Annotated in this window: 60 protein-coding genes, 1 other RNA gene, 1 pseudogene and 1 riboswitch (2 of these 63 only partly in view); of the genes and pseudogenes, 55 read left to right on the forward strand and 7 right to left on the reverse strand. The window is 36.2% G+C overall.

The window, feature by feature from the left end:
* The 19 genes from JFT95_RS05830 to JFT95_RS05925 all read left to right on the forward strand — a co-directional run.
* Window positions 1-745, forward strand: the 3' portion of a protein-coding gene (locus tag JFT95_RS05830; RefSeq protein WP_002030763.1) for a heptaprenyl diphosphate synthase component 1. Its footprint begins 8 nt before the window's first position; only the last 745 of its 753 coding nucleotides appear in the window; its start codon lies off the left edge, out of view; it ends in the stop codon at window positions 743-745.
* Between the two features lie 29 nt (window positions 746-774).
* The gene (gene menG, locus JFT95_RS05835; protein WP_002141031.1) at window positions 775-1,488 is read left to right on the forward strand and encodes a 2-heptaprenyl-1,4-naphthoquinone methyltransferase; all 714 of its coding nucleotides are present in this window, start codon (window positions 775-777) and stop codon (window positions 1,486-1,488) included.
* Window positions 1,489-1,546: 58 nt separating this feature from the next.
* Window positions 1,547-2,509: a heptaprenyl diphosphate synthase component II gene (gene hepT / locus JFT95_RS05840; RefSeq protein ID WP_002011823.1), complete on the forward strand. Its 963-nt coding sequence runs from the start codon at window positions 1,547-1,549 to the stop codon at window positions 2,507-2,509.
* 124 nt (window positions 2,510-2,633) lie between these two features.
* Entirely contained in the window at window positions 2,634-3,080 is a 447-nt protein-coding gene (gene ndk, locus JFT95_RS05845) for a nucleoside-diphosphate kinase (protein WP_000415879.1), read from the forward strand.
* Window positions 3,081-3,380: 300 nt separating this feature from the next.
* A complete protein-coding gene (aroC, locus tag JFT95_RS05850) occupies window positions 3,381-4,553 on the forward strand; it encodes a chorismate synthase (protein ID WP_201051682.1) in 1,173 nt (390 codons plus the stop codon).
* Window positions 4,553-5,638 (forward strand): 3-dehydroquinate synthase, encoded by a 1,086-nt coding sequence (aroB, locus tag JFT95_RS05855; RefSeq protein WP_002011826.1) that lies wholly within the window; start codon window positions 4,553-4,555, stop codon window positions 5,636-5,638. The genes aroC and aroB overlap by 1 nt, the downstream gene beginning before the upstream one ends.
* Before the next feature lie 116 nt (window positions 5,639-5,754).
* Window positions 5,755-6,867 carry a histidinol-phosphate transaminase gene (gene hisC, locus JFT95_RS05860; RefSeq protein ID WP_088039057.1) on the forward strand — a complete coding sequence of 371 codons (1,113 nt, stop codon included), beginning with the start codon at window positions 5,755-5,757 and terminating at the stop codon, window positions 6,865-6,867.
* Window positions 6,868-7,024: 157 nt separating this feature from the next.
* Window positions 7,025-8,299 carry a 3-phosphoshikimate 1-carboxyvinyltransferase gene (gene aroA, locus JFT95_RS05865; protein WP_002086617.1) on the forward strand — a complete coding sequence of 425 codons (1,275 nt, stop codon included), beginning with the start codon at window positions 7,025-7,027 and terminating at the stop codon, window positions 8,297-8,299.
* A gap of 107 nt (window positions 8,300-8,406) precedes the next feature.
* Window positions 8,407-9,669: a tetratricopeptide repeat protein gene (locus JFT95_RS05870; protein ID WP_002086616.1), complete on the forward strand. Its 1,263-nt coding sequence runs from the start codon at window positions 8,407-8,409 to the stop codon at window positions 9,667-9,669.
* A 73-nt stretch (window positions 9,670-9,742) separates the two neighbouring features.
* Window positions 9,743-10,279 (forward strand): ReoY family proteolytic degradation factor, encoded by a 537-nt coding sequence (locus JFT95_RS05875; protein ID WP_002086615.1) that lies wholly within the window; start codon window positions 9,743-9,745, stop codon window positions 10,277-10,279.
* A gap of 153 nt (window positions 10,280-10,432) precedes the next feature.
* The gene (locus JFT95_RS05880) at window positions 10,433-10,888 is read left to right on the forward strand and encodes a YpiF family protein (RefSeq protein WP_002030770.1); all 456 of its coding nucleotides are present in this window, start codon (window positions 10,433-10,435) and stop codon (window positions 10,886-10,888) included.
* 144 nt (window positions 10,889-11,032) lie between these two features.
* Window positions 11,033-11,545, forward strand: coding sequence for a menaquinol-cytochrome c reductase iron-sulfur subunit (gene qcrA, locus JFT95_RS05885; RefSeq protein WP_002030772.1), 513 nt, complete (start codon window positions 11,033-11,035; stop codon window positions 11,543-11,545).
* The gene (qcrB, locus tag JFT95_RS05890) at window positions 11,546-12,220 is read left to right on the forward strand and encodes a menaquinol-cytochrome c reductase cytochrome b subunit (protein WP_000932700.1); all 675 of its coding nucleotides are present in this window, start codon (window positions 11,546-11,548) and stop codon (window positions 12,218-12,220) included.
* A gap of 43 nt (window positions 12,221-12,263) precedes the next feature.
* Complete coding sequence (gene qcrC / locus JFT95_RS05895; protein ID WP_002011836.1) at window positions 12,264-13,031, forward strand: menaquinol-cytochrome c reductase cytochrome b/c subunit; 768 nt, start codon at window positions 12,264-12,266, stop codon at window positions 13,029-13,031.
* Between the two features lie 512 nt (window positions 13,032-13,543).
* Complete coding sequence (gene lhaT, locus JFT95_RS05905) at window positions 13,544-14,134, forward strand: lipoprotein heptaprenylglyceryl N-acetyltransferase LhaT (RefSeq protein ID WP_002086612.1); 591 nt, start codon at window positions 13,544-13,546, stop codon at window positions 14,132-14,134.
* A gap of 25 nt (window positions 14,135-14,159) precedes the next feature.
* Window positions 14,160-14,846, forward strand: a complete 687-nt coding sequence (gene lit, locus JFT95_RS05910) for a lipoprotein intramolecular transacylase Lit (protein ID WP_201051684.1) — start codon at window positions 14,160-14,162, stop codon at window positions 14,844-14,846.
* Between the two features lie 107 nt (window positions 14,847-14,953).
* Window positions 14,954-15,739: a sporulation protein YpjB gene (gene ypjB / locus JFT95_RS05915; protein WP_201051686.1), complete on the forward strand. Its 786-nt coding sequence runs from the start codon at window positions 14,954-14,956 to the stop codon at window positions 15,737-15,739.
* Window positions 15,740-15,844: 105 nt separating this feature from the next.
* Window positions 15,845-16,525, forward strand: a complete 681-nt coding sequence (locus tag JFT95_RS05920; protein WP_002086606.1) for a zinc metallopeptidase — start codon at window positions 15,845-15,847, stop codon at window positions 16,523-16,525.
* Between the two features lie 133 nt (window positions 16,526-16,658).
* Entirely contained in the window at window positions 16,659-17,309 is a 651-nt protein-coding gene (locus JFT95_RS05925; RefSeq protein WP_002011844.1) for a uracil-DNA glycosylase, read from the forward strand.
* 28 nt (window positions 17,310-17,337) lie between these two features.
* Here the strand turns inward: JFT95_RS05925 and JFT95_RS05930 are convergent, their stop codons facing one another.
* Window positions 17,338-18,219 carry a YitT family protein gene (locus JFT95_RS05930; RefSeq protein WP_002011845.1) on the reverse strand — a complete coding sequence of 294 codons (882 nt, stop codon included), beginning with the start codon at window positions 18,217-18,219 and terminating at the stop codon, window positions 17,338-17,340.
* A gap of 391 nt (window positions 18,220-18,610) precedes the next feature.
* Here JFT95_RS05930 and JFT95_RS05935 point away from each other — a divergent pair, with 391 nt between their 5' ends.
* The 17 genes from JFT95_RS05935 (at window position 18,611) to JFT95_RS06015 (ending at window position 33,675) form a co-directional block, all read left to right on the forward strand.
* Complete coding sequence (locus tag JFT95_RS05935) at window positions 18,611-18,955, forward strand: nucleotide pyrophosphohydrolase (protein ID WP_002011846.1); 345 nt, start codon at window positions 18,611-18,613, stop codon at window positions 18,953-18,955.
* Window positions 18,952-19,752: a dihydrodipicolinate reductase gene (dapB, locus tag JFT95_RS05940; protein ID WP_002126457.1), complete on the forward strand. Its 801-nt coding sequence runs from the start codon at window positions 18,952-18,954 to the stop codon at window positions 19,750-19,752. Before JFT95_RS05935 ends, dapB begins: the two co-directional genes overlap by 4 nt.
* A 14-nt stretch (window positions 19,753-19,766) precedes the next feature.
* Window positions 19,767-20,162 carry a methylglyoxal synthase gene (gene mgsA, locus JFT95_RS05945; RefSeq protein ID WP_000684753.1) on the forward strand — a complete coding sequence of 132 codons (396 nt, stop codon included), beginning with the start codon at window positions 19,767-19,769 and terminating at the stop codon, window positions 20,160-20,162.
* Between the two features lie 11 nt (window positions 20,163-20,173).
* A complete protein-coding gene (bshB1, locus tag JFT95_RS05950) occupies window positions 20,174-20,878 on the forward strand; it encodes a bacillithiol biosynthesis deacetylase BshB1 (protein ID WP_201051688.1) in 705 nt (234 codons plus the stop codon).
* The gene (gene bshA, locus JFT95_RS05955) at window positions 20,875-22,020 is read left to right on the forward strand and encodes an N-acetyl-alpha-D-glucosaminyl L-malate synthase BshA (protein ID WP_002086596.1); all 1,146 of its coding nucleotides are present in this window, start codon (window positions 20,875-20,877) and stop codon (window positions 22,018-22,020) included. The genes bshB1 and bshA overlap by 4 nt, the downstream gene beginning before the upstream one ends.
* Complete coding sequence (locus tag JFT95_RS05960) at window positions 22,007-23,200, forward strand: CCA tRNA nucleotidyltransferase (protein WP_002086595.1); 1,194 nt, start codon at window positions 22,007-22,009, stop codon at window positions 23,198-23,200. The genes bshA and JFT95_RS05960 overlap by 14 nt, the downstream gene beginning before the upstream one ends.
* Window positions 23,185-24,165, forward strand: a complete 981-nt coding sequence (locus JFT95_RS05965) for a biotin--[acetyl-CoA-carboxylase] ligase (RefSeq protein ID WP_201053594.1) — start codon at window positions 23,185-23,187, stop codon at window positions 24,163-24,165. The genes JFT95_RS05960 and JFT95_RS05965 overlap by 16 nt, the downstream gene beginning before the upstream one ends.
* A gap of 342 nt (window positions 24,166-24,507) precedes the next feature.
* A complete protein-coding gene (panB, locus tag JFT95_RS05970) occupies window positions 24,508-25,344 on the forward strand; it encodes a 3-methyl-2-oxobutanoate hydroxymethyltransferase (RefSeq protein WP_002011854.1) in 837 nt (278 codons plus the stop codon).
* On the forward strand, window positions 25,344-26,192 hold the full coding sequence (gene panC, locus JFT95_RS05975) for a pantoate--beta-alanine ligase (RefSeq protein WP_201051690.1): 849 nt from the start codon (window positions 25,344-25,346) through the stop codon (window positions 26,190-26,192). The genes panB and panC overlap by 1 nt, the downstream gene beginning before the upstream one ends.
* Window positions 26,193-26,204: 12 nt before the next feature.
* Window positions 26,205-26,588: an aspartate 1-decarboxylase gene (panD, locus tag JFT95_RS05980; RefSeq protein WP_000490180.1), complete on the forward strand. Its 384-nt coding sequence runs from the start codon at window positions 26,205-26,207 to the stop codon at window positions 26,586-26,588.
* Between the two features lie 130 nt (window positions 26,589-26,718).
* The gene (gene dinG / locus JFT95_RS05985) at window positions 26,719-29,523 is read left to right on the forward strand and encodes an ATP-dependent DNA helicase DinG (RefSeq protein ID WP_201051692.1); all 2,805 of its coding nucleotides are present in this window, start codon (window positions 26,719-26,721) and stop codon (window positions 29,521-29,523) included.
* Window positions 29,524-29,773: 250 nt separating this feature from the next.
* Window positions 29,774-29,944: a YpmA family protein gene (locus JFT95_RS05990; protein ID WP_002086589.1), complete on the forward strand. Its 171-nt coding sequence runs from the start codon at window positions 29,774-29,776 to the stop codon at window positions 29,942-29,944.
* A 7-nt stretch (window positions 29,945-29,951) separates the two neighbouring features.
* Window positions 29,952-30,455, forward strand: a complete 504-nt coding sequence (locus JFT95_RS05995) for a cell wall elongation regulator TseB-like domain-containing protein (protein WP_002141044.1) — start codon at window positions 29,952-29,954, stop codon at window positions 30,453-30,455.
* 18 nt (window positions 30,456-30,473) lie between these two features.
* Window positions 30,474-31,661, forward strand: a complete 1,188-nt coding sequence (aspB, locus tag JFT95_RS06000) for an aspartate transaminase AspB (protein WP_002011860.1) — start codon at window positions 30,474-30,476, stop codon at window positions 31,659-31,661.
* Between the two features lie 121 nt (window positions 31,662-31,782).
* On the forward strand, window positions 31,783-32,490 hold the full coding sequence (gene dnaD / locus JFT95_RS06005) for a DNA replication protein DnaD (protein WP_012260639.1): 708 nt from the start codon (window positions 31,783-31,785) through the stop codon (window positions 32,488-32,490).
* Window positions 32,491-32,505: 15 nt separating this feature from the next.
* On the forward strand, window positions 32,506-33,153 hold the full coding sequence (gene nth / locus JFT95_RS06010; protein WP_002030794.1) for an endonuclease III: 648 nt from the start codon (window positions 32,506-32,508) through the stop codon (window positions 33,151-33,153).
* Between the two features lie 3 nt (window positions 33,154-33,156).
* Window positions 33,157-33,675, forward strand: coding sequence for a YpoC family protein (locus JFT95_RS06015; protein ID WP_201051694.1), 519 nt, complete (start codon window positions 33,157-33,159; stop codon window positions 33,673-33,675).
* A 26-nt stretch (window positions 33,676-33,701) separates the two neighbouring features.
* Here JFT95_RS06015 and JFT95_RS06020 read toward each other — a convergent pair whose 3' ends face one another.
* On the reverse strand, window positions 33,702-36,416 hold the full coding sequence (locus tag JFT95_RS06020; protein ID WP_201051697.1) for a penicillin-binding protein 1A: 2,715 nt from the start codon (window positions 36,414-36,416) through the stop codon (window positions 33,702-33,704).
* A gap of 66 nt (window positions 36,417-36,482) precedes the next feature.
* Window positions 36,483-37,085 (reverse strand): Holliday junction resolvase RecU, encoded by a 603-nt coding sequence (recU, locus tag JFT95_RS06025; RefSeq protein WP_002030800.1) that lies wholly within the window; start codon window positions 37,083-37,085, stop codon window positions 36,483-36,485.
* Between the two features lie 103 nt (window positions 37,086-37,188).
* Between recU and JFT95_RS06030 the strand changes: the two genes are divergently transcribed.
* Window positions 37,189-38,214 (forward strand): DUF2515 domain-containing protein, encoded by a 1,026-nt coding sequence (locus JFT95_RS06030; RefSeq protein WP_078204387.1) that lies wholly within the window; start codon window positions 37,189-37,191, stop codon window positions 38,212-38,214.
* 343 nt (window positions 38,215-38,557) lie between these two features.
* Here JFT95_RS06030 and JFT95_RS29975 read toward each other — a convergent pair whose 3' ends face one another.
* Window positions 38,558-38,704, reverse strand: coding sequence for a phage portal protein (locus tag JFT95_RS29975; protein ID WP_306302660.1), 147 nt, complete (start codon window positions 38,702-38,704; stop codon window positions 38,558-38,560).
* Window positions 38,705-38,822: 118 nt separating this feature from the next.
* Here JFT95_RS29975 and JFT95_RS06035 point away from each other — a divergent pair, with 118 nt between their 5' ends.
* A complete protein-coding gene (locus JFT95_RS06035) occupies window positions 38,823-39,065 on the forward strand; it encodes a hypothetical protein (protein ID WP_002030820.1) in 243 nt (80 codons plus the stop codon).
* Window positions 39,066-39,080: 15 nt separating this feature from the next.
* Window positions 39,081-39,424 (forward strand): annotated as a pseudogene (locus JFT95_RS06040) (YppE family protein).
* 25 nt (window positions 39,425-39,449) lie between these two features.
* Here the strand turns inward: JFT95_RS06040 and JFT95_RS06045 are convergent.
* Window positions 39,450-39,641: a YppF family protein gene (locus JFT95_RS06045; protein WP_002030817.1), complete on the reverse strand. Its 192-nt coding sequence runs from the start codon at window positions 39,639-39,641 to the stop codon at window positions 39,450-39,452.
* Window positions 39,642-39,818: 177 nt separating this feature from the next.
* Here JFT95_RS06045 and JFT95_RS06050 point away from each other — a divergent pair, with 177 nt between their 5' ends.
* From JFT95_RS06050 to pbuX, 13 genes are all read left to right on the forward strand, one after another.
* A complete protein-coding gene (locus JFT95_RS06050; RefSeq protein ID WP_201051699.1) occupies window positions 39,819-40,457 on the forward strand; it encodes a YppG family protein in 639 nt (212 codons plus the stop codon).
* Between the two features lie 156 nt (window positions 40,458-40,613).
* A complete protein-coding gene (locus JFT95_RS06055; RefSeq protein WP_002011871.1) occupies window positions 40,614-41,039 on the forward strand; it encodes a CotD family spore coat protein in 426 nt (141 codons plus the stop codon).
* Window positions 41,040-41,095: 56 nt separating this feature from the next.
* Window positions 41,096-41,650 (forward strand): SLOG family protein, encoded by a 555-nt coding sequence (locus JFT95_RS06060; protein WP_201051701.1) that lies wholly within the window; start codon window positions 41,096-41,098, stop codon window positions 41,648-41,650.
* Window positions 41,651-41,747: 97 nt separating this feature from the next.
* Window positions 41,748-42,083: a cell division regulator GpsB gene (gpsB, locus tag JFT95_RS06065; protein ID WP_000622426.1), complete on the forward strand. Its 336-nt coding sequence runs from the start codon at window positions 41,748-41,750 to the stop codon at window positions 42,081-42,083.
* Window positions 42,084-42,170: 87 nt separating this feature from the next.
* Window positions 42,171-42,562: RNase P RNA component class B (gene rnpB, locus JFT95_RS06070), an RNA gene on the forward strand.
* A 180-nt stretch (window positions 42,563-42,742) separates the two neighbouring features.
* On the forward strand, window positions 42,743-43,882 hold the full coding sequence (locus JFT95_RS06075; RefSeq protein ID WP_002011868.1) for a THUMP domain-containing class I SAM-dependent RNA methyltransferase: 1,140 nt from the start codon (window positions 42,743-42,745) through the stop codon (window positions 43,880-43,882).
* 61 nt (window positions 43,883-43,943) lie between these two features.
* Window positions 43,944-44,126 carry a DUF3921 domain-containing protein gene (locus tag JFT95_RS06080; RefSeq protein ID WP_002126488.1) on the forward strand — a complete coding sequence of 61 codons (183 nt, stop codon included), beginning with the start codon at window positions 43,944-43,946 and terminating at the stop codon, window positions 44,124-44,126.
* 138 nt (window positions 44,127-44,264) lie between these two features.
* Window positions 44,265-46,202: an ATP-dependent DNA helicase gene (locus JFT95_RS06085; RefSeq protein ID WP_002011942.1), complete on the forward strand. Its 1,938-nt coding sequence runs from the start codon at window positions 44,265-44,267 to the stop codon at window positions 46,200-46,202.
* A 118-nt stretch (window positions 46,203-46,320) separates the two neighbouring features.
* Entirely contained in the window at window positions 46,321-47,838 is a 1,518-nt protein-coding gene (ypwA, locus tag JFT95_RS06090) for a carboxypeptidase (protein WP_002030824.1), read from the forward strand.
* A 48-nt stretch (window positions 47,839-47,886) separates the two neighbouring features.
* Window positions 47,887-48,357, forward strand: a complete 471-nt coding sequence (locus JFT95_RS06095) for a GNAT family N-acetyltransferase (RefSeq protein WP_201051703.1) — start codon at window positions 47,887-47,889, stop codon at window positions 48,355-48,357.
* A gap of 154 nt (window positions 48,358-48,511) precedes the next feature.
* The gene (locus tag JFT95_RS06100) at window positions 48,512-49,258 is read left to right on the forward strand and encodes a type I methionyl aminopeptidase (protein WP_201051705.1); all 747 of its coding nucleotides are present in this window, start codon (window positions 48,512-48,514) and stop codon (window positions 49,256-49,258) included.
* A 115-nt stretch (window positions 49,259-49,373) separates the two neighbouring features.
* Window positions 49,374-49,475, forward strand: a riboswitch (purine riboswitch).
* 106 nt (window positions 49,476-49,581) lie between these two features.
* Entirely contained in the window at window positions 49,582-50,175 is a 594-nt protein-coding gene (locus JFT95_RS06105) for a xanthine phosphoribosyltransferase (RefSeq protein ID WP_002030831.1), read from the forward strand.
* Between the two features lie 3 nt (window positions 50,176-50,178).
* Window positions 50,179-51,495 carry a xanthine permease PbuX gene (gene pbuX / locus JFT95_RS06110; RefSeq protein ID WP_088039069.1) on the forward strand — a complete coding sequence of 439 codons (1,317 nt, stop codon included), beginning with the start codon at window positions 50,179-50,181 and terminating at the stop codon, window positions 51,493-51,495.
* A gap of 15 nt (window positions 51,496-51,510) precedes the next feature.
* Here the strand turns inward: pbuX and JFT95_RS06115 are convergent, their stop codons facing one another.
* A complete protein-coding gene (locus tag JFT95_RS06115) occupies window positions 51,511-52,674 on the reverse strand; it encodes a DUF418 domain-containing protein (protein WP_201051707.1) in 1,164 nt (387 codons plus the stop codon).
* Between the two features lie 387 nt (window positions 52,675-53,061).
* On the opposite strand from JFT95_RS06115, the gene JFT95_RS29845 reads away from it, so the two are divergent.
* Window positions 53,062-53,184, forward strand: coding sequence for a hypothetical protein (locus JFT95_RS29845; RefSeq protein WP_274606797.1), 123 nt, complete (start codon window positions 53,062-53,064; stop codon window positions 53,182-53,184).
* 218 nt (window positions 53,185-53,402) lie between these two features.
* A complete protein-coding gene (locus tag JFT95_RS06120; RefSeq protein ID WP_201051709.1) occupies window positions 53,403-57,062 on the forward strand; it encodes a dynamin family protein in 3,660 nt (1,219 codons plus the stop codon).
* A 3-nt stretch (window positions 57,063-57,065) separates the two neighbouring features.
* Here JFT95_RS06120 and JFT95_RS06125 read toward each other — a convergent pair whose 3' ends face one another.
* Window positions 57,066-57,320, reverse strand: coding sequence for a DUF3931 domain-containing protein (locus JFT95_RS06125; protein WP_000369740.1), 255 nt, complete (start codon window positions 57,318-57,320; stop codon window positions 57,066-57,068).
* 71 nt (window positions 57,321-57,391) lie between these two features.
* On the opposite strand from JFT95_RS06125, the gene JFT95_RS06130 reads away from it, so the two are divergent.
* On the forward strand, window positions 57,392-57,671 hold the 5' portion of the coding sequence (locus JFT95_RS06130; protein ID WP_201051711.1) for a GNAT family N-acetyltransferase. It continues 188 nt past the right edge of the window; 280 of the gene's 468 nt are visible here — the first part of the coding sequence; the start codon lies at window positions 57,392-57,394; its stop codon lies beyond the right edge, outside the window.

A 57,671-nucleotide genomic window follows, 5' to 3' on the forward strand; every position in this document is an offset into this window, starting at 1 on the left:
CATCTACGGAGGGTATGCGGGTATTAAAGAGAAATTGATGGAGAAATTACGCCATCCTTATTTTATAAACTATATTGAAGAACCATTTATTGATGAAGAAAAAATAGCGCTGTTATACGGTGCATTAAAAAGTGCAAATATACATAAAGAACAAATTGATCATTATGTCGTAACGATTATGCTTGTACAAATTGCTCTTGATACACATGAAAAAGTATCAAATAAAGCAAACGAAGAGACGAGTGGATTCCATAAGCGTCGTCAATTGACAGTTCTTGCAGGGGATTATTATAGTGGTCTATACTATTACTTATTGTCAATGAATTGTGATATTATCTTAATTCGTGCACTTGCTGAAGGAATTAAGGAGATTAATGAACATAAAATTATGCTATATCAAAAAGCACATGTGACGATTCAAGACATAATGGAAAGTGTAGTAATAATTGAATCTGCGCTTTTGCAAAAAACATGTGATCATTTTCAGTTATCTAATTGGAAACCATATATAACTTATGTGTTAGGAAAAAATCGTCTTCAAAAAGAGTGTCAATTGTATGCTGATAAACAAAATTCACCTGTTTTTCAAGCAGTCCAAAAAATCTCATTGGATGATGATAAAAATTTGGAAACAGTTATTAATGAATGGCTTATGGAAATGAGAAAGCAGGAAGAAAATTTTTTAGAGAATCATACAGAAGTTAATGAGATAATTTCTATGTTAAGAGATAAATCAAGGACATAAGCAACTTTACATTGGAAGAAGGTACGAGCATGCAACAATCAAAAGAAGAAAGAGTACATGACGTATTTGAGAAAATTTCTGATAAATACGATGTGATGAATTCTGTAATTAGTTTTCAAAGGCATAAGGCATGGCGCAAAGAAACGATGCGAATTATGGATGTGAAACCCGGGAGTAAGGCACTTGATGTATGCTGCGGGACGGCAGATTGGACAATTGCACTAGCGGGAGCTGTAGGTGAAGATGGGAAGGTTTACGGTTTAGACTTTAGCGAAAATATGCTAGCTGTCGGTAAACAAAAGGTAGAAGCTTTAGAATTAAAGCAAGTAGAACTTATACATGGAAATGCAATGGAACTTCCTTATGAAGATAATACGTTTGATTATGTAACAATTGGTTTTGGGTTACGTAACGTTCCGGATTACATGCAAGTATTAAAAGAAATGACGCGTGTAGTAAAGCCTGGTGGAAAAGTAATTTGCCTGGAAACATCTCAACCAACGATGATAGGTTTTCGTCAAGGGTATGTCTTATACTTTAAATATATCATGCCGTTATTTGGAAAGATGTTTGCGAAAAGTTATAAAGAATATTCATGGCTTCAGGAATCTGCTAGTACATTCCCAGGGATGAAAGAGTTAGCATGTATGTTTGAAGAAGCTGGGCTTAAGAATGTGCAAGTGAAACCATTTACTTTTGGTGTAGCAGCTATGCATTTAGGTATTAAACCAGAATCAAAATAGAAAATAGAAAAAAGAAAAAGAAAAAAGAAAAAAGACGTTTTAGGTTAAGGTGAACAATATGAAGTTACAACTTATGTACTCTTTTTTACGATCGGATATTAATGTTATAGAAAAAGAATTGAAGAAGACAGTTGCTTCTGAGCAGCCGTTAGTAGAAGAAGCGGCATTACAGCTTATTGAAGCAGGCGGGAAGCGGATTCGCCCTGTTTTTGTTTTGCTTGCAGGGAAATTTGGGGATTATAAGTTAGATGCAATTAAGCATGTTGCGGTTGCATTAGAACTAATTCATATGGCTTCGCTTGTTCACGATGATGTCATTGATGCTGCGTTTTTACGACGCGGTAGCGCAACAGTGAATGCGAAATGGGGAGATCGTATTGCAATGTATACAGGAGACTACTTGTTTGCGAAGTCTCTTGAATGTATAACAAATATAGAAATTCCAGATGCACATCAAGCGTTGTCTCATACAATTTTAGAAGTTTGTAAAGGTGAAATCGAACAAATTAAAGATAAGTATAACTATGATCAAAATTTACGAACGTATTTAAGAAGGATAAAACGAAAAACAGCATTGTTAATCGCCGCAAGTTGTCAGTTGGGAGCGATTGCTGCTGGTGCTAATCGTGATACTGTAAATCGTCTATTTTGGTACGGATATTTTGTTGGTATGTCTTATCAAATTATTGATGATATTTTAGATTTCGTATCGACAGAAGAGAAGCTTGGAAAGCCTGCTGGTGGTGATTTATTACAAGGTAACATTACATTACCTGTTTTGTATGCCATGGAAGATCCAGTTCTTCGTCAAAAAATTACATCTGTGCATGAAAATACAACAGCAAGTGAAATGAAAGAAATTATTGATGATATTAAAGCGAGCGAAGCTATTGATAAAGCATTTTCGTTTAGTGAACGTTATTTACATAAAGCATTAGAAATAATAAAACCACTCCCTCGTGGACAGGCGAAGTATGCGTTGCAAAATGTCGCAAAGTATATTGGAAAACGAAAATTTTAGTGTTTTGTCTAAAAAATAAAATAATCTCTCTATTTCAAAACTATTGCGCAATTGTGATAAGGGTGTTAATATGTGTGTGGGGATATACAATTACATACATAATTCAGAAGTGGAGAGATTTTTTATGGAAAAAACATTTCTAATGGTAAAACCAGACGGTGTACAACGTGCCTTCATTGGGGAAATTGTAGCTCGTTTTGAGAAAAAGGGCTTTCAATTAGTTGGTGCAAAATTAATGCAAGTTACTCCGGAAATTGCTGAACAACACTACGGTGAGCATAAAGAAAGACCTTTCTTTGGTGAATTAGTAGACTTTATTACATCTGGTCCTGTATTCGCAATGGTATGGCAAGGTGAAGGTGTAGTAGATACAGCACGCAATATGATGGGTAAAACACGACCACATGAAGCTGCTCCTGGAACAATTCGTGGAGATTTCGGTGTAACTGTTGCGAAAAACATTATCCACGGTTCGGATTCTTTAGAAAGTGCAGAACGCGAGATTGCTATTTTCTTTAAGGAAGAAGAATTAGTAGACTACTCAAAATTAATGAATCAATGGATTTACTAATTATTTTGAAATAATTTGTAAACGCTTTAATAACTGTGATAATAGTAAAAAGTGTGAGAAGAATAGGGGTATTCTTCTTGCACTTTTTTTATTTCGATCAGTTACGAAGTTAGGGCTGTTATGATATATTGGTATGTAAAGTAAAAGGTCTACTATTATGAAAATAATCGAACAATTACAAGTAGGGAAAGCAAACATTCGATTTACTATATAATTTCTTTGTATTTTAAAGAGTGATGGAAGATAATATAGCTGCTTTATGTAGCGGGATAAATACATATGCGAAAAGAGGAATAACGTATGCGATATATTACAGCTGGTGAATCCCACGGTCCGCAACTTACGACAATTTTAGAAGGTGTTCCGGCAGGGGTATCTTTAGTAGCGAATGATATAAATGAAGAATTAGCTAGAAGACAAAAAGGATATGGACGCGGTAGACGCATGCAAATTGAGAAAGACCAAGTGCAAATTGTAAGTGGTGTTAGGCATGGGAAGACGATGGGGTCACCGATTGCACTTGTTGTTGAAAATCGTGATTTTACACATTGGACAAAGGTTATGGGTGCAGAGCCGTTAACTGAGCAGGAAGAGAAAGAAATGAAAAGGCAAGTTACGAAACCTAGACCTGGACACGCAGATTTAAATGGTGCGATTAAATATGGTCATAGAGATATGAGGAATGTATTAGAGCGTTCTTCAGCACGTGAAACGACAGTTCGTGTTGCAGCTGGTGCAGTTGCAAAAAAAATATTAGCGGAATTAGGTATACAAGTAGCGGGACATGTTATCGAGATTGGTGGTGTACAGGCAGCAAATATTAAATATAACTCTATTGTGGAATTACAAAGTACTACAGAAGCATCTCCTGTACGTTGTTTAGATGAAGAGGCCGGTAAAAAGATGATGCAAGCAATTGATGATGCGAAGGCAAATGGTGATTCTATCGGTGGTATTGTTGAAGTAGTTGTAGAAGGAATGCCAATTGGAGTAGGTAGCTATGTACATTATGATAGAAAATTAGATGCAAAATTAGCAGCGGCAATTATGAGTATTAACGCTTTTAAAGGTGTTGAAATTGGAATTGGTTTTGAAGCAGCACATAGACCTGGAAGTGAAGTGCATGATGAAATCCTTTGGGATGAAGTGCAAGGGTACAGAAGAAAAACGAACAATGCAGGTGGATTAGAAGGTGGCATGACAACTGGTATGCCGGTTGTTGTGCGCGGTGTTATGAAACCGATACCGACATTATATAAACCGCTTCAAAGTGTTGATATTGATACGAAAGAACCTTTTACAGCGAGTATTGAACGTTCAGATAGTTGTGCAGTGCCAGCAGCTAGCGTTGTGGCTGAAGCTGTTGTAGCTTGGGAGCTCGCAATAGCTTTAATTGAACAATTTGGATTGGATCGTATCGATCTTATACGTGAAAATATTGAGAAACATAATGAATATGCGAGGGGATTTTAATGGAGAACATACATATTCAAACGAAATCAAAAGAATATGATGTACATGTTGGAAGGGAGGCGTTGTCACACTTAACAACGCTTATTCAAAAAATGAATCCTGCAGTATCTAACATAATGATTATTTCTGATGAAGCTGTTGCATCACTGCATTTACAGACAGTTGTTGATGCATTGCAAGTAGAGCAAAAAGTATTTTCGTTTGTTGTACCGAGTGGCGAAAAAGAGAAGTCTTTTGAAAATTTCTATGAGGCTCACACTTCGGCTCTTGAAAATAAATTAGATAGAAATTCTTTAATCATCGCACTTGGAGGCGGAATGATTGGAGATTTGGCTGGATTTGTTGCCGCGTCGTTTATGCGTGGTATTCGCTTTGTCCAAGTTCCAACGACTTTATTAGCTCACGATAGCGCAGTAGGCGGGAAAGTAGCAATTAACCATCCACTAGGAAAAAATATGATTGGAGCGTTTCATCAGCCAGAAGCTGTTGTATATCATACGCCATTTTTACATTCACTTCCTGAAAAAGAGTGGCGATCAGGTTATGCAGAAGTGATAAAGCATGCTCTTATTGGTGATGTAGAGCTATATCATTGGTTAAAAGAAGAAGTGCAAACGTTAACGGATCTTCGTGATGAAAAGTTAATTCATATATTAACGAAGGCGATTCCTGTGAAAGCGAATATTGTGTCGCAAGACGAAACAGAAAAAGGTGTACGTGCCCATTTGAATTTTGGGCATACGTTAGGACATGCTCTTGAAAAAGAGTTAGGATATGGGAATATTACTCACGGTGATGGAGTAGCGGTTGGCATGCTATTTGCGATGTTTTTAAGTGAGCAAGTGTACAAAGTTGATCTTTCTTATGAAGAAATGAAGCAGTGGTTCTTGAAATACGGTTATCCAAAAATGCCAAGTGACTTGAATGTAGAACGTCTCGTTCAGTTGATGAAACAAGATAAAAAAGCAAATGCTGGAACAATTCATATGGTGCTTATGCAGGAATATGGGGGAGTGAATGTCGTATCTATTTCAGATGAGACTGTTCATATTGCGTTAGAAGCATTTCAAAAGGATATGGTGTAAAAAGTCATAGAACAGGTATGAAATGCATATTTAAAGGTATTCTCGTAATGGTGACGGTTATGATTAAAGATGACAGTAAGACATTATAAATCATATCAATGACTGGGGGAAGAAAAGTGAGAGTAAAAGAGCAATTGTTAACTTTGAGAGCATATGTACCTGGGAAAAATATTGAGGAAGTAAAAAGAGAATACGGATTATCAAAAATTGTAAAACTAGCATCGAATGAAAATCCGTTTGGCTGCTCTGCGCGTGTGACAGAAGCATTAACTTCGTTAGCTAATCAATATGCACTCTATCCGGACGGGGCGGCATTTGAGCTTCGTGAGAAAGTAGCAGAGCATTTAGGTGTAAAAGCGGAACAGCTTTTATTTGGTAGTGGGCTAGATGAAGTCATTCAAATGATTAGTCGTGCTTTGCTACATAATGGAACAAATGTTGTAATGGCGAACCCTACGTTCTCGCAATACCATCACCATGCTGTTATTGAAGGAGCAGAAGTTCGTGAAGTACCACTTAAAGATGGCATTCACGATTTAGATGCAATGTTACAACAAGTAGATGAGAAAACGAAGATTGTATGGATTTGTAATCCGAATAATCCGACAGGTACATATGTAGAAAAACAAAAATTACTTTCATTTTTAGAATCAGTTCCAAAGTCAGCGCTCGTTATTATGGACGAAGCATATTATGAATATGCTGGGGCAGAAGATTATCCGCAAACATTACCTCTTCTTGAAAAGTACGAAAATCTTATAGTGTTACGCACATTCTCAAAAGCATATGGATTAGCTGCTTTTCGTATTGGATATGCGATTGGTGATGCAAAGCTTATTGGGCAGCTAGAGGTAGCAAGACTACCATTTAACACATCAACTATCGCCCAAGCGGTAGCATTAGCGGCAATAGAGGATCAACAGTTTTTACAAGAGTGTGTGAAGAAAAATGCCGGAGGATTAAATCAATATTATGCATTTTGTAAGGAATATAACGTATTCTACTATCCATCTCAAACGAATTTTATTTTCTTGAAACTTGGTATACCTGGTAATGAAGCTTTCGAACGATTAATGAAAAAAGGATATATCGTTCGTTCTGGTGCAGCATTTGGTATGCATGATGGTATTCGTATTACTGTTGGATTAAAAGAAGAAAATGATGAGATTATTGAATTACTTACGGAACTTGTAAAAGAACAAGTGAAGAAAGAAGAAACGTATTCTTAAGAAATGGTGGAGGCTCCTGTTACAGGAGCCTTTTTCATTTGAACTGCAATAAGGGGAGTTGTTTGCACGTTCAAGAAAGAAAACGTTACAATAGAAGTAGACGTATAAGAAGAACTATTGTACATATAACTTATTTAAAATGTGAGGAGGATACAGTTTGAAACTAGTAGGACGAAAAAATAGTTTGAATGGGAAAATTGTTGTTCCAGGAGATAAATCTATTTCGCATCGCTCTGTTATGTTTGGAGCGATAGCGGAAGGGACGACGAAAGTATCAAATTTTTTATTAGGAGAAGATTGTTTAAGTACAATTGCATGTTTTCAAAAACTAGGTGTCCAGATTGAACAGTTTGGTAACGATGTCACGATTTACGGTAAAGGATTACATAATTTACAAGAACCGAAAGAAGTATTAGATGTGGGGAATTCAGGGACGACTATTCGTCTTATGCTTGGGATTTTAGCAAATACGCCGTTCCATAGTACGATAATTGGTGATGCATCAATTGGAAAACGTCCTATGAAACGTGTTACAGACCCGCTTAGTAAGATGAATGCTCAAATTGATGGTAGAGAAAACGGACAATATACACCTTTATCTATTCGCGGTGGTAAGGTAAAAGGTATGCATTACCATTCACCAGTAGCAAGCGCACAAGTGAAGTCAGCAGTTTTACTTGCGGGTTTGCAAGGGGAAGGGATTACTACGGTAACAGAGCCTATGCAATCTCGTGATCATACGGAAAGAATGTTGCGTGCATTCGGTTGTACCGTAGATGTTAATGGACGGACTGTTTCATTACAAGGTGGACAACAACTTAAAGGTGCAGACATAGAAGTTCCAGGAGATATTTCTTCGGCGGCGTTTTTCTTAGTAGCTGGTGCAATTGTCCAAAATAGTAAGCTTGTATTGGAAAACGTTGGTTTAAATCCGACGAGAACAGGGGTTTTAGATGTATTAACAAAGATGGGTGCACTTATTTCTATCGATCATATTAGAAATGAAGAGTTTGAACCGTGCGGGGATATTACGATTGAAACATCTAAACTAAAAGGAATAGAAATTGGTGGAACTCTTATTCCAAGATTAATTGATGAAATTCCTGTAATTGCTTTATTGGCAACGCAGGCAGAAGGAATTACTGTTATTAAAAACGCTGAGGAGTTAAAAGTAAAAGAAACAAATCGTATCGATACGGTTGTAGATGAATTAGGCAAATTAGGTGCGAAGATTGAAGCTACACCAGATGGTATGATTATATATGGTAAACAAAGTTTAAAAGGAAATACTGTTAATAGTCATGGCGATCATCGTATTGGGATGATGCTTGCAATCGCATCGTGTATTATAGATGGAGAAGTGAAAATAGAGAATAGTGATGCGGTCGCTGTATCGTATCCGGAATTTTTCGAACAATTAGCTGCGCTATGAGAGAAAGTATAGGAAGAGGTAGCTCACTCAAAAGGTTGCGTTCTTACACCTAGTTGCTTATGATAAATGAACAGAAGAGAATATTTTTTGAATTAAAGGAGACGTTTATGCAAAAGTTTGAACAGGCTGTTTCTTATATTGAAAACGGTGAAGCAGAAAAAGGATTACAATTATTAAAAGAACAACTACGAGTTGCTAATGATGAAGAGAAGTATGATATCGCTCGTTACTATCATACACTTGGGTTTATGGATGAGGCGTTAGCAATTACTGAAGACTTACGCTTGCTATATCCGGAAGAAAGTGAATTTACGGTATTTTTAGCAGAATTATATATTGATTTAGATAAAGAAGATGAAGCGATTGAAGTGCTTCATGATATTCCAGAAAACGATGATTTATATGTTCAATCGTTATTACTTGTAGCGGATTTATTCCAAATGCAAGGTTTTGATGATGTAGCAGAACAAAAACTATTAAAGGCGAAAGAAATGATGCCAGACGAGCCTGTTATTACGTTTGGGTTAGCAGAATTATATAGTAGTAAAGGTGAAGAGCAAAAGGCGATCACTTATTATGAATCGTTACTAGCAGAACATAAAGTTATGGGTGGTGTTGTCATTGCGCTTCGTCTAGCAGAAACTTTAAGTGCTATTGGAAACTGGGAAGAGGCAATCTCTTACTATGAAGCGGGGTTAGAAGAGCAAAAAGATATTCACTCATTATTTGGATATGCCTTCACATTATACCAAGGAGAAGAATATCAAAGAGCAATTGGTGCTTGGCAAGAATTAAAAGAATTAGATCCTGAATACGCATCGTTATACATGTATTTAGCGAAAAGCTATGAAAAAGAAGGCATGCTTCAAGAAAGCTATGAAACACTTCAAGAAGGAATTAAAGTAGATGAGCTGTCTGTTCCTTTCTATGTAGAATTAGCGAATATTGCGGCGAAATTAGGTAAAATAGCGGAGGCAGAAGAAGTGCTTCAAAAAGCACTGGAGCTAGATCCGGGACATTTAGGTGCGATATTAAAATATGCGTATATTTTAAAAGAACAAGAGAAATACGAAGAGCTAATTGCAGTTGTAGAGCGTGCAATTGACAGTGGAGAACCAGATACACAACTACTTTGGGATCTTGCATTTGCAAAAAAACAATTAGAAATGTATTCGGATGCATTAAAACACTATGAAAGTGCATATACTTCTTTTAAGAATCATCCAGATTTCTTGGAAGAGTACGGTTATTTCTTATTAGAAGAAGGAATGCGAAAAGAGGCGAAAGAAGTATTTACGCAGTTAATACAACTAGACCCGACACAAATTCATATTGAAGAATTGTTATATAATTTAGAGGATTTTTCATAAGTTGGAAGGAAACTGAATGCCGCTTCTTGAATCTAAAAAGAAAAGAGAAAGACAGAGGAGGGACTTAATCGCTATGAATACCCCTGTTTCTGTAAACGAGAAGAAGGATTTTGTAAAATGGTTTTTGAATAATTACCAACTGAAACAGCGTGAATGTGTATGGATTTTGAATTATTTAATGAGTCACGATCAATTAATGCATAAAGTCCACTTCGTAGAACATGCAAAATATTGTCCGCGTGGCTTAGTAATGTCAGCAAATTGTGTGAAAGACACACCGTTTCATTTTTTTAAACAAAATGTAATGACAACAGATGCAGAAAAATCGTTTCATGATATTCGTTTGAATCGAGATGAGGATATTTATATTCAGCTTAATTTTAAATCATCGTTCCAAAATGCAAACTATGTAGCTGTATTAGAAGAAAACCCATATTTGCCAAAGCATATTGAAGTGAATGAAAAAGATCGATTGCTTGCAGAACGATTTTTAGAAGAAAGTGTATTCTCATTTAGAAGAGAACGTCTTTTGAAACAAATTGATGAAGCTTTGGATAAGCAAGATAAGGAAGCATTTCATAGGTTAACAGCAGAGTTGAAAATTTTATAGAATTCATTTTGATTATGTAATCTTTACGAAATTCAGACTTTTTAAGAAAAACTACTTAATAATAGGTAGTTTTTCTTTTTTTACCTCTTTTAGTATGGTTTAATATATATAAAGTGAAAGTTCTGTTATTTCGAATGGAGGAGGGGAGAAAAGGTGAAATGGATTGTAAAAGATGTAGAACAGTTTGAGCAAGCGAGGGAGTATGTAGATACAGGGATTATACCCCTTTTGTCTATTTCGGCAGCAAAAGAGATGAAAATGGTTGTAGAGCAAGGTGAATTTATTGAGGCTTTGAGTATGGAGTTGGAAAGGGAGTATAAAGGAAGAGTGCTTTTACTGCCCGCATTTACGTATTTGGTAGAGAGCCAAAAGAATGAAAAAGACCGTTTGCAAGAATGGACAGATCATTTAAAAAGGCAAGGTTTTAAGCATATTGCCTATGTGACAAGTGACTTTTCATGGAAAGAAGATATGAGAGATGTGCAGGGTGATTTATTTTGGTTTCCATCGTTATCATTAGAGCAATTTAGTGACCAAGCGAAAAGGGAAGTTATTCGTGCACACATAAAAAATATTATGGAAATGTTGGAAGAAAGATGGATAAAATAATAATAAACAGAAAGTTCTTATTATTATGAGTAGTATGATATTGACCTATGCAAGAGGGTATTATATCATGATAGTGTCCTAGTTTTTATTTTTTATATAATTTTTTCACGAGGGGACAATTTCTGATAGAGGGGGGAAATTTTCGTGAGCGAGAAAGAACATCGTGTGTCAAGAAGACAGTTTTTAAATTACACACTTACAGGGGTAGGAGGCTTTATGGCGGCGGGTATTTTAATGCCGATGACGAGGTTTGCGCTTGATCCGGTGTTAAGAAAAGAAGTGGGAACAGATATGGTTGCTGTTGGACAAGTAAAGGATATTACAACAGAGCCGAAGCGCTTCGATTTTAAGGTGAAGCAGGTTGACGGATGGTACAAGTCTGAAGAGCCAAAATCTGCTTGGGTGCATAAAGATGAAAGCGGAGACATTGTTGCATTTTCTCCAGTGTGTAAACATTTAGGTTGCACAGTGAACTGGAATTCGGACAAAGCACATCCTAATCAATTCTTTTGCCCATGTCACGGGGGACGTTATACAAAAGATGGGATGAACATTAAAGGCACACCGCCTCTTGCTCCGCTTGATGTGTACGAGTCTAAAGTGAAAGATGGAACGCTGTATTTAGGAAAAGCGAAGCCAAGAGGGGGTGCAAAGTAGATGTTAAATAAAATTTATGATTGGGTGGACGAACGTTTAGATATTACACCGATATGGCGTGATATCGCTGATCATGAAGTACCTGAGCATGTTAACCCGGCACATCACTTTTCTGCATTCGTCTATTGCTTTGGAGGACTTACCTTTTTCGTTACAGTAATTCAAATTTTGTCCGGAATGTTTTTGACGATGTATTATGTGCCGGATATTAAAAATGCTTGGGAGTCGGTTTATTATTTACAAAATGAAGTAGCTTACGGGCAAATTGTTCGTGGTATGCATCACTGGGGTGCTAGTCTCGTAATTGTAATGATGTTTTTACATACACTCAGAGTTTTCTTCCAAGGTGCGTATAAAAAGCCTCGTGAGTTAAACTGGATTGTTGGTGTTCTTATTTTCTTTGTTATGTTAGGTCTTGGTTTTACCGGATATTTATTACCGTGGGATATGAAAGCGTTATTTGCTACGAAAGTAGGGATTCAAATTGCAGAGCAAACGCCGCTCATTGGTCCTTATATTAAAACATTACTCGCTGGTCATTCCGAAATCGTTGGCGCTCAAACATTAACTCGCTTCTTTGCTATTCACGTCTTCTTCTTACCAGCAGCACTTCTAGGTTTAATGGCCTTCCACTTCATCATGATTCGCAAACAAGGTATTTCCGGTCCGCTATAAGAGATTGCTAAATTAAAGGGGAAAGAACAAAAGGAGGGAGATTATGCATCGCGGCAAAGGGATGAAGTTTGTAGGAGATTCTCGGGTACCAGTAGCCCGGAAACCAAATATTCCAAAAGATTATTCTGAATATCCAGGGAAAACAGAAGCGTTTTGGCCGAATTTCTTGTTAAAAGAATGGATGGTTGGTGCAGTTTTTTTAGTCGGTTATTTATGTTTAACAGTGGCACATCCGTCACCGCTTGAGAGAATGGCGGATCCTACAGATGCAGGATATATACCACTTCCAGATTGGTATTTCTTATTCTTGTATCAGTTATTAAAGTATTCGTATGCTTCAGGCTCATTTACTGTAATTGGTGCGTTTATTATGCCGGGGATTGCGTTTGGAGCGTTACTATTAGCTCCGTTTCTAGATCGAGGCCCAGAAAGAGCACCATTGAAGCGTCCTGTAGCAACGGGGTTTATGCTTTTAGCAATTGCATCGATTATTTTTTTAACTTGGGAATCTGTAGCACACCACGATTGGGAAGCTGCAAAAAAACAAGGAGCAATTGTAAAAACAGCACCAGTTGATAAAAATGATGACGGCTACAAGTTGATGCAAAAAAATACTTGTTTAACATGTCATGGTGACAATTTACAGGGCGGAGCGGCAGCACCGGCTTTACAAAACTTAACTTTAAAACCAGAAGAAATCGCTAAAATTGCGAAAGATGGAAAAGGCTCAATGCCTAAAGGTGTATTTAAAGGTACAGATGAGGAACTGAAAAAGCTTTCGGAATTCGTTGCAAAGTATAATAAAAAATAATAGAAAAGCTGACTACAAAATCTGTAGTCAGCTTTTTATTTTGCGTGCCCAGCTTAGCTGGGCACTGTTTGATGGTGAAAGGTTTAAATAGAATTCTACAAGGATTCAAAAATTATTATAGCCTATCTTCAATTGGACAGAAGTGGCTCGGTAAAATAGATTGGTACGTCTTAGAACGGCTTAACCTTTTTTGGAATAAGAAAAGAAATGTTCGAAAGAAACATGGTCGTATCAAGGACTTGATGAAGAAAATAACATACACACTCGTGAAAGTAGGAAGCTAGAACAAACTGAAAGCTAAAGAAGGAAGAGCATCGGAAAGCCGTATGAGGGAAAACCTCACGTACGGTTTGATGAGGGGAAGCTGAAACAGAAAAGGGATAGCAAAGCCATCCCTAAAGAAAATTTAATCTGTTTCAGTTTTCTACTCTACGATGACGGAAAGTTTGCTATATAATAGAGTAGAGTTCGATGAAAGAATTACTTTGCTTGAAAGGTGTTGGACATACAGATTGGCTTACTTGTATGCAATGTTAAGGCAACGTTCGGTACTATTATTTTTATTGGTTGTTAACATATTAGGTACAATTTACGGATTCATATGGTATGGAAATCAATTAAAAGAAACCTCACCTATATTTTGGCCGTTTGTACCAGATAGCCCTATGGCGACTCTCTTTTTTGTCTTTGTTTTAATTGCTTTTTTGATGAAGAAGAACTGGGGGTTAATAGAAGCGCTAGCGATAGTTACTTTAATAAAATATGGTGTTTGGGCTGTTGTTGTAAATGCAATTATGATTTATGTAAAAGGCCCTATTGGCCTTATGGGATATATGTTAATGTTATCTCATTTTGCGATGGCAGTGCAGGGAATGTTATATGCTCCGTTTTATCGGATAAAAAAATGGCACTTCACTGTAGCTGGCATATGGACATTACATAATGATGCAATTGATTATTTATTTTGGCAAATGCCGAGATATGGGATTATGCATTTATTTGTAGAGAAAATTGGTTATTTTACGTTTTGGTTAAGTATTGCTGTACTGTGTATTACATATTATTATTGCTTACGTGAGAACCGAAAACAGTTTTCTTTATGATGGTGAGGACATTTAGGGGGAGAAAATGAAGAAAAATAAGAGCGGTATAAACATATTGGATCGATTGATCACTTTAGTAGTTTCCTATAGCATAGCATTTTCTGTTTTCGCTCTCGCGACAACGGTAGTTGTATATGGAAAATGGTTGTATTATTTTGAAATTGATTTTTTAAATATTCCAGATTTAGCGGATATGACGAAAGATGAAATTAAGAGAAACTATGATGTGCTTATTACATATTTATCGCCGTTTTATGAAGGTGCATTACAATTGCCGACATTAGATATGTCCACAAATGGACGCATTCATTTTGTAGATGTTAAAAATATTTTAGTAAAGATTCAATATATAATGTATGGAACGATTGTAATTGCTGTATTAGGAGGAGGGTATTTATTAAAAAAGAAAAAAGAAAAGTTTTTACTTCACGGAGCGATTCTTACAATTATTTTTCCAATAGCTCTTACGTTACCAATTGCTATTAATTTTGAAAAGAGTTTCGTATTATTTCATAAGCTTTTATTTAGCAATGATTATTGGATGTTTGATATTGAAACAGATCCGGTTATTTTAATGTTACCGGAAGAATTCTTTATGCATGCTGCATGTATTATTTTATTATTGATTTTAGGTGGTAGCATGCTTTGCTACGGTGTGTATAAATATTTAGTGAAAAAGAAAAGGGTTTCAAAGAAAAAATTCTCTGTTTAAAGAGAATTTTTTTGTTTTCATAGAGATAATATATTTTTTGGTTTTGTTCTGTTCTATTCTTGTCCAATTCCACATATTTTGTACTAGTAGTTATAGGGGGGACCGGGATGAAGAGAACATTAATTGGACTGATAGCATTTCTAATTATAATGTTTCCAGTACGTATATATGCTGAAGAGTGGAGTGAACTAACTGGATTGCTAGATGACTCTTTGCAGTTAGTGAAGAAAAAAGAAGATGAAAAGGCAATACAAGTACTGTACCATTTCTCAGAGCAATTTCTATCAAAGGAGAATGAAAATAATTCAAAAGTAACTCCGGGACAAATTAGAGTCGTTTCTTTAGCATACGATAAGGCGAAACAATCTCTCGCGGAAGATTCAGATAGGCAAGTTAAAGTGGATAATATGTTAGCGTTACAACTTGCTGTTGATGCACAAGTATCTAAATATCAGCCACTTTGGATGGAAAGAGAAAGAAAGATAATGAATGCTTTTTCTCAAGTAGAAAAGGCGATGGAAAAAGAAGATGATGGACAGTTCCAACAGAAGCTAAATACATTTTTAAATGAATTTAATATTATTTATCCTAGTTTAATGATTGCTCTGCCAGAAAACGAAGCGCAGCGTGTAAATGCACATTTATCTTATTTGGATGAATTTCGTAACGTTATGTTAAAAACGAAAGGTGGACAAATGCAACTAGGGATTATTAAAGGTGATTTGCAAAAAATATTTCATACAGTAAAAAAAGATGAGATTGCTCCCTCTCTCATTTGGTTTATGACAATTACTGGAGGACTTATTTTGTTCACTTTAACGTATGTTGGATGGAGAAAGTATAAAGGGGAGAGAGAGAAGCGGAGAAGCAACTTGCATTCTAAAGATAGATAATACGCATAAATAAAGATACGGATTGTAAGGTTTATTTATTGACAACGGTGGAAGAAAAAAATAGAATGAGAAGTACTATAATTAAAACTTCAATGGAGGTTTATGATGTTTTATTTAATTTACTTCGCGATCATTTTGATCATACCGTTGTATGCACAGTCAAAAGTACGTAGTGCCTATAGCAAGTATTCACAAGTTTATTCAACATCAGGTATGACAGGAGCGGAAGTGGCTCGAAAAATTTTAGATGAAAATGGATTGTACAATGTAGCCGTAGAAGAAACGCCAGGTCATTTGTCAGATCATTATGACCCGCGTGTAAAGACGGTTAGATTATCGACAGATAACTATTATGGTCATTCAGTTGCTGGTACAGCTGTAGCAGCACATGAAGTAGGACACGCAATTCAAGATGCGAAAGATTATAACTTTATGCGTGTACGCCATTCGTTAGTGCCAGTTGCTAATTTTGGTTCAAACATGTCATGGGTTTTTGTCCTAATTGGTGTATTTGCACAAATGTCTGGTTTGTTGTTACTAGGAATTATTTTAATGGCAGCAGGTGTTATTTTCCAACTTGTTACATTACCAGTTGAGTTTGATGCATCAAAACGCGCAATGCAACAAATTGAAGCACTTGGTATCGTATCAACAGATGAGTACGGTCAAGCTCGTAAAGTATTAAATGCGGCAGCATTAACATATGTAGCAGCAGCTGCTGTAGCAGTATTTGAATTATTACGTCTCGTATTAATTTATACTGGTATGCAGCGTAGCGACGATTAAAGACTATCAATTTTGATAGTCTTTTTTTGTTTTGTGGATTGAATCTTATAATATGTTACAAATGGAAATAATAGAGAGAATATGGGGGATAGAACTAGTTAAAATAAAGATAAGTATGGAATGATGAAAGAAGGTGACGGACATAGAATATCCATATTATTTAGTTAAACAAGTGAAGGAGCGTAGTGCTACATACCAATTAGAAGGTTTTTTAAGTGGACAGGGCCCTAAAAACCCGAAATTAATGCTTGTTGGAGAAGCACCTGGTGAAACAGAAATTCATAATGGGATTCCATTTAGTGGGAGAGCGGGAAAACATTTAATGGAATTTTTAGAACGTATTCACGTTACAAGGGAAGAAGTATATATTACGAGTGCGGTCCGGAGTAGACCTTATAAATGGAGAGAGAAAAGGGAACGAAATGGCGAAATAATACAGAAGAAGTACAATAGAACACCGAATCAAGGTGAGATACTTGCCCATGCACCTTTGCTAGATTATGAACTGGAATTTATACAGCAGCCGGTTATTGTCACACTTGGTAATATTGCATTACAGCGTTTAGTTGGTAAAAATAATAAAATTACGGATGTTCATGGAGAATTGTTAAAGCAACCTGTGCAGCGATTGAAAGATAGCAGCAGTACAGAATTTATTTGGTCAGAAAAAGAATATCATATTTTTCCGACCTTTCATCCAGCTTCTATTTTCTATAATCGGAGTTTGTTGGAGCTTATTTATGAGGATTTGGAGAAACTTAAAAGATTTATAATAAAAAACTAGAAAAGCTACAGAGCTTTTCTAGCTGAATTTAATTATGTAACGGTTTTTTATTTTCATCTAATGTAAATCCTTCACCAACAACATCGTGTACATCACTTACAGCGACAAAGGCATGTGGATCTACTGAAATAATGATATTTTTTAATTTTACGATTTCATTTTTAGCAACAACACAATATAGTACATTACGTTCTATTTTTGTATAGGATCCAACTGCTTTTAAAAAGGTTGCTCCGCGCTCCATTTCTGATAAAATTTTTGAAGCAATTTCATCGTTTTTATCAGAAATAATAGTTGCTCCTTTTGCTGCATAAGCACCTTCTTGCATGAAATCAATAACCTTAGCCCCGATAAAAACAGCAACTAACGTATACATGCCCTCGCGATATGATAAATATGTAAGAATAGAGATAATGATAACGACCGCATCAAACATAAACATCGTTTTTCCCATACTCCAGCCAACATATTTGTGAGCTAGCCTTGCGATAATATCAACACCGCCAGTAGTCCCGCCGTATTTGAATATAATTCCAAGTCCTATGCCGATAAATGCCCCAGCGAATAAAGCAGCCAGTGTCATATCATTTTGCAAGTTTAAATGTAAGTTGAGAACCTCGTAGCGCTGAAACACCCAAAGGAATAAAGAGACGCTAAATGTACCGATTAATGTGTATAAAAATGTTGTTCGGCCGAGTAATTTCCAGCCAATGAAAAATAGAGGGACGTTTAAAATTAAGTTTGTATAGGAAGGATCAAGTGAAAATTTAAAATATAATAATAGCGTAATGCCCGTAAATCCACCCTCTGCAAGATGATTTTCAATATTGATATTCACAATACCGAAAGAAAAAATAGCGGAACCGATTAAAATAAAAATGATATTTCGAATCTTCAAATTTGATGTCATTTAGAAATCCCCCTAATTATGTAATGATTGCATTGCTCCTCTTAAACGATAGAACATAATAATAAGTTATTTCTAGTTGATAGTAAAAATAGAGAATGGTATAAGAGCTTAATTAGTTCAGCCTGATATTGTGCGGAAAAAATGCAAAAGAAAGTTTCACTTTATCCCGTCCCAACGGCTGGTAGAGGGAAAAGCGAAGAAGAAAAGGTCGAACCAGCCGCAGGGACCCGATTGGTTCAGGCTGATCTTTTGTAAAAATCACGCAAAAGAAGTTTCACTTTATTATAGTCTATCCTAAAAAGAGTCGTAAATAGTGATATGAGGGAATAATATTTGTCAAATCGCGATGAATTGGCTAACATGAAAGAGGAAGGAATAAGAGGTGACTAGTATGGAAGCAAAAACGATGAAAGATATGCAGAAAGAAGTAGATGCATATATCGGTCAATTTAAAGAAGGTTATTTTAGTCCGCTTGCAATGATGGCTCGTTTAACTGAAGAAATGGGAGAGCTTGCAAGAGAGGTTAATCATTATTATGGTGAGAAACCAAAGAAAACGACTGAGAAAGAACGAAGTGTTGAGGAAGAGCTTGGAGATGTTTTATTTGTTATGATTTGTATGGCAAATAGTTTAAATATTGATTTAGAAACAGCGCATAACATTGTAATGAATAAATTTAATACACGTGATAAAGATCGTTGGACACGTATTGATGAGGGAGAGAAAGACGCATGAAAGAAATTAAAGTAATTATCGCTGGACCACGAGGACGCATGGGATATGAAGCAGTCCTTCTTATGGAAAGAACAGCGCATTTCAATTTAGTAGCAGCAATTGATTATAAGCATGGCGGAGAAAAAATTTCTGATTTACCGGGAATGCCAGCGCTAGATGCACCTATTTACGCGGATTTACATACTTGTTTAGATGAAGTAGAAGCAGATGTATTGTTAGATTTAACAACACCAGAAATTGGAAAGAAACATGTGACACTTGCAGTTGAACGTGGACTTAGATCAGTTATTGGTACAACTGGATTTACTGAAGAAGAACTAAAGCAATTAACAGAAAATGCAAAAGAAAAAGAAGTAGGAACAATTATCGCTCCAAATTTTGCGATTGGTGCAGTTCTTATGATGAAATTTTCACAAATGGCAGCGAAGTACTTCCAAGATGTTGAAGTAATTGAATTACACCATGATCAAAAATTAGACGCACCATCTGGTACAGCTGTAAAAACAGTAGAATTAATCCGTCAAAATCGTGTACCAAAAGAGCAAGGGCACCCTAATGAAACGGAACAATTAGAAGGGGCACGTGGTGCAAATGTAGACGGTATTCACATTCATAGCGTACGTCTACCAGGGCTTATTGCACACCAAGAAGTAATGTTCGGCGGAGATGGACAAATGTTAACAGTTCGTCATGATTCATTCAACCGTGCATCATTTATGTCAGGTGTAAAACTATCAATTGAAACAGTAATGAACCTTGATCATCTTGTGTACGGTTTAGAAAATATTATCGACTAAAGGGGAGACAACGGATGAAAATTGCCTTAATCGCACATGACAAAAAGAAAGATGATATGGTTTCGTTCGCATACGCATATAAACCAATTTTTGAAAAACATGAACTTTTTGCAACAGGAACGACAGGACTTCGTATTATGGAGGCAACTGGTTTAGTTGTAACAAGATATCAATCCGGTCCTCTTGGTGGCGATCAAGAAATTGGTGCAATGATTGCAAAAAATGAGATGGATATGGTGATTTTTTTCCGGGATCCACTAACAGCCCAGCCGCATGAACCAGATGTTAATGCGTTACTTCGTTTATGTGATGTATACGCCATCCCATTAGCAACAAATATGGCAAGTGCTGAAATGCTAATGCATGCATTAGAGCGGGGAGATTTAGATTACCGAAAGTTAAGAAAATGAGGGGAACAATTATGAGTGGATTACATATATTAGCGTTTGGTGCTCATGCCGATGATGTTGAAATCGGCATGGCAGGTACCATTGCAAAGTATACGAAGCAAGGATATGAAGTAGGCATTTGCGATTTAACAGAAGCTGATCTTTCTTCAAATGGAACGGTAGAACTAAGAAAAGAAGAAGCAACGGCTGCAGCTCGTATTATGGGAGTAAAAACGAGAATTAATTTAGCAATGCCAGACCGTGGTTTGTATATGAAAGAAGAATATATACGTGAAATTGTAAAGATTATTCGTACATATAAACCAACACTAATTTTCGCACCATATTACGAAGATCGTCATCCAGACCATGCTAATTGCGCGAAACTTGTGGAAGAAGCTATCTTTTCAGCGGGAATTCGTAAATATATGCCTGAACTTCCGCCGCACCGTGTAGAGTCTTTTTATAATTATATGATTAATGGTTTTCATAAACCGAATTTTTGTATAGATATTAGTGAATACCTTTCTAAAAAGGTGGAAGCGTTAGAAGCGTATGAAAGTCAGTTTTCAACAGGGAGTGATGGTGTTAATACGCCATTAACCGAAGGATACGTTGAAACTGTAATCGCTCGGGAGAAGATGTTTGGGAAAGAAGTTGGAGTGCTGTATGCCGAAGGATTTATGAGTAAGAAACCGGTTTTATTACATGCTGATTTAATAGGGGGATGTAAATGAAATTGAAAATAGGTATTACATGTTATCCTTCTGTAGGTGGTTCTGGGGTTGTTGGGACAGAGTTAGGAAAGCAATTGGCGGAACGCGGGCATGAAATTCATTTTATTACATCGGGTGTACCATTTCGGTTGAATAAAGTGTACCCGAACATTTATTTTCACGAAGTAACAGTAAATCAATATTCTGTTTTTCAATATCCACCTTACGATTTAGCATTAGCGAGTAAAATGGCAGAGGTTGCTCAAAGAGAAAACCTTGATATTTTACATGTGCATTATGCAATCCCGCATGCTATTTGTGCATATTTAGCAAAACAAATGATTGGGGAGCGTATTAAAATTGTTACGACCTTACATGGAACGGATATTACTGTGTTAGGTTCCGACCCTTCGTTAAATAATTTAATTCGCTTTGGTATTGAACAATCTGATGTTGTTACAGCTGTGTCACATTCGTTAATTGAAGAAACAAATGAACTTGTAAAACCAGATAAAGAAATTGAGACGGTATACAATTTTGTAGATGAACGTGTTTATTTCAAACGTGATATGTCTCAATTAAAAAAAGAATATGGTATACGAGAAAATGAAAAAGTGTTGATTCATATTTCAAATTTCCGAAAGGTTAAGCGTGTACAGGATGTTGTGCAGTCATTTGCCAAAATTGTAAAGGAAGTAGATGCGAAATTGCTTCTTGTTGGTGATGGACCAGAGTTCTGTACTATTTTACAATTGGTGAAAAGTTTACATATTGAGGAACGTGTCTTATTCCTAGGAAAGCAAGATAATGTTGCAGAGCTTCTTGCGATGAGTGATTTAATGCTACTTTTATCAGAAAAGGAAAGTTTTGGTCTTGTTATATTAGAAGCGATGGCGTGTGGTGTGCCTAGTATCGGAACGAGGGTTGGGGGCATTCCAGAGGTCATTCAACATGGTGAAACAGGATATATATGTGAAGTTGGAGATACAGACGGAATAGCTAAGCAAGCAATTCAGCTACTAGAAAATGAAGAACTTCACCGTAATATGGGAGAGCGAGCGATGAAATCTGTATATGAGCAGTTTCGTTCGGAAAAAATCGTTTCACAGTATGAGGCGATTTATTATGACATACTAAGGGATGACAAGAATGGAAAGATTTAAAAAAGCTAGTTCAATTATTGAGATGTTAAAACAGCACGGACATGAGGCCTACTTCGTTGGTGGAAGTGTACGCGATCTTATTATCGATAGACCGATTGGAGATATCGATATCGCAACATCTGCTTTACCAGAAGAAGTAATGGCTATTTTCCCAAGACATGTTCCGGTTGGTCTTGAGCATGGAACTGTAATTGTTGTAGAAAATGGTGAACCGTATGAGGTAACTACTTTTCGAACAGAAAGCGAATATGAAGATTTTCGAAGACCTAGTAGTGTTCAATTTGTCCGTTCATTAGAGGAGGATTTAAAACGACGTGATTTCACGATGAATGCAATTGCAATGACAGAGGAAGGCGAAATGGTTGATTTATTTGCTGGGAAAGAAGCGATTCGTCTGAAGGAAATTACAACGGTTGGAGATGCTGCAGACCGTTTTCAAGAAGATGCACTGCGAATGATGCGTGGTATTCGGTTCGTAAGTACGTTAGGTTTCTCTTTGGAAATAAAGACGAAACAAGCAATTGAAACGTATGGGCATTTGCTCGAACATATAGCGATTGAAAGAATTACAGTTGAATTTGAAAAATTGTTGACCGGTACATATTGTGTGAATGGTCTTCAAGAGTTAGTAGAAACTAAGCTATTTTCTCATCTGCCATATTTGCAAATGTCAGAAGAAAGACTCTTGAAAGCTACGCAGTATAAATGGGATTCTTTCGAAACAGACGTTGAGGCGTGGGCATTTTTCCTATATTGTATCGGAGAAGAGCATCCATCTGTCTTTCTGCGTCAATGGAAGTTCTCGAATAAAAAGATTAAAGATATCGTAGCGGTTTTATTAGCAATTCGTTCTAGAAAGGAGAAGGAGTGGGATACAATCCTTCTTTATAAAACTGGGATTCGCATCGCTGAGATGGCGGAAAGAGTATATGAAGCGATAATAGAAAGTTATAATAGTGCGTCTGTTAAGCAAGTACAATCATTATTTCATGCATTGCCGATAAAAAATCGTCAAGAAATGAATGTGACTGGTAATGATTTATTAAGCTGGACAGATAAAAAGCCAGGTCCGTGGGTTGCCGAAATGCTTCAAAATATTGAAGAAGCAATCGTACAAGGAGATTTAGTTAATAAGAAAGAGGATATAAGGGAGTGGCTACAAAGATGCAATCTACTATAAGAAAGCAGTTATTACAAGTTTTTTCTGAAGCAGATGGTGCATTTGTATCTGGTCAAATACTTAGTGACAAACTTGGTTGTTCGAGAACCGCTGTATGGAAGCATATGGAGGACCTTCGTAATGAAGGGTATGAACTAGAAGCTGTACGCCGCTTAGGGTACCGAATTGCTAGTAAACCAGATAAAGTAACTGCGAATGAGATTCAATTAGGATTACAAACAGAGCGTATCGGTAGAACGGTTTATTTTGAAGAATCGGTTGAGTCTACTCAGCATATTGCAGCGAGACTTGCTTATGAAGGCGCAGAAGAGGGAACAATTGTCGTTGCTGAAGAACAAACAGCAGGTAGAGGACGTTTAAGTAGAAAATGGTATTCCCCAAAAGGAACAGGAATTTGGATGAGTATTATTTTGCGTCCCTCGATTCCAGTTCATCATGCACCACAGCTTACTTTATTAGCAGCTGTTAGCGTAGCGCAAGCAATTGAAAAATGTATCGGTGTAAACGTAGGGATTAAGTGGCCGAATGATATTTTAATTCAAGGTAAAAAAGCTGTCGGTATATTAACGGAGATGCAAGCTGATCCAGATAAAATTAATGCTGTTATTATGGGAATTGGCATTAATGCAAATCAGAAACAAGAACATTTTGATGAGGAAATTCAGCAAATTGCAACTTCATTAGCAATTGAATCGGGTAAGCCGATTGTTCGTGCGGAACTTATGCAACAAATTTTCTTGCAACTAGAGAAATTGTATGAAGAGTATTTAAAAAATGGCTTCTCTGTTATTAAAATTCTTTGGGAAAGTTACGCAGTAAGTATCGGAAAAGAAATTACAGCTCGAACGATGAAGGAAACTATTAATGGGCTAGCAAAAGGAATTACGGAGGATGGTGTATTGTTACTTGAGGATCATCAAGGACAAGTGCACCACATTCATTCTGCTGATATAGAAATTAAGTAAAAGAAGTTCCTATTTTGGAGCTTCTTTTTGTCATTTAGATACTAATAAATTTCACATACCGTAATAGGGGTAAAAAATTATTTTTTCGAAAAAATGTAGCAATTCCTTTTCAGAGTTTGCTATAATTAGTTCGAATATGGGCAGTATCAAAGCGAACTGCACCATTATTTTACGCAGTATGAAAAAATAATAATTTGGATTCTGCCTTGATCCAATAATGGACTGGGACAGAGGGATGAATAATGCCGACTAACACACAACCCTTCTGCCCTTTTATGGCCAGAGGGGTTTTTTATATGATTTCGGCCATCTCCTCTCTCCTGCATAAAGGAGGAGTAGTTTTTGAAAACAAAAACAGATTTTTTGAAAATGAAAGAGCAAGGTGAGCCGATTACAATGCTAACGGCGTATGATTATCCATCTGCTAAATTAGCAGAAGAAGCTAAAGTCGATATGATTTTAGTGGGTGATTCTCTAGGAATGGTTGTACTTGGGTATGATTCAACAGTTCCAGTAACAGTAGAGGATATGATTCATCATACGAAAGCTGTACGCCGCGGAGCGAAAGAGACTTTTATTGTAACTGATATGCCATTTATGTCTTATCATGTCTCATTGCAAGATACGATGATTAATGCACGTCGCATTGTTCAAGAGAGCGGGGCACATGCATTAAAGGTAGAAGGTGCTGGAGAAGTTATATCAACTATTCACTACTTAACGAATGCGGGAATTCCCGTTGTGGCGCATTTAGGTTTAACTCCTCAATCTGTAGGAGTGCTAGGTGGGTATAAAGTACAAGGGAAAGATGCTGAAAGTGCAAAAAAATTAATAGAAGATGCAAAGAAATGTGAGGAAGCTGGTGCGATAGCACTTGTGCTAGAATGTGTGCCAATGCAATTAGCAGAACTTATTTCAGAGCAGTTAACAATTCCTACAATTGGAATTGGAGCAGGACAAAAAGTAGATGGGCAAGTTCTTGTATACCACGATCTTATCTCGTACGGCGTAAATCGTGTTCCGAAATTTGTGAAGCAATATACGTCTGTTCAAGAGGAGATTGTGCGAGGGATTTCGCAATACGTTACTGAAGTAAAGACAGGGCAATTTCCTGAAGAAAAACATTCATTTACAATGAAAGAGGAAGAGTGCTTAGCGTTATACGGAGGAAAACAATAATGAAAATCATAACTACAGTGCAAGAGATGCAGCAAATTACAAACGAACTGCATGCAAGTGGAAAAAGTATCGGTTTTGTTCCAACGATGGGGTATTTACACGAAGGGCATGCTACGTTACTACGTAAGGCAAGGGAAGAAAATGAAATTGTAGTTTTAAGTGTATTTGTAAATCCACTACAATTTGGACCAAATGAAGATTTAGATCGATACCCACGTGATATTGTTAGAGATGAAAATGTAGCAAAAGAAAATGGTGTTGATTATTTATTTTATCCGAGTGTAGAAGAGATGTATCCAGCAGAACAAACGACAACAGTAGAAGTTGTGAAGCGTACCGACGTATTATGTGGCAAACAAAGACCTGGTCATTTCGCTGGTGTGGCGACTGTACTAATGAAACTATTTAATATTACATTGCCAACGCGTGCTTATTTCGGTATGAAAGATGCACAGCAAGTAGCTGTAATTGAAGGATTCGTAACTGATTTTAATATTCCCGTTACGATCGTACCAGTTGATATTGTAAGGGAAGAAGATGGATTAGCGAAAAGTTCTCGTAATGTGTATTTATCACTAGAAGAACGTGAAGAGGCTCCTCATTTATACGGCAGTCTATGTATAGCGAAAGAACGAATTGAGGCAGGCGAACGTAATCCGGAAATCATTATGAATCTTGTGAAAGAGCATATTGAGAAGTATACGAAAGGCACTGTAGATTATGCTGATTTATATGCATATCCTTCATTAAAAGCAATAAATAAAATTGAAGGAAGAATCATTGTAGCGATTGCGGTTAAGTTTGAAAATGTACGATTAATTGACAATATAACATTAATGGGGAAATAAGGGGGAGCATCTATGTTTCGCACAATGATGAGAGCGAAGTTACATCGTGCAACTGTAACAGAAGCAAATTTAAATTATGTAGGTAGTATTACAATTGATGAAGATTTAATGGATGCGGTAAATATTGTAGAAAATGAAAAAGTACAAATTGTAAATAATAACAATGGAGCTCGCTTAGAGACATATGTTATTAAAGGAGAGCGCGGTAGCGGTGTTGTGTGTTTAAATGGTGCAGCTGCAAGGCTTGTACAACCGGGTGATAAAGTTATTATTATTTGCTATGGTTTAGTGGCAGAAGAAAATGTTCATAAACAAGAGCCGAAAATTGCAGTATTAGACGATGATAATCAAATTATTGAAATGTTAGGTGCTGAAAAAGCTGGCACGATATTATAAGTAGGAAGGCTATCTCTAATTAAGGAGATAGCTTTTTTGTGCATCTTTTCATTAAGATGAGGTAAAACGTGGTATAGTAACATTATATAATTTTTGTGTTTGATAGGTAAGAAATTGAGGTGTTACATATATGAGTAAGCGTTATGTCGTTGTTGATTTAGAGACGACAGGGAACTCCTGGAAGGATGGGAAGGATAAAATCACCCAAATTGCAGCTGTTGTAGTGGAAGCTGGAGAGATATTAGAGATTTTTTCATCTTTTATTAATCCGAAGAGAGAGATTCCCCTATTTATTACAGAATTAACTGGGATTGATGAAGATCTTGTAAAACAAGCCCCGTTATTTCGAGATGTAGCCCCGATGATTGTTGAGCTATTACAAGGTGCGGCTTTTGTTGCACATAACGTTCACTTTGATTGGAATTTTTTAAATGAAGAATTAAGGCAAGCTGGATATACAGAAGTACATTGTCCTAAAATTGATACAGTTGAATTGGCGCAAATTCTTTTGCCGACAGCTGATAGTTATAAATTACGTGATTTAGCTAAGCAGCATGAACTAGAGCACGATCAACCACATCGTGCGGATAGTGATGCTCTTGCAACAGCGGAGTTGTTTTTACAATTTTTAAGTGAAATTGAAAAGTTACCACTTGTCACATTACAATCGCTTTATGAATTAAGTGATGTTTTCCAAAGTGATATAGCTGATGTACTTTCTGAAAATATTTTAAAGAAAATGATGCATGGTAAAGAAGAGGCAGAGGAGTGTGAGGTGTATCGAAATATTGCGCTTCGAAAGCGGAATTATTCTTTAAGCCTCAGTGAAACATACTCATCTAAATTTGATGCTTTCTTACATAAGACAATCGATAAACTTGAATTGAATATGCCAAAGTTTGAAAAAAGAGAAAGCCAACAAATTATGATGAAGGAAATATATACAGCGCTAAGAGATTCTAGGTTTTCACTGATTGAAGCAGGAACAGGTACGGGGAAGACGCTTGCATATTTACTTCCAAGTATTTATTTCGCAAAGAAAAAAGAAGAACCTGTCATTATAAGTACACAAACTGTACAATTGCAACAACAAATACTAGAAAAAGAAATTCCTTTATTAAAGAAAATAATGCCATTTTCATTTGAAGTAGCTCTTCTGAAAGGAAGAAAGCATTACCTTTGTCTACACAAATTTGAATATGCTTTGCAAGAGGAAGAGAAAAATTATGATATGGCGCTCACAAAGGCAAAAATTTTAGTGTGGTTATTGCAAACGGAAACTGGCGATCGTGATGAATTGAATATTCCTGAGGGCGGCAAGTTACTTTGGAACCGTATTTGTAGTGATGTACATAGTCCAGGCGGGATGCAAAGCAACTGGTATAGTCGTTGTTTTTATCAAAGAGCAAAGAATAAAGCATTATTTGCAGATATCGTTATTACAAATCATGCGTTATTATTTCAAGATTTTTCAAGTGAAGAACCACTATTTGCTTCATGTGAACATATTATTTTTGATGAAGCTCATCATATCGAGGAAGCGGCGAGTAGAACATTAGGTGAACAATTCTCATGCATGTATTTTCAATTAGCTTTATCTCGTCTTGGTACGCTAGAAACAGATGATGTACTTTCTAAAGTATATAAAATGATGAAAAAATCAGAGCAAGCATCGCGTTCGACTTTCCGTATGGTGAGTCATAGTTTGAAGGAATTGAAATTTGATACGGATGAACTATTTCAAATGTTACGGACTTTCGTATTTAAACAAACAAAGCAGGAACAAGGGATGAGCAATATGCCACTCATTTATCGATATAACACGGAAGTAGAGAAAGGTAAGTTATGGGATAGCATTACCGAGTTAACAAATCGATTTGTGTATGATGTAAGAAAGTTATTGACTACACTTGAGAAGCAAGCTGAAATATTGCAAAGTAAATTAGAATGGGAGATGCATGTCGTTACAGGTGAATTTATGCATTTAATTGAGTTGTTGAGAAAGATGGCACAATCTTTACAATTACTCATTTTAGAAAAAAATTCATACGTGACATGGATGGAGACTGAAACGAAGGGAACGATTCATTCAACAGTTCTATATGCGCAGCCTGTTCATATTGGTGAAAGATTTGCTGATGAATTTTTAACCCAGAAAAAGAGTGTTATTTTCACATCAGCAACGTTAACAGTTAATGATTCATTCGACTATATAAAAGAGGAGCTAGGTTTACATGATTTTGCTCCCAATACATTAAAGGTTCCATCACCATTCCGTTTTGAAGAGCAAATGAAATTAATGGTTTCAACGGATGTACCTTTTATTAAGAAAGCAAGTAATGAAGAATATATTGAGTCTATATCGGCACATATTGCGAAAATAGCGAAAGCTACAAAAGGTAGAATGCTCGTTTTATTCACTTCGTATGAAATGTTGAAAGAAGCGTATACGAATTTGAAAAATGATGAGACATTAGAAGGATATTTATTATTAACGCAAAGTGTGAATAATAAGAGCCGAAGTCGTCTAATCCGCAAATTCCAGGAGTTCGACAAATCGATTTTGTTAGGAACAAGTAGTTTTTGGGAAGGGATAGATATACCTGGAGATGCCCTAAGCTGTCTTGTCATTGTCCGTCTGCCTTTTACCCCTCCTCATCAGCCGATGATGGAAGCAAAAGGAGAGTGGTTAAAAAATCAAGGAGAAGACGTATTCGATAAGTTGGCCCTCCCGCAAGCAATCTTGCGTTTCAAACAAGGGTTTGGTCGTCTTATTAGAACAAATACAGATACGGGAACTGTATTTGTATTAGATCGTCGTTTGACAAGTTCTTCCTATGGAAAACGATTTTTACAATCAATCCCAACTGTACCGCTCTATGAAGGACCGTTAGAAGAATTGTTAGTACAGTTAGAAGAATCGTCAAATGGATAAAATTGGAAGAAAAATACGCCTGAAGTACATTTAAACTTCAGGCGTAAAAAATGTGGGTAGGAGGAATTTTATTTTTCTTACTTCTTGTATACAAAATATATTGCTTTTCGATTTGAAACCTTTTTTTGCTGTACATGTCCTGCTATAATAGATGGGTGATGAAGCAGGGGTTGTAAAGAATGTACTCTTATTGTAACCGCATTGCGTTCTTCTATAATTAGAAATTTTTGTGTAACGGAGGAGTTTTTTCATGGATAAGAAAATCGAAGTCCTATCAACGACGCGTATTAAATATTCGTCTGACTTGTATAAAATTGTTGATGGTTTGAATCGTACGTTAAAAGAGCAGGACCTCATGTTCGGATTAGCATTAGACGAAAAAGATAAAGAAACAGCTGTATTTACGATTTACAGAACGTAGTGATACAATGAAAAAGTGGATCTTTACAATCATTATCGTTATCGTTGCTAGCGGAATATATGGGGCATATGTTTATAATAAAGCGATGGAAAAGAAAATTCCAAAAGAGTCAAAGTCTGTAGAAATTGCGAAAGAAAAGGCAAAGATTACAAAGGTAAATACCGTTGATTATTATAACGGAAAATCTTCATATACAGTCGTACAAGGTACAGATGAAAAAGGAGAACAACTTATCGTTTGGGTGCCTGATAAAAAAGGAAATGTCCTTGTGAAGAAAAAGAGCGAAGGTATTTCTAAAAAAGAAGCTTTGCAAAAGTTGGCTGAACAAGCTACAGGAGAAGGTGCTGAGCCGAAGCCGAAACCAAAAGAAATTATAAAAGTAAAATTAGGTGCTCAAAACGATATTCCATTGTGGGAAATTACATATATTGATCAGGAAGATCGTTATACGTATTACTATTTAGAGTTTCAAAATGGGGTTTATGCTGGACACTACAGCATTGAAAAATAGATGTAGGGGGAACTACAAATGAAATTAGCAAAGCGAGTAGCTGCTTTAACACCATCTGCAACTTTAGAAATTACAGCAAAGGCACAAGCATTAAAAGCAGAAGGTCATGATGTAATTGGATTAGGAGCAGGAGAACCTGACTTTAATACGCCAAAACATATTATGGATGCTGCGCATAAAGCGATGTTAGAAGGACATACGAAATATACACCAACAGGTGGATTACAAGCGTTAAAACAAGAAATTGTGAAGAAGTTTACTCGTGATCAAGGAATTGCGTATGATCCATCTGAAATTATTGTATGTAATGGTGCCAAGCATGCATTATATACATTATTCCAAGTGTTACTTGATGAAGGAGATGAAGTTATCATCCCAACTCCTTATTGGGTAAGTTATCCTGAGCAAGTAAAGCTTGCTGGTGGTAAGCCAGTTTATGTAGAAGGTCTAGAAGGCAATGAGTACAAAATTACAGCAAAGCAGCTGCGTGAGGCAATTACAGAGAAAACGAAAGCTGTTATTATTAATTCACCGAGCAATCCAACAGGGATGATTTACAGCAAAGAAGAATTACAACAGCTTGGAGAAGTATGTTTAGAGCATGATATCTTAATCGTTTCAGATGAGATTTATGAAAAATTAATTTATGGTGACGCGGAATATACTTCAATTGCCCAGCTTTCTAATGTATTAAAAGAACAAACACTTATTATTAATGGTGTATCTAAATCACATTCTATGACAGGTTGGCGTATTGGATATGCAGCAGGAAATAAGCAGCTTATTAAAGCGATGACGAACTTAGCGAGTCATAGTACGTCAAACCCTACTTCAATTGCTCAATATGGTGCAATTGCTGCGTATGCAGGCTCACAAGAACCTGTAGAAACAATGCGTCAAGCGTTTGAAGAAAGATTGAACATTATTTATGATAAATTAATTCAAATTCCTGGTTTCACTTGCATTAAGCCACAAGGTGCTTTTTACTTATTCCCAAATGTAAAAGAAGCCGTAGCGTTAGCTGGGTATGATACAGTTGATGAGTGGGCAAAAGCATTATTAGAAGAAGAAAAGGTGGCTCTTGTTCCAGGTACAGGATTTGGTGCACCAAATAACGTTCGATTATCGTATGCGACATCTCTTGAGCAAGTTGAGAAAGCATTAGAACGAATTCATACGTTCATGAAAAGTAAAGTACAGGCTTAATCGTCTGTTTCTTGTAGTAAATGGAAAAAAACCTCCCTATATATAGGGAGGTTTTTTTGACGAATTGTGGCAAAAAGAAATGGCTAAAGGTGTGTTATACTAGAGAACGAGGTGTTTGGTGATGAAAAAGAAAATGATGTTACAATGGTTTGAACAGGGAAGCATAGCGATTCCTAAATTGCTTATGATGCATTATAAAAAGCTAGGTTTAAATGAGACGGAATTTATGGTAGTACTTCATGTACACACATTTTTAGAATCAGGTAATTCGTTCCCGACTCCTTCAGAGATTTCAGAACGGATGACGATAACAGAAATGAAATGCATGGAAGTGATTCAGACTTTAATCCAAAAAGGTTTTTTAGCACTAGAAGGTGGACGAAGATCTGAAGCGATGATGTGTGAAAGTTATTCTTTACAACCACTGTGGGAAAAAATATTGCACTTTTTAATGAATGAATCTATAGAGGAAGAGCAAAAAGAACAAAAACAAATTCAAGTAAATTTATATACAGTATTTGAAAAAGAATTCGGAAGACCACTTTCGCCATTTGAATGTGAAACATTAGGGATGTGGGAAGATCAAGATCAACACCATCCGAATTTAATTCAAGCGGCTCTTCGTGAAGCTGTTATGAGTGGTAAACTTAATTTCCGGTATATTGATCGTATTTTGTTTGAGTGGAAAAAGAACGGAATTAAAACGGTAGATCAAGCGCAAAATCAAGGCCAGAAATTTAGAGCGAATCAACAACGCGCACAACAAACGACAAAACAAGAGACTAAATTTACTGGGAAAGTGCCTTTTTATAATTGGTTGGAGCAGTAGTGTAGGAGGAAAGATATGTTGAACAAAACGCAAATTCGTTATTGTTTAGATACAATGGCGGATATGTATCCAGAAGCGCATTGTGAATTAATTCATGATAATCCATTTGAACTTGTAATCGCAGTGGCATTATCTGCACAATGCACAGATGTACTTGTGAATAAAGTGACGAAAAACTTATTTCAAAAATATAAAACACCAGAAGATTATTTAAGTGTGTCTTTAGAAGAATTACAACAAGATATACGTTCCATTGGATTGTTTAGAAATAAGGCGAAAAATATTCAAAAATTGTGCCGGATGTTACTAGATGATTATAACGGGAAAGTTCCAGAAGACCGTGATGAGCTGACGAAATTACCAGGAGTAGGGAGAAAGACGGCGAATGTAGTTGTTTCGGTAGCGTTTGGGATTCCAGCGATTGCTGTTGATACGCATGTAGAGAGAGTGAGTAAACGGTTAGCAATTTGTAGATGGAAAGATTCTGTGTTAGAAGTGGAAAAGACATTGATGAAGAAAATTCCAATGGATGAGTGGGGAGTTACACACCACCGTATGATTTTCTTCGGACGTTATTACTGTAAGGCGCAGCGACCACAATGTGAAGAGTGTCGATTACTAGAAATATGTCGCGAAGGAAAGAAACGAATGAAGGGGAAATAAAGGATGGAGCGAGTTATAGAAATACCGAAAGAGTTTCGGTGCGTACCATTTTTTAAAGAGAGTGCAAATTCGATTACGTATCACACAGACCAATCTTTTGAAGAGATAATACAAAATACTTACTTTATATTTGATATTGAAAGAAAATATGAGCCATGGAATGAAATTGAAACAAGTATTCCAGCGGTGTTAAATATATGGAAAAGCAAGCATGAAGAAATTGCTATACTATTTCGAAACAGAAAAAAACAAGAAGCTGAGGGTCCGATGATTCTTTTTGCAGCGCACTTTCTATCGGTTATATATTGGTTAAATGAGCAGCCTGTTCATAGTTTGAATGAGATGCAAGTAAATACGAATAAATTGGAAGTACAACCTGTTAATTTTATGGAGCGATATTCATTTATTATAAAGAAACCGAGTAATTACCATTCGTATATTCAATTAGCACAGTTGTATATCGAAATAGAAAAGCTATATGTAAAGAAAATGATAACAAAAAAGAAGCCGGTTTCTCATTAAGAGAAACCGACTTCTTTTTTTGTTTATTAAGACTCTGTTGTAACAACATTTCCGTCCGCGTGAGGTGTATCTTCCCCGGTATTTTGTTGCTGTTGTTGCTCTTCAGCTTTTTTTCTAGCTTCTTCGTCAGCTTTTCTCTTAGCTTCTTCGTCGGCTTTTCTCTTAGCTTCTTCGTCAGCTTTCTTCTTAGCCTCTTCGTCAGCGGCTTTCTTTTGAGCTTCTTCTTGCTGTTTACGTTGTTGTTCTTGTTGCTGCTGTTGTTCTTGTTGTTTACGTTGTTGTTCTTGTTGTTGTTGCTGTTGCTGTTCTTGCTGTTTACGCTGATCTTCATCAGCTTTTTTCTTAGCTTCTTCTTGTTTTAGTTTATCTTCATTGGTCTTTTTCAGGGCTTCTTCGTCAGCTTTTTTCTTAGCTTCTTCATCAGCTTTTTTCGCATCTGGAGTTCCGCCAGGGGCAGTGAAGGATGCACCAACTGCAGGGCTTGTTCCAGTACCCTTTTTCGCTACTACAGAGAAACTGTAAGTAACACCTGGTTTAATACCACCAAGAGTAGCTGTCGTACCGCTTACTGATAAGCTACCACTAGAACCGTCAGTAGCTTTATAGCTTGCTGCGTATGCATCAACATTTGATGATGGTCCAGACCAGTTCAGTGTCACTGTGCTAGCGCCATCGAAAGCGACATTAAGGCCACTAGGTGGATCTACTTTAATTTCTTTAACTGCATCTTTTTTCGCACCTTTAATGTACAGTTCTCCATTTAATTCTTGTACAGAAGAAGGGCGCTCGAAACGAGATTTATCCGTAGCAAATTTGCTCATCATTGCTTGGAACATTTGCTGAGCAATTCTAGTAGAACGATCGCTAATGTAATTTTCTGGGCTATCTTTTTCATAACCAGTCCATACAGCCATTGTATATTGTGGTGTATATCCTGCGAACCAACTATCTCTGTTGGCATCTGCTGGAATACCGTATTTTTTAATAACAGATTTATCAAAGTTTTGTGTTCCTGTTTTACCAGCAACGTCGAATCCAGAAACATATGCTGTTGGACCTGTACCGCCAGAACCAGGTTTTACTACGTCACGAAGAACGTCAGTAACCATGTAAGCTGTATAGTCATGCATTGCGCGTTGTTCTTTCGGTTTAAAGCTTTTCTTTTTTCCATCTGGGAAAATAACTTCTCTAACGAAATGAGGTTTATTGTATACACCGTCATTTCCAAATGCTGCATAAGCTCCAGCGACATCTAACGGAGAGCCTTCATTACTACCGATTGCAGTAGATTCATATGCTTTCCCATCTTTAAACGTCATTCCTAAACCTTCAGCAAACTCTTGTGCCTTAGGAATACCGACTGTTTGAGCTGTTTTTAAAGCCGGGATGTTTAATGACTTCTTCAATGCTTCACGAAGTGAAACGTCACCTTTAAAATTACCCGTAGCATTTTTAATCTTTGTGCCATCAGAGTAAGTATATTCAGAGTCATTTAATTGATGATAAGTAGACCATTGAAGGTTTTCAATTGCAGGACCATAGTCGAAAATTGGTTTCATTGTTGAACCAACTTGGCGTTTTAAATCAACTGCCATATTATGACCTTTGAAAGTAGATTTACTTTCTTTACGACCAGCGCCGATTGCTCGAACTTCTCCAGACTGAGTATCCATAAATACGAATGATCCTTGGAATTGATCGTTTGGATACTTGATGAGATTCCCATCCATAATTTTTTCAGCGTAATCTTGAGCATCTTGATCAAGTGTTGTATGAATCGTTAAACCATCTGAACCGATATTTACATCAGGGTATTCTTTTTCAACTTCCTTTACAGCAGCATCTATAAATGCTTGATACTTCATTTCAGTCACTTCTGAAGATGGAAGAAGTCCTTGTGTTACAGAGATTTGCATTGCATCATTCATTTCTTGTTTCGTTATATACCCGTGTCGGTTCATTAATGTTAATACGATATTACGACGTTTCGTTGCTCTATCAACGTTATCTGGTTTTGTTGGATCATAAATGTTAGGACCTTGGGGTAAACCAGCGAGCATTGCAGCTTCGTGTAGTTGTATGTCTTTTAAATCTTTGCCGTAATATTTTTTTGCTGCTGTTGAAATACCGTAAGAGCGATTACCGAGGTTAATCTTATTTAAGTACATTTCTAAAATTTCATGTTTTGAGTACTGTTGCTCTAACTTATAAGATAAGTACCATTCCTGCACTTTTCTTTTTGCAGTTTTTTCCATCGTTAGAAAATAGTTTTTAACTACTTGCTGTGTAATCGTACTACCACCTTGTGATCCAAAACCACCAGTGACATTTTCCATGACTGCCATTCCAGTACGTCTAAAATCAATTCCATTATGATCGTAGAAACGAGCATCCTCAGTCGCAAGGAATGCACTTTCAATTACTTTTGGAATTTGATCGTATGTAACATGGGTTCGTTTTTCAGCACCGTATTCATAGAAGAAATTCCCGTTTTTATCAAGGAATTTTGTTGATAAAGGATTGACTAGCTTTGATTTGTCTAGTTTTGGAGCGTCCTTTACCATAACAAAGAAGGCCGAAACGCCAGCTACGAGACCGACGATACCAAGAAGTAGACAACCTATAAGAAATCTCTTGAAAAAGGAACCTTTTTTCTTTGGTTTTTCTTCTTTATTATTTGTTTCTTTCGTTTGATTTTTTACATGATTTCGTTCTGTACGAGAACGATAATTATCTGACATTATACTTTCTCCTACCTTTCATTCTCTCCCCCAAAAGTCGAAAAAAGAGCCTTAGTGATGACTCTATCACGAAAAATAAACCGTGTCTAGTACGCGGATATAATCAATTCGAGGGTGATAACCGCATGATAATAAAGACCCATGCTCTTCTATTTCTTGTTTTGTAATCGATTTACGTCCACCAGTATTTTGACGATTCCAAAATGCAATAATATGTTTTGCATCTAATAAATAAAATTCATCAAAAAGTGTAAATTTAATAATAACAAATGCAATTCCATTATGAGCGACTACTTGCTTCATATGTTCAATTTGATGAAGGTGGAAGTTTTGAAGTGGAAAACTGGTTTTATTTTTAGTTTCTTTCGCTTCAAAATCGATGTATTTCCCTTTGTATACACCGTTGTAATCTGTTGTAGAAGGTTGTTTGAAATACGCTTCTTTTACCACTGCAGCACTTCGAGCGGGGTAATCTACTTTTACAATTTGAAGAGGTGTAGGTTTTTTATGTACGCATGCAATATTATGGGTTAAGTAATATTGATTGGTGTCATTCAATTCCTCTTCAAGGGACATACCTCTATTACTGTAAGTATGTTTTTTTATTGGTGTTTTATGAGGTTGTGAAGCTTGATCGTACCTTTTTCCATTTGGGTAACGAATGGTCATATTTTGTCCACTCCCAACTTGATAAGATTTACTTACAAAGGTGATTATATCAAAAAATGAAAAAAGATGTGACCTTTTTCAAGAAAGGTATGGTGACTTACTCATGTTTCGATGGAATGATTACGAAAAAATTAAACAGACCCGTAATGATATTTTTTGTACAGAAGAGGAAAAAGCTATAGTTCTTACTATTAAGGAGAGCACGGATGTAGCTAACGTAGATAATATTTCACGTACACAATCTTACCAAGAATATTATTTGAGAAATAGAGAAATTAGATGGTCTTTTTTAGCAAGCATGGTTTCAAGGAATGGGGGATGGAACATGACAGATTTAGAAGGAGAATATTATTCTAATCTTTTATCTCAAACAGTTAAGAGACGATTATTTCATTTGTATGAGAAAGCCAATTGGCTCATTTTTTTAGATGCATTTCCTCAACTATTACTGTATGAGGAAAGTAAAAAGAGATGTGCGCCGCTCTTTCATTTGTTACAATTTTTCAACATATCAATTTTTATGGAAAAAGAATGGGGCGCGTTTTGGGAGAAAAAAGATATAAATAGGCTTATGACGGCACTTATTATTAATGAACAAAATAAAATTCAAAAACCAGTAATTGAGAATGCATACTTTCAAAAACATGTATTTGATACTGCACTATTCAAATTTCAAGAAATATTTCACGTTAGTGCAGTTATTTTTCCAATGGTGGAAGGGGGAATGTATGGATTTTCAGTTTATCAATTTGAAACGTTGCAAAAACGTATAGAACTGGGGAAACAATTAGCTTGGTTATTATTTCATTCAAAGTATAAGGCTTCTTTTTATAAATTTGCAGTGCAAACTAGGCATACAGGATCAAGGATGGATTATGAATGTAATATAAGGGGAATTAGAAAATCATGTACGCCGGCTCTTCGGGATGCGTATTCTATTGTCACTCATGAAAAGTTAATTGAAAAAGATTGGTTTAGTGAAGGGTTGGAAATAGATTCATTATTTTTACTTGAAAAACCTAAGGGGGAAATTAATATAACAGAATGGTATAGAAAGAAGAGGGAGCAAATACATACTCTTTCTATATTAAGTAGTTTTGTTAAAAGAATGGATGAGTTCATGATATAATAAAGAAGTCCCGCCTTCTTAAATGAGGGCGGGACTTCTTTATTAAAAGTAATATGCTCTACAACAAGTTACTTTCTAATCGGCTATTTGCCGGCAGTACGACTTTAACTTCAACACTTATCGAAAGCGAAGAGGTAAGGTAGACTAGAAAATAGTTGTTTGTAAAAGCCACTTTGGTTAAAGTGTCATTTTATCCCGCTATTTGCGGACAGTAAAACTCCCACCTCAAAATTTGGCTGGAGCAAAGAAGGTAGGTGGAAGCCCTGCTGTCCGTAAACACCCGATTGGTGCGGGCTAATAATCAGTGGGGGATGAACAAAACCCCACTGATTAAAGTTTCACTTTATGTAGCGGGGAAATTTGGACCATCAAGCTTTGGATTACCAGTCTCAGGTTTGTTTTGTTGTTTGTTTTGCTTTTTCTTTTTTTCGTTTTTATTTTTTGCCATCGTAATACACCTCCTTTTTGTATTGTTACCATTTCTAATAATGGCATACTAAATGATTTCTTTGACGAATATCAACTAGTTTTGTCATGTGAGAAGGAGTAATTAATCAATCGGCGAAATTACATGACAAAGGAAAGGCAAAGAAGGGGGCGTTTTAAATATGGCGATGGTTCAGAAGGAAGATGTTATGAAAAAAATGGATCAAATGTTAAGTTCTCTCGATTTGCTGGAAATGAAGATTGGGATTAGAATGAATCATGCATTGAAGGATAAAGGTGAAAAAATACGCAATAAGATAGAAATAACAGAAATGCATATAGAACATATGGAAAATAAATTAGTGCATCACGAAGAAAAAGGGAGCTGGGTAAAGACATTTCAAAACGTCGTAGTGAGTGCATAATAAGGTGGGAACAAAATGGGACATGAAGCATTAATCCAGTCTTCGGAGAAGTTAATGCAGTATAATGATGAAGCGAATGTGAAAAAAGAGAGATGGCTGAATACGATTTTTATAAGGATATGAAGCCATTTGTTGATATTGTAGATGCGGAGTTAGAGATGTGGAAAGAATTAGCTTATAGGTGGATAAAGGAAGAACGACCTAAGTATATACATGTACAACAAATTGATCAAGTGTATGATAATTTACAAACTAATGTGCTACAATGTTTTGTTAATAAGGGAAAAGGCAAACGTTTCTTTGAAACTCATCAAGCTATTTCGTATACTTTGCAAAATATCGTAGATCAATGTAAATAACAAGAGGGAAAACCCTCTTGTTTTTTTATGCCTCTGTCACTGTTGTAGGTTTTGTTGCACCGTTTATTTCTAACTCTCGTATTAATGTTCGGTAATCTGATATGCATACTTTTCCTTCAAGATAACAATGTCTTGCAAAGTCTAACAGTTCATTCGAATTTTCTGTGTAATACCCCTTTTTTTGAGAAAACGCTTGTTTTAAATCCCCTAATACCATGTTGATTCCTCCCCCATGAGAATCTTCTTCCTTATTATCATAGCATGGAAGGGTTTACTTTCTAATTTTTTTAAAAATTTAAACTTCCGACAAAAACAGACAGGTACTCCGTCACACATTTTATTTTATAGGTACATATTCTATATGTAGAAACTTATGCCAAGGAGGAGAGAATGCATGTTTCAACAACCTAATGTATATCAGCAAGCAAATCCATATGCACAGCAAAATATGTACCAATATAATGAGGATACATATTTACGATATAATATGTATCCTTTCGAGCCTCATTATGGAAACCAAAATTATTATCAACCATTTGAAGTGTCGTTTGGGAATCAACCGCAGCAAGCGCATATGAATCAGCCGCAACAAGCATATACGAATCAACCACAGCAAGCGCATATGAATCAGCCGCAACAAGCGCATATGAATCAGCCGCAACAAGCGCATATGAATCAGCCGCAACAACCGCACATGGATCAGTCGCAACAACCGCATATGAATCAGCCGCAGCAAATGTATACGAATCAACCACAGCAAGCGTATATGAATTCACAAAACTACATGTCGCCAGCTCAATATGTAAATCAACAAGCTATGTTTTATCCACCAAAACAACCATATCCAACGATGAATAAACAAAAGCAACAGCAACAGCAACCAAGTCAGTTTTCTAGTTTTGTTTCACAATTTAAATCATCAGATGGTAACTACGATGTAAATAAAATGATGAACACGGCTGGACAAATGATGAACGCGATGAATCAAGTAACAGGGATTGTTAAGCAAGTCGGGGGCTTTTTTGGTAAATAATAGTAGGGGGTTGTCTATAATAGGTATTACGTATGAAATTGGATACTAGACAAATTTCCATGAAATAAATGGGTATATATAACAAGCGGCTTTAGTCCCTCGCTCATATTGTAAAGTGTAGTCAGATTTTTTTAATGAGAGAGGAGAGAAAAAACTATGCATCATTGTCATCCTTGCTTTGGAGGGCATAAGCCTGTAGGACCTATTTGTACGACAGCTCCTGTTATTCATCCAACGAAACAATGCGTAACACATTCTTTTTCAACAACGGTGGTACCACACATTTTTCCAACTCATACAACGCATGTTCATCATCAACAAATTAAAAATCAAAGCTTCTTCCCACAAACAAACTCGAACGTAAACGTTGTAGATCCTGGTGATCCAGGATTCGGCGGAGGATGTGGACCATGCGGTCATGGCCATCATCACCATGGGCATCAAATATCACCATTTGGACCAGGACCGAATGTATCACCATTTGGACCAGGACCGAACGTATCACCATTTGGACCAGGACCGAATGTATCACCATTTGGACCAAATATCGGACCAAACGTTGGTGGAATGTTTAAAAAGTAAATGATATGTTAGAACTAGCGAAATGCTAGTTCTTTTTTTGTAATTGGAGTGTTGATATGCAGGTTGTTGCTGTAACAGGATATAAGCCGTTTGAACTTGGAATATTTAAAAATGATCATCCAGGAGTAGAGTGTATAAAAAAGGCGCTGCGTCGTAAATTAACTGTTTTTGTAGAAGAAGGTTTGGAGTGGGTTATTATAAGTGGTCAGTTAGGAGTAGAGCTATGGGCTGCTGAAGTTGTTTTTGAAATTCAAGTAGAATATCCAAATTTAAAATTAGCTGTATTTACTCCTTTTTTAGAACAAGAGGAAAATTGGAAGGAAGATAACCGTGAATATTACGAATTTATTCTTTCACAAGCAGATCATATTGATAGTATTACGAAACGGAAGTACGAAAGCCCAGAGCAATTTAAATTAAAGAATCAATTTTTTATTGAAAAAAGCGATGCACTTTTAGCTGTATATGATGAAGAAAAGTCTGGGAGCCCTAAATATATTGTAGAAGCAGCTAAGAAAAAAGGAGAAATAGAAAATTATCACAGTTATTTCATTCTTTTTTCTGATTTACAAGATATAATGGAAGAGGAACAGTGGAATAATGCAGAGTAATATGTAATATAGTACTCGTATATTTGATTGACAAAAGGCGTTGTTTCTGAAAAAATTTAGTTAATGAAAGCTTTGGCAAAAATTTGAGGTGAAGAAAATGATTTCGGATAAAATTAAATTAACAGCGAAAGATATTTTAGAAAAAGAATTTAAAACAGGTATGAGAGGTTATCAACAAGAAGAAGTAGATAAGTTTCTTGATATGATTATTAAAGATTATGAAGCTTTTCATAAGGAATTTGATCAATTAAAACAACAAAATGCTCGTTTGAAACGTGAATTAGAAGAACAAAAAGTAGCGGCAACACAAGTTCCGCAACAACCGGTACAAACACCAGTTGCACAACCAGTGTATAACAATACGAATACGGATATTTTAAAACGTCTATCTAATTTAGAAAAAGCTGTATTTGGAAGTAAGTTATACGAATAAATTAAGGTAACAAAAAGGTTAAAGCATTTTACATAGAAAAAAACATTGCAAAATCTTTTTGTTTCCACTATACTAATGTTTGTCATAACGTTTGGGTAATCGCTGCAACGCCAACGTTGTAGAGGAAAGTCCATGCTCGCACGGCCTGAGATGGCTGTAGTGTTCGTGCCTAGCCAAGTCATAAGCTAGGGTATTCTGGCTGCAAGGCTGGTTTAACGGCAGGGAAAAAACCTAAGTCCTTTCGGATATGGTTTGACTACCTTTAAAGTGCCACAGTGACGAAGTCCTTGAAGAAATGATAGGAGTGGAACGAGGTAAACCCCACGAGCGAGAAACCCAAATAATGGTAGGGGAATCTTTTCCAAGGAAATGAACGACGGAAAAGGACAGGTTTTCGTAACCTGTAGATAGATGATTACCACCGGAGTACGAGGCGTGGGCCGTTTGCAGTACAAAGGAACAGAACATGGCTTACAGAACGTTATGAACCAACTATGAAATAACTCAGCTCTCCTTTGTTAGAGGAGGGCTTTTTATTTGTATGAAGTTATAAGTTGTGAGTTAAAATGGTAAGTGAGAATATTCTTCGTAATATGTGATAATTAATAGGACAACATGTTATTAATTATTGTTTGATTATACATAAGAGGTGAATGCAAATGGGAAAAGTTACTTTAATTGCAACAGCGGCAATGGGTATTGAAGCGTTAGTTGCCCGAGAAGTTCGCGATCTTGGTTATGAATGTGAAGTGGAAAACGGAAAGGTAACGTTTGAAGCGGATGAAAAAGCGATTTGTCGTACGAATTTATGGTTACGTACTGCAGACCGTGTGAAAATTAAAGTCGGCGAATTTAAAGCAACAACATTCGATGAGTTATTTGAAAAAACAAAAGCGTTAAACTGGGGAGATTATATTCCAGAGAACGGAGAATTTCCTGTTATTGGGAAATCTTTGAAATCAACATTATTTAGCGTTTCAGACTGCCAACGTATCGTTAAAAAGGCTGTTGTTGAGAAATTAAAAACAACGTATAGACGCACAACTTGGTTTGAAGAAGATGGACCGTTATTCCGTATTGAAATTGCAATGCTCAAGGATATTGCGACGTTAACAATCGATGCAAGTGGTGTAGGTCTTCATAAACGTGGATACCGTCTTGAGCAAGGTGAAGCGCCTTTAAAAGAAACATTAGCTGCGTCTTTAATTAAGTTAACAAACTGGAAGGCGGATCGTCCTTTCGTTGATCCTTTCTGTGGATCTGGTACAATTCCAATTGAAGCTGCATTAATTGGACAAAATATCGCACCAGGATTTAACCGAGGCTTTGCATCGGATGAATGGGGCTGGGTTGGTAAACAAAATTGGCGCGAAGCTCGTCAAGAAGCTGAAGATTTAGCTAATTATAATCAACCATTGCAAATCATTGGATCAGATATCGATCACCGTATGATAAGAGTTGCCCAAGATAACGCAGAAGAAGTTGGATTAGGGGATCTTATATCATTTAAACAAATGCAAGTAAAAGATTTCACGACAAAAGAGGAATATGGCTATGTTGTAACGAATCCTCCATACGGAGAACGTTTAAGTGAAAGAGCGCTTGTTGAAAAATTATATAAAGAAATGGGAGAGGTATTCCGCCCATTAGATACGTGGTCAATGTATTTATTAACAAGTTATGAAGCATTTGAGAAATGTTATGGGAAAGATGCATCGAAAAAGCGTAAACTGTTTAACGGATTTATCCGTACAGATTACTATCAATACTTTGGAAAGCGTCCACCGCGTAATTCATAGTATAAAACTCCTCCAGCACGCATATACTGGCTATTATGTAATGCGTAAAGGAGGAAGTGATATGGATAGTTTCCAATTATCGATGATTCAAAAAGCTATTCACCGTACGTATGATGAGCTCGGAAAAGAAGTGGATAGTCAAGGTGCAATTGTAGATGGAATACAAAAAGCGCAGGAAGAATATTTGTCAGCTCTTTCACATGAAACAGCGATTGATAAACGTTATTTAAGGTCATTAATATAGAAAAAAATTTTCCTTTTTCGAAAGGAAAATTTTTTTTCGTGTATTTCTATGTATTGTAACAGGGAAAAGTGGCTGCGCACATGTGAGTAGCAGTTGCTATATCTTTTTATAGAAAAACTGTTTGGTTGGAGGCTAAGGATGTTTACTGAGAATAGGTTACCATTTGAAGTAGGAAAACAAGATAATTTTTATGATAAGTTGAATGAGTGGATTGGAGATGTGTTTTACGACATTCTTCCGGAAAAGGGCTTTGAAGAGCGTGATGAACAGATTTTTATGGCGTTTCAGTTAGAGCGCGCTTTCCAAGAGAAGAAAGTTATGTTTGCAGAAGCGGGTGTAGGAACAGGAAAAACAATTGTATATCTTCTATATGCAATTTGTTATGCACGTTATACAGGGAAGCCGGCTATTATCGCTTGTGCAGATGAAACGTTAATTGAGCAGCTTGTGAAAGAAGAAGGAGACATTGCTAAGTTATCTGAAGCGTTAGGGCTATCTGTTGATGTTAGACTTGCGAAGTCAATGGATAATTATTTATGTTTACGTAAACTTGAAGATGTTATGAGTGGACGAGCTCCAGAAGTAATTGAAGATGTATATTACGAATTACCTCAGTTCGTATTCGATCATGGTACGATGCAGAACTTTACTCACTATGGTGATCGAAAAGAATTTCCACTGTTAAATGACGAGGAATGGTCAAAGGTAAACTGGGATTACTTCCAAGATTGCTTCACTTGTGATTCTCGTCATCGTTGTGGTCAAACTCTTTCGCGCGAGCATTATCGTAAAGCGGCAGATTTAATCATTTGTTCTCAAGATTTCTATATGGATCATATTTGGACGTACGAAGCTCGCAAACGTGAAGGACAAATTCCGTTATTACCAGAAAGTAGCTGCGTTGTATTCGATGAAGGGCATCTTGTAGAATATGCAGCTCAAAAAGCTTTAACGTACCGTTTAAAACAAACGATGATGGAGCAACTTTTAACGAGATTATTACAAAATGATATTCGTGAAGAGTTCGCACATTTAGTAGAAGAAACAATTTGGCAAACTGAACAATTCTTTGGGGTACTACAAGAGAATAAAAAGGAAATTGAAGGTTCTGATCGTTTAGAAATTACTGTGACAGAAAAGGTAACTGCAGAAGCGAAAAGACTTTATGCGAAAATCGGTGAAGTCGGTGATGCATTAGTATTTGAAAGTGAAATGCATACAGTAAACACATACGATTTAAATATTGTTGATGAGCATTTAGATGTGTTAGAGCATTCACTTCGTCTTTTCATGCACGAGAAAAATGTAATTACGTGGGGTGAAGAAGGCGATGGTGCTTTCACGTTAGTTATTATGCCGCGTGCAGTTGAAGAAGTGTTACAAGAAAAAGTATTCTCGAAGAAGATTCCATATATTTTCTCTTCTGCGACATTATCTGACAATGATTCGTTCGCATTTACTGCAAATAGTCTAGGGGTAAAAGATTACTTATCATTCTCAGTTGCTTCGCCGTTTGATTATGAAGAGCAAATGACAGTAAACTTACTTCCGTATACGAAAGAAAATGAATGGGAAAGAAAGTGTCAATATACACTTGAAAATATACAAAAAACAAATGGACGTACACTCGTATTATTCCGTACAACGCAAGAACTTGCAGCGTTTAAAGAATATGTAAGTAAAGAGCAAATGTCAGTTCCGTTCCTATATGAAGGAGATCAAGAAATTAGTCAGCTCGTTTCTCGTTTCCAAAATGAAGAAGAGACTGTACTTTGTGCCGTTCATTTATGGGAAGGTTTAGACATTCCAGGTTCATCATTATCACATGTTATTATTTGGTCATTACCATTCCCTCCAAACGATCCTGTGTTTGAGGCGAAGCGTAAACATGTGAATGATCCATTCTGGGACGTAGATGTGCCTTATATGATTTTACGTCTTCGCCAAGGAATTGGGCGTTTAATTCGTACAAGTGAAGATAAAGGTGCTATATCATTATTCTTATCAGATAATGAAGATGAAAAAGTGATAGAAGCAGTGAAGAAAGTACTTCCGGTAGAAGGAAAAGTACTTTAAGCGAAAAAATGTTGTAGGGAAAAGTTTGGCATTTGCCAAGCTTTTTTTCTATTAGAAAAGGAATTTATGTTTCAGTGTCGAAATAAGTTTGAGGTAGAAAAAGGAGGTTTTTTATACTATGACAGTTGCTACATATGAAGTGGAAAAACAATTTTTAACATATGTGAAGAAGATAGAGAATTACGGAGAGGCATTAAGCTTAATGTTTTGGGATTTAAGAACAGGTGCACCAAAGCAAGGAGTAGACCAGCGTTCAGAAGTAATTGGAATGCTTTCATCCGAAGTGTTTGCGATGTCGACTTCAGATGAGATGGGGAACTATTTAACTGAACTAGAATCTTTAATTGTTGAAAATAAACTTTCTGAAACGACAAAGAAAATGGTTGAAGAGTGTCGTAAAGAATATGATAGAAATAAGAAAATTCCACAAGCGGAATATGAAGCGTATGTGAAATTAGAAGCGAAAGCGGAAAGTGTATGGGAAGAAGCTCGTGAAAAATCTGACTTCGAAATGTTCCGTCCGTATTTAGAAAAAATTGTTGAATTCAAAAAGAAGTTTATTACATATTGGGGTTACGAAACGTACAAATATAACACGCTATTAGACATGTATGAGCCGGGAATCACAGTAGAAGTGTTAGATCATGTATTTGGTCAACTACGTGAACGTATCGTTCCGCTTGTGAAAGAAATTTCTGAGTCTAAAAAAGAATTAAAAACAAATGCTTTAGCTGAACATTTTTCAAAAGAAAAACAAAAGAATTTTACTTTAGAGTTATTAAAACAATTGAACTATAACTTTGAAGCGGGTCGTCTTGATGAAACGGTACATCCTTTTGAAATTACATTAAATAGAGGGGATGTTCGTATTACGACTCGTTACGATGAAAAAGATTTCCGTATGGCAGTGTTTGGAACAATTCATGAATGTGGCCATGCTGTATATGAACAAAATATTGCGGAGGAATTTGAAGGTACACCGCTATGTAGTGGAACTTCTATGGGTATTCATGAGTCACAATCATTATTCTTTGAGAACTTTATCGGTCGTAATAAATCATTCTGGAAGAAAAATTATGATTTATTAAAAGAGTATAGCGATGGTCAATTCAATGATATATCAGTAGATGAGTTTTATGATGCGATTAACGAATCGAAGCCATCGTTTATTCGTATAGAAGCAGATGAGCTTACATATCCGCTTCACGTCATGGTTCGTTATGAACTTGAGAAAGAATTATTTGATGGTACATTACAAGTGAAGGATTTGCCAGCGGCTTGGAATGATAAGATGGAAGCATATTTAGGAATTCGTCCGGAAAACGATGCACAAGGTGTATTGCAAGATGTTCACTGGGCTGGTGGTTCATTTGGATACTTCCCATCTTATGCGCTTGGTTATATGTATGCAGCGCAATTTAAACATAGGATGCTAAAGGATATTCCAAACTTTGATGCATTATTAGAAGAAGGAAACGTGACACCAATTCGTGAATGGTTAACAGAAAATATTCACCAATATGGCAAAACGAAAAAACCACTTGAAATTTTAAAAGATGTGACAGGTGAAGGTTTAAATGCAAACTACTTAGCTGATTATTTAGAAGCTAAATATAAAGAGATTTATGAGTTATAAAACAGGAGCTGCTTAATTGCAGCTTTTTTTTATGAGGGAGTGAGAGAAATGGGTTATATGTTTACAGTAATGTCGCAAGCGGAAGCAGAAGAAATTGCATATAACTGGCATTATGAAGGGGAGTATTCCTTTTATGATATAGAGGCAGATGAAGAAGATTTAGCTGAGTTTTTAGAGGATGAGAGTAGAGGGAATCATACATTTTCTGTGAAGGAAAATGGTACTCTCATTGGTTTCTTTAGTTTTAGTAACATAAATAATCAAACGGTTGATATAGGTCTCGGAATGAGACCTGATATAACTGGGAATGGATTTGGTCTACAGTTCGTAAAAGCTGGACTAGCTTTTAGTAAAGAAAAATACGGATGCAATTATATAACGCTATCAGTAGCGACATTTAATGAAAGAGCGATTAACGTGTATAAAAGAGCAGGATTCGAAGCTGTTGGAACGTTTATACAGAAAAATGGTAGTTGTTTTGAGTTTTTGAAAATGAATTATATATGTAAAAATGTTTAAAAAACAGAGGAGAGCTTCTGTTTTTTTATTTTGATGTAGAAATAAATGATGTTTGTTTTTGTACTTGTTGTAATTAGAAGTTTTGAAATTTTGGAAGAGGATGTGTATGATTGAAGTTTAGTAGCAAATAGCAAGTTTAGTAAGGAGAGGTAGTATGATTACAATTAAAACGAAAAATGAAATAGATTTGATGCATGAATCTGGGAAGTTACTAGCTTCTTGTCATAGGGAAATTGCCAAAATGATGAAACCAGGAATAACGACACAAGAAATTGATACGTTTGTTGAAGCGTATTTAGAAAAGCATGGTGCAATATCTGAACAGAAAGGTTACAACGGGTATCCATATGCGATATGTGCATCTGTAAACGATGAAATGTGTCACGGTTTCCCTAGTGATGTACCTTTACAGGAAGGAGATATTGTGACAATTGACATGGTAGTAAACTTAAATGGTGCGCTCTCGGATTCTGCATGGACGTATATAGTTGGAGATATTTCTGATGAAGCAAAAAGGTTATTGTTAGTAGCTGAGAATGCTTTGTATAAAGGGATTGATCAGGCGGTAATCGGTAATCATGTAGGAGACATTGGCTATGCAATTGAAAGTTATGTAGCAAATGAAGGTTTTTCTGTCGCAAGAGACTTTACGGGACACGGGATCGGTAAAGAGATTCATGAAGAACCAGCGATTTTTCATTTTGGTAAACAAGGACAAGGGCCTAAGTTACAAGAAGGAATGGTAATTACAATTGAGCCCATAGTAAATGTAGGTATGCGATATTCTAAAGTAGATTTAAATGGGTGGACTGCAAGAACGATGGACGGTAAATTATCAGCTCAATATGAGCATACAATTGCGATTACGAAGGATGGTCCTATCATATTAACGACGTTGTAATATGAAATGTGAAAGTTTGAAAAACTCGAACAAAAATGATATTTTCATAAAATTCGTACGTGTTTTTTCGATAAATGCTTTTCAAAGTGAAAAAAGTGCGTTATAATCCTTCTATAAATAAATAGTTAGCTACACTCATATAATCGCGGGGATATGGCCTGCAAGTTTCTACCGAAGTACCGTAAATACTTTGACTATGAGTGAGGACGAATATATTTGCTTGTTTAGCATTCTTTTTTGCGAAACTCCAAAAGCGCGTCTCTCACTTGTAACGAGTGGTGGCGGCTTTTGGAGTTTTTTATTGCATAAGAGGGGGAACAAACATGAAAGTATTACAAGAAAAGATTTTGAACGAAGGAAAGGTTTTATCTGGTGACGTATTAAAGGTAGATGCATTTTTAAATCATCAAATTGACCCAGTACTTATGCAAGAGATCGGAAAAGAATTTGCTAAACGTTTTAAAGAAGAGAACATTACAAAAATCGTGACGATTGAATCTTCAGGCATTGCACCAGCAGTTATGGCTGCATTAGAGCTTGGTGTAAAAGTAATCTTTGCAAGAAAACGTAAATCGTTAACGTTACAAGATAATATGTACGTTGCAAACGTATATTCATTTACAAAACAAGAAACGAACGAGATTTCATTATCTCGAAATCATATTGATGAAAATGATCGCGTTTTAATTATCGATGACTTTTTAGCAAACGGTCAGGCTGCTTTAGGTTTAATGAGTTTAGTAGAGCAATCTGGAGCAAGTATTGCGGGAATTGGTATTGTTATTGAAAAAGCATTTCAAGATGGAGGAAAGAAGCTGCGTGAACAGGGTGTTCGTGTTGAATCACTAGCAGAAATTGCATCACTTGATAACGGCACAGTTACATTTGTACAGCAAGAAACTGCGGAGGTGAAATAAACGATGAAGCAACATCCATTTAAAATCGCATCGCTTGGTATGCAGCATATGCTTGCGATGTATGCTGGCGCAATTATCGTTCCGCTTATTGTGGGCGGCGGACTTGGTTTAAATCAAAAAGAGTTAACATATTTAGTCTCGATTGATTTATTAATGTGCGGCGTTGCGACAATTTTACAAGCATTATCAAATCGCTTTTTCGGTATTGGACTTCCCGTTGTACTTGGTTGCACATTTACAGCGGTTGGGCCGATGATTGCAATCGGGAAACAATACGGCGTGTCTTCTATTTATGGAGCAATTATTGCTGCTGGGTTATTCGTTGTTATTTTTGCGAAATTATTTGGAAAGCTTGTAAAGCTGTTTCCACCTGTCGTAACAGGATCTGTCGTTACCGTAATTGGAGTTACACTTGTTCCAGCAGCAATTAATGATATGGCTGGAGGAGTAGGAAGTAAAGATTTCGGTAGTCTTGAAAATTTAGCGTTAGCATTTGGTGTATTATTATTTATCATCATTATGTATCGTTTCTTTGACGGATTTATTCGTTCAATCTCTATTTTACTAGGTCTATTGTTCGGTACAATCGTTGCAGCATTTATGGGGAAAGTAAGTTTGCAAGCAGTTGGAGAAGCGGATTGGTTCCACGGTATTCAGCCATTTTACTTCGGTACACCAACATTTGAATTAACGCCAATTATTACGATGATTTTAGTTGCTTGCGTAGGGATTGTAGAAGCAACAGGTGTATATTTCGCATTATCTGATATTTGCAATAAAAAGATCGGTGAAAAAGAATTAACAAAAGGCTATCGCGCAGAAGGATTAGCGATGGTTCTAGGTGGTATTTTTAACGCATTTCCATACACAACATATTCTCAAAACGTAGGACTTGTTCAATTAACTGGAGTAAGAAATCGCGTCATTATCTATACTTGTGGTGGTATGTTAATTGCTCTTGGGTTTATTCCTAAAATCGCAGCCATTACAACAATTATTCCGAAATCAGTACTTGGCGGTGCAATGCTAGCAATGTTCGGTATGGTAATGGCATATGGTATTAAAATGTTAAGTAGCGTTGATTTTGGTAAACAAGAAAACTTATTAATCGTTGCATGTTCTGTAGGAATTGGGCTTGGGGTTACAGTTGTTCCTACATTATTCTCACAACTTCCTGAAAACATTCGTATTTTAACAGATAACGGAATTGTACTTGGAAGTGCGTCAGCAGTACTATTAAATATCGTATTTAATATGGTGCCACAGCGTAAAGTAAAAGAAGAGCCAGTGTCTATGCAAAGTGCAGTAAGGGAAGCGTAAAAAAGCAAGGTCTCATTATGAGACCTTGCTTTTCTTTTTAAGTGGCATCATTTTCCCGTACGTACCAAGACGCCAAATGTACTCAAGTGGCCCATATTGATAACGTGACAGCCACCAGCGGCAAATAAAGATTTGCAACGTGTAGAAACCGATGCAAAATAGTGGTCCTACCCATAATGGAGCGGGATAATAATTTTTGAAAAATAGGCCGAATACAAGTAACGTAATAATCGTATGCGTGATGTAATTTGTTAACGCCATTCGTCCGACATATTGGAACGGACGTAATAATGTTTGCCATCTTTCTTTTTGTAATGAACGCATGAGCGTGAAAATGTAGAATATGAATAATGTTTTTCCACTAAACATTGTAAAGGCCTGCATATAAATTGGTTCATAAGATGGTTTTGATAAGAAATAGCGGACCATGAAGAACCACATTGGCAATGTTAAAATGAACATAATAATTTGCCATTTTTTAAGCTTTGGATCTAACTCTTTCGTACGGCGGAAAATATCCTTTTTACCGGCATATAAACCAAGTAAAAATAGCCCAACTGTTTCTGGGAGCATGAATGCGTTTAGTCCAATTCCATCAGCATAAAATGCATGGAAACGATTTTGTATTTGTGACACCCAGTCTTCAAGTGGCATGATTGGTAAGGATAACCCAAGTTCATCCTTTGGCATGAAGGCAATACCAATACTAGCAATTAGCATAAGAAATTGAAAAATACTTAATAAAACGATTGCCCATATTAAAATGGTACGAGGTTCTCTCTTATAAAATAAAAATAAGAAAAATCCAGCGATTGCATAAGTATGTAAAATGTCTCCGTCCCATAAAAGAACGTAATGTAAGAAACCAAATAATAATAAAATAAGTAAGCGACGAACAAATAAAGTTTTTGGTCGATCTGTTTTCGCTTCAGCACGAGTCATAAAAATGTAAAAGCCTAGGCCGAATAAAAACGAAAAGATAGTATAAAACTTTGTTTGAATAAACATATCGTAAAACAGACGGATATAGCTATCTAGCCCCTCATAAATTCCTGAAAGATCACGTGAGTCAATCCCAGCGATAACAGGCCAGTTAACAAGAAAAATACCTAGTACAGCTATTCCTCTAATAATATCGATGGAGTGTATCCTCTCGCCTTGTGAAATATTTTGTGTCATTATTTTCCTCCTTGTTAAGTAATTCCCTTTTATCCCGCATTAACAAGCAGTAAGACTCCCACCTCAAAATTCAGTGAATACGAGGAAGTTAGGTGGGAGATCGACTGCTTGTAAAAGCCCGATTGGTTCAACTAATAATTAGTGGGGATGGGAAATATCCCCACTAATTACAGTTTCACTCTATTATACAAAATGTAAAGAGGAGGGTATATAGGTAATTTCCAATTTTTAAAACTGCTAAGATGTGTATTATGAGATATAATAAGAGTGCACAGCAAGTTTTAAACTTCTTTAAAACAGGCAGTAAAGCTCCTTTTCCCGAAGGAGCTTTCTTTTTTTTGAAATTTGTTGATAATGATTCTCTTTAATGATAAAATGTATTCAAAAGTGATAATCATTATCAAAAAAGGTTGGTGTGTTAATATGGTGTATGCACTTGTTGTAGGAACGATTGCTATATATGTTGGTGTTACAAAGTATGTATTAAATGGAGTAGGAACAACAAAATGAATAATATTACATAAAATCCCTTTCATTTGTAAAAAGAATGAAAGGGATTTTTTATTTTTGATGTGAATATGCTGAAAATTTAGTATGATAATAAAGTGAAACTTTAATCAGCGGGGAGGTCTATCCCTCACTGATTAATAGCCCGCACGAAACGGGTTTTTACTGCCCACAAATAGCGGGATAAAGTATATACATCTTGGATAAAGGGGAACAAGGGGATGACAAACATAGTACAGACAAACGGTATGAAAAAACTTGTTTGTTTTTATGAAGAGTGGCAAAAAAACGGCGATGTAGAGAATAGTTTGAAGTTGTTTGAAGTGATTCAAAAATATAAACAAGAGCAGCTTATGCTAGCTTTTTGTGGTCATTTTTCTGCTGGGAAATCGACAATGATGAATCACCTATATAAAGCGCAATTATTACCGACAAGTCCGATTCCAACGAGTGCTAACGTTGTTAAAATTGAAAGAGGATCTGATCGTGTTGTTGTAACGATTAAGTCTGGAGAACAGTATGAATATGACGGCGCATATTCAGCAGAAGAATTAAAACAAATATGTAAAGACGGTGATGAAGTAATTGGTGTTCATATTTATCGAAATGATGCGCCAATTCCTGATGGGGTTATGTTAGTTGATACGCCCGGAATTGATTCTACGGATGATGCCCACCAATTAGCGACGGAATCAACACTGCATCTAGCAGATGTTATTTTCTATATGATGGATTATAACCATGTCCAATCAGAGGTTAACTTACAGTTTGTTAAAGAATTGAAACAACGTAATAAAACGGTTTATCTCGTTGTAAACCAAATAGATAAACATAAAGCAAATGAGTTATCGTTTGAAGAGTATAGAGATAGTGTAAAACAGTCTTTTTCTAACTGGGATATTGAAGTAGATGGTATTTTCTATACATCATTGCGAATGATGAATCATCCATACAATGAAATTCAAAGTTTAGAAGCATTAATCTTTTCTATCATGAAAGAAAAAGAGCAGTATGTAAGAAAGGGAATGGAGCGAGAAGCAGAATATTTACTGCAAGAACATTGTTCGCTTATTCTTTCTGAAAATGAAAAACATCTCATGAAATATGAAGAAGAATTAACATCACCACTGTCACTTTCAGAGATAGTTGAAAAAAAGGAAGAGTTAACTGAAAATAAAAATCGGGTGGCTAGTAAAGAATCTGATGTGAGAAATGAATTTATAAAAGGTTTACAAGCCATATTAGATAACGCGTATTTAATGCCATTTGAAATGAGAGAATTGGCAAATAAATATTTAGAAACGAAATTAACGAAGTTTAAAGTTGGCTTGTTATTTGCGAAAGGAAAGACGGAGCAAGAAAAACAGAGACGTGTAGATGCTTTTTATTCTACTCTTCAAAAGACTGTTGAAACGCAACTTGATTTTCATGTGAAAGAATTTATTGTAGCCTTCTTAAAAGAAGAAGGGTTATTTACAGAGGAAATAGGGAAAGACATATATGCGTTAGAAATTGCTTTCGGACCGGAAGTGTTGGCTGAAACAATTAAACAGGGGGCTGGATTTACCGGTGATTACTTACTTCTTTATACTGCTGACGTTGCAAATGAGTTAAAGAAAAGATACTTTATGAAATCACAGCAAATCTTTGGAAAAAGTACGGGTATATTGCAGAAGAAAGTGAAGATAGAGATTGCTCGTATTGAAGAAGAAATTGAAAAATATACGATGTTACAAACAGCAAAAGAAACAAAATTACAGTACATTAAGACGTATGAGGAATATGAGAGCTATTTAGGAGATATTTGGAATGAAAATGTTTCTATACCAGATGGATTGCAAATAGACGAAATATTACAAAGTAAAAAACAAGTTGTTAGTGAGAAGTTTACACTACAAGAGCAAGAAATTGTAAATGATAACGTAGCGGCTAGTGAAGAAGAGATTAAAGGAACGAGAGCTTTAAATATTCAGCGTATATTAGAAAAAGTGAAGAAAGCTGAAACGATATTAGATCCATTGCCTACACTGAAACATCTACAGCAAGAAGTAGTTGGAAAAAGACAGCGTGTAGAAACGAAGCAATTTACAGTAGCGTTATTTGGAGCTTTTAGTGCTGGGAAATCATCATTTGCTAACGCATTGCTCGGTGAAAAGGTACTTCCTGTATCGCCAAACCCAACGACAGCAACAATAAATCAAATTTTGCCAGTTACAGAAGATAAACCACATGGATCGGTAATTGTCCAGTTTAAGTCAGAGCAAGCGCTGTTAGAAGATATGAAAGCTGTTTATAAAATGTTTCACTATGAAATTGCTACATTGGAAGAAGCGTTAACGAAAATTGATCAAATTATGAAATACCCTTCACCAAGCGGGAAGCAAAAAACAACATTTAGCTTTTTGCGAGCGGTACAAAAAGGATATGAGGCAGTTGCTAATCATTTAGGGGAACAATTACGAGTTACGTTAGAGGAGTTCTCTGATTATGTAGCTAATGAAGAAAAATCATGCTTTGTTGAGTATATGGAGCTTTATTATGATTGTGCTTTAACAAGGCAAGGAGTAGCTCTTGTAGATACACCAGGGGCGGATTCTATTAACGCGCGCCATACGGATGTTGCATTCCAGTATATTAAAAACGCAGATGCTATTTTATTCGTAACATACTATAATCATGTTTTCTCTCGTGCGGATCGTGAATTTTTAATTCAGCTCGGTCGTGTAAAGGATACATTTGCACTTGATAAAATGTTCTTCTTAATAAATGCTGCCGATTTAGCACAATCTGAAGAAGAACTTGAAATGGTAAAAGGTTATATTGCCGATCAGCTCCTGCAATACGGTATTAGAAGTCCACGTTTATTTGCAATTTCAAGTTTATGTGCGCTTGAAGAAAAGCAAGGGAAAAGTATTGATAAAGAAAAGTATGGTATTTTACAAAACTCCGGGATTACTAAGTTTGAAGAATCATTTACGTCCTTTATGATGAGGGATTTAATGCTTGTATCTGTGCATGCTTTATATGGTGCATTGCAAGGAGCGAATCAGCTTCTTGTAAATATGATAAATGGCGCAAAGCAGGGAAATGATGAGAAAGAGAAGCAAACAAAAAAATATGAAGCAGAGCGTAATCAGCTACTTCATATTATTTCATCATATAGTGTACTTGCTGAAGAGCAAGCAATGCAAAATGAAGTGAAAGAATTGCTTTATTATGTACACCAACGTCTATTTTTACGCTATAACGATGTGTTTACTGAATTTATTAATCCGGCGTCGTTACGAACAGATGGGAATGTGAAAATGCAGTTGCAGCAATGTGTAATGGAATTAGTTTCATTTATTCAACATGATTTATTACAAGAAATGCGTGCGACATCATTACGTCTTGAAAAATGGATAGATGAAGCGATGAAGCGTGCAAAGGATGAAATTGTTGTGAATTGCAAAGTGGAAAATGAATCGATTTCTATGGGTGGAACAGTGGATTATGAATATAAAATTATTACACATAAAGAGCCGTTTCCTTCAATAGAAATAAAAGATTTTAAAAAGGCACTAGCACATTTTAAAAATGAGAAAAGCTTTTTTGAAAAAAATGATAAAGCTTTTATGCAAGAAGACGCTAAAGGAGTGTTAGAACCTTTCGTATCAAACTATGTAGTTGATGAAGAAGATTTATTCGTTCATCATTATAAGCAAGAGTGGGATGCAAAATGGAACCTATTCCAAAAAGTGATGCAGCAAGACGTTGAGAATTATTATGAAAGTATATTATTCGCTTTAGCTGAAACAATTGATGTATCGCTATACGAACAAAGTAAAGAAGAGCTACAAAAGCAGTTAGTAGAAATTGAAAAAGAAATTTATATTAAATAGCTGTTATGAAAAAAAGATTCGTTCAATTTTCTTTTGTAGTACAGTATCTAAAGATTTTACAAACCCTGCAAACTCATCAGTAGAAATCATATGGGTAAGAACTAAGCGTCTGCCGTCTGGTGTTTCACCGCATAAGACGAATGAAGAAAACTCATACGTTTTGTTTTCTACTACTAATTTTGGATAGGAATATGTGTCGCTCTTCTTTTTCTTTCCATCAATAGAGATGACGTTGCATTTTTTCTCATTGTTGTCCATGGTGAATCCCTCCTTTCTATTATCTATGGTAGACAAGGGGGGGTTAGAACAATAGAGGAGGGGGAATTTTTATGTCTGTTGTCATAGAGCATATTTCGAAAGAAGCTATACCGAAATCTTTATTACTTCTTGCTGATCCAAGTGAAAGCCAAATTGATGCATATGTACAGAGAGGGTTTACGTATATAGCTAAACAAGAAGAAAGAATCATCGGTGTATATGTGCTTTTGGAAACAAGACCAAGGACAATGGAAATTATGAATATTGCGGTTGTAGAGCATTTGCAAGGAAAAGGGATTGGAAAGCAGCTATTAAGTCATGCCGTAGAAACTGCTAAAGGATATGGTATGT

It is taken from the genome of Bacillus sp. TH17, assembly GCF_016651125.1.
In the GTDB taxonomy this organism is placed as follows: Bacteria; Bacillota; Bacilli; order Bacillales; family Bacillaceae_G; genus Bacillus_A; species Bacillus_A mycoides.

What these genes read in the sequence shown, in the direction of transcription:
- JFT95_RS06095 (WP_201051703.1), top strand. Translation starts at nt 47,887, where the DNA reads ATGGGTTATATGTTTACAGTAATGTCGCAAGCGGAAGCAGAAGAAATT.
- JFT95_RS06035 (WP_002030820.1), top strand. Translation starts at nt 38,823, where the DNA reads ATGGCGATGGTTCAGAAGGAAGATGTTATGAAAAAAATGGATCAAATG.
- JFT95_RS05965 (WP_201053594.1), top strand. Translation starts at nt 23,185, where the DNA reads ATGCAATCTACTATAAGAAAGCAGTTATTACAAGTTTTTTCTGAAGCA.
- JFT95_RS05990 (WP_002086589.1), top strand. Translation starts at nt 29,774, where the DNA reads ATGGATAAGAAAATCGAAGTCCTATCAACGACGCGTATTAAATATTCG.
- JFT95_RS05870 (WP_002086616.1), top strand. Translation starts at nt 8,407, where the DNA reads ATGCAAAAGTTTGAACAGGCTGTTTCTTATATTGAAAACGGTGAAGCA.
- JFT95_RS06050 (WP_201051699.1), top strand. Translation starts at nt 39,819, where the DNA reads ATGTTTCAACAACCTAATGTATATCAGCAAGCAAATCCATATGCACAG.
- JFT95_RS06030 (WP_078204387.1), top strand. Translation starts at nt 37,189, where the DNA reads ATGTTTCGATGGAATGATTACGAAAAAATTAAACAGACCCGTAATGAT.
- ypwA (WP_002030824.1), top strand. Translation starts at nt 46,321, where the DNA reads ATGACAGTTGCTACATATGAAGTGGAAAAACAATTTTTAACATATGTG.
- nth (WP_002030794.1), top strand. Translation starts at nt 32,506, where the DNA reads ATGTTGAACAAAACGCAAATTCGTTATTGTTTAGATACAATGGCGGAT.
- aspB (WP_002011860.1), top strand. Translation starts at nt 30,474, where the DNA reads ATGAAATTAGCAAAGCGAGTAGCTGCTTTAACACCATCTGCAACTTTA.
- bshB1 (WP_201051688.1), top strand. Translation starts at nt 20,174, where the DNA reads ATGAGTGGATTACATATATTAGCGTTTGGTGCTCATGCCGATGATGTT.
- qcrC (WP_002011836.1), top strand. Translation starts at nt 12,264, where the DNA reads ATGCATCGCGGCAAAGGGATGAAGTTTGTAGGAGATTCTCGGGTACCA.
- JFT95_RS06045 (WP_002030817.1), bottom strand. Translation starts at nt 39,641, where the DNA reads ATGGTATTAGGGGATTTAAAACAAGCGTTTTCTCAAAAAAAGGGGTAT.
- JFT95_RS05920 (WP_002086606.1), top strand. Translation starts at nt 15,845, where the DNA reads ATGTTTTATTTAATTTACTTCGCGATCATTTTGATCATACCGTTGTAT.
- JFT95_RS06120 (WP_201051709.1), top strand. Translation starts at nt 53,403, where the DNA reads ATGACAAACATAGTACAGACAAACGGTATGAAAAAACTTGTTTGTTTT.
- ndk (WP_000415879.1), top strand. Translation starts at nt 2,634, where the DNA reads ATGGAAAAAACATTTCTAATGGTAAAACCAGACGGTGTACAACGTGCC.
- JFT95_RS05960 (WP_002086595.1), top strand. Translation starts at nt 22,007, where the DNA reads ATGGAAAGATTTAAAAAAGCTAGTTCAATTATTGAGATGTTAAAACAG.
- JFT95_RS05875 (WP_002086615.1), top strand. Translation starts at nt 9,743, where the DNA reads ATGAATACCCCTGTTTCTGTAAACGAGAAGAAGGATTTTGTAAAATGG.
- mgsA (WP_000684753.1), top strand. Translation starts at nt 19,767, where the DNA reads ATGAAAATTGCCTTAATCGCACATGACAAAAAGAAAGATGATATGGTT.
- JFT95_RS06125 (WP_000369740.1), bottom strand. Translation starts at nt 57,320, where the DNA reads ATGGACAACAATGAGAAAAAATGCAACGTCATCTCTATTGATGGAAAG.
- dapB (WP_002126457.1), top strand. Translation starts at nt 18,952, where the DNA reads ATGAAAGAAATTAAAGTAATTATCGCTGGACCACGAGGACGCATGGGA.
- JFT95_RS05935 (WP_002011846.1), top strand. Translation starts at nt 18,611, where the DNA reads ATGGAAGCAAAAACGATGAAAGATATGCAGAAAGAAGTAGATGCATAT.
- JFT95_RS06085 (WP_002011942.1), top strand. Translation starts at nt 44,265, where the DNA reads ATGTTTACTGAGAATAGGTTACCATTTGAAGTAGGAAAACAAGATAAT.
- gpsB (WP_000622426.1), top strand. Translation starts at nt 41,748, where the DNA reads ATGATTTCGGATAAAATTAAATTAACAGCGAAAGATATTTTAGAAAAA.
- JFT95_RS06100 (WP_201051705.1), top strand. Translation starts at nt 48,512, where the DNA reads ATGATTACAATTAAAACGAAAAATGAAATAGATTTGATGCATGAATCT.
- JFT95_RS06080 (WP_002126488.1), top strand. Translation starts at nt 43,944, where the DNA reads ATGGATAGTTTCCAATTATCGATGATTCAAAAAGCTATTCACCGTACG.
- JFT95_RS06015 (WP_201051694.1), top strand. Translation starts at nt 33,157, where the DNA reads ATGGAGCGAGTTATAGAAATACCGAAAGAGTTTCGGTGCGTACCATTT.
- bshA (WP_002086596.1), top strand. Translation starts at nt 20,875, where the DNA reads ATGAAATTGAAAATAGGTATTACATGTTATCCTTCTGTAGGTGGTTCT.
- aroB (WP_002011826.1), top strand. Translation starts at nt 4,553, where the DNA reads ATGGAGAACATACATATTCAAACGAAATCAAAAGAATATGATGTACAT.
- JFT95_RS06055 (WP_002011871.1), top strand. Translation starts at nt 40,614, where the DNA reads ATGCATCATTGTCATCCTTGCTTTGGAGGGCATAAGCCTGTAGGACCT.
- JFT95_RS06020 (WP_201051697.1), bottom strand. Translation starts at nt 36,416, where the DNA reads ATGTCAGATAATTATCGTTCTCGTACAGAACGAAATCATGTAAAAAAT.
- panD (WP_000490180.1), top strand. Translation starts at nt 26,205, where the DNA reads ATGTTTCGCACAATGATGAGAGCGAAGTTACATCGTGCAACTGTAACA.
- lit (WP_201051684.1), top strand. Translation starts at nt 14,160, where the DNA reads ATGAAGAAAAATAAGAGCGGTATAAACATATTGGATCGATTGATCACT.
- JFT95_RS06105 (WP_002030831.1), top strand. Translation starts at nt 49,582, where the DNA reads ATGAAAGTATTACAAGAAAAGATTTTGAACGAAGGAAAGGTTTTATCT.
- ypjB (WP_201051686.1), top strand. Translation starts at nt 14,954, where the DNA reads ATGAAGAGAACATTAATTGGACTGATAGCATTTCTAATTATAATGTTT.
- JFT95_RS06115 (WP_201051707.1), bottom strand. Translation starts at nt 52,674, where the DNA reads ATGACACAAAATATTTCACAAGGCGAGAGGATACACTCCATCGATATT.
- hepT (WP_002011823.1), top strand. Translation starts at nt 1,547, where the DNA reads ATGAAGTTACAACTTATGTACTCTTTTTTACGATCGGATATTAATGTT.
- aroC (WP_201051682.1), top strand. Translation starts at nt 3,381, where the DNA reads ATGCGATATATTACAGCTGGTGAATCCCACGGTCCGCAACTTACGACA.
- menG (WP_002141031.1), top strand. Translation starts at nt 775, where the DNA reads ATGCAACAATCAAAAGAAGAAAGAGTACATGACGTATTTGAGAAAATT.
- JFT95_RS05995 (WP_002141044.1), top strand. Translation starts at nt 29,952, where the DNA reads ATGAAAAAGTGGATCTTTACAATCATTATCGTTATCGTTGCTAGCGGA.
- panC (WP_201051690.1), top strand. Translation starts at nt 25,344, where the DNA reads ATGAAAATCATAACTACAGTGCAAGAGATGCAGCAAATTACAAACGAA.
- dnaD (WP_012260639.1), top strand. Translation starts at nt 31,783, where the DNA reads ATGAAAAAGAAAATGATGTTACAATGGTTTGAACAGGGAAGCATAGCG.
- qcrB (WP_000932700.1), top strand. Translation starts at nt 11,546, where the DNA reads ATGTTAAATAAAATTTATGATTGGGTGGACGAACGTTTAGATATTACA.
- recU (WP_002030800.1), bottom strand. Translation starts at nt 37,085, where the DNA reads ATGACCATTCGTTACCCAAATGGAAAAAGGTACGATCAAGCTTCACAA.
- JFT95_RS06060 (WP_201051701.1), top strand. Translation starts at nt 41,096, where the DNA reads ATGCAGGTTGTTGCTGTAACAGGATATAAGCCGTTTGAACTTGGAATA.
- JFT95_RS06075 (WP_002011868.1), top strand. Translation starts at nt 42,743, where the DNA reads ATGGGAAAAGTTACTTTAATTGCAACAGCGGCAATGGGTATTGAAGCG.
- JFT95_RS05930 (WP_002011845.1), bottom strand. Translation starts at nt 18,219, where the DNA reads ATGACATCAAATTTGAAGATTCGAAATATCATTTTTATTTTAATCGGT.
- pbuX (WP_088039069.1), top strand. Translation starts at nt 50,179, where the DNA reads ATGAAGCAACATCCATTTAAAATCGCATCGCTTGGTATGCAGCATATG.
- dinG (WP_201051692.1), top strand. Translation starts at nt 26,719, where the DNA reads ATGAGTAAGCGTTATGTCGTTGTTGATTTAGAGACGACAGGGAACTCC.